At 65.3% G+C, this 48541-nt stretch carries 38 protein-coding genes and 1 pseudogene; 16 read left to right on the top strand and 23 right to left on the bottom strand.

All coding sequences use genetic code 11. The features are described from left to right. Both carB and carA read right to left on the bottom strand, forming a co-directional pair. Window positions 1-2319 (bottom strand): carbamoyl-phosphate synthase large subunit (gene carB, locus RT662_RS09360; RefSeq protein ID WP_313670449.1); only part of this gene is annotated, 2319 nt, incomplete at its 3' end. After that, window positions 2319-3497: a glutamine-hydrolyzing carbamoyl-phosphate synthase small subunit gene (gene carA, locus RT662_RS09355; RefSeq protein WP_273461697.1), complete on the bottom strand. Its 1179-nt coding sequence runs from the start codon at window positions 3495-3497 to the stop codon at window positions 2319-2321. The genes carA and carB, both read right to left, overlap by 1 nt. Before the next feature lie 138 nt (window positions 3498-3635). On the opposite strand from carA, the gene RT662_RS09350 reads away from it, so the two are divergent. The 5 genes from RT662_RS09350 (at window position 3636) to RT662_RS09330 (ending at window position 10582) form a co-directional block, all read left to right on the top strand. Beyond that, window positions 3636-4088 carry a GatB/YqeY domain-containing protein gene (locus tag RT662_RS09350; protein ID WP_313670448.1) on the top strand — a complete coding sequence of 151 codons (453 nt, stop codon included), beginning with the start codon at window positions 3636-3638 and terminating at the stop codon, window positions 4086-4088. Next, the gene (gene dnaG / locus RT662_RS09345) at window positions 4085-5920 is read left to right on the top strand and encodes a DNA primase (protein ID WP_313670447.1); all 1836 of its coding nucleotides are present in this window, start codon (window positions 4085-4087) and stop codon (window positions 5918-5920) included. Before RT662_RS09350 ends, dnaG begins: the two co-directional genes overlap by 4 nt. Before the next feature lie 130 nt (window positions 5921-6050). Then, window positions 6051-8063 carry an RNA polymerase sigma factor RpoD gene (gene rpoD / locus RT662_RS09340; protein WP_313670446.1) on the top strand — a complete coding sequence of 671 codons (2013 nt, stop codon included), beginning with the start codon at window positions 6051-6053 and terminating at the stop codon, window positions 8061-8063. Between the two features lie 67 nt (window positions 8064-8130). Further along, window positions 8131-9738: a hypothetical protein gene (locus RT662_RS09335; RefSeq protein ID WP_313670445.1), complete on the top strand. Its 1608-nt coding sequence runs from the start codon at window positions 8131-8133 to the stop codon at window positions 9736-9738. Between the two features lie 148 nt (window positions 9739-9886). After that, complete coding sequence (locus tag RT662_RS09330) at window positions 9887-10582, top strand: hypothetical protein (protein WP_313670444.1); 696 nt, start codon at window positions 9887-9889, stop codon at window positions 10580-10582. Between the two features lie 10 nt (window positions 10583-10592). Here RT662_RS09330 and RT662_RS09325 read toward each other — a convergent pair whose 3' ends face one another. After that, window positions 10593-12080, bottom strand: coding sequence for a hypothetical protein (locus RT662_RS09325; RefSeq protein WP_313670443.1), 1488 nt, complete (start codon window positions 12078-12080; stop codon window positions 10593-10595). Window positions 12081-12246: 166 nt separating this feature from the next. On the opposite strand from RT662_RS09325, the gene RT662_RS09320 reads away from it, so the two are divergent. Beyond that, window positions 12247-13092 (top strand): MoxR family ATPase, encoded by an 846-nt coding sequence (locus RT662_RS09320; protein ID WP_313670442.1) that lies wholly within the window; start codon window positions 12247-12249, stop codon window positions 13090-13092. 24 nt (window positions 13093-13116) lie between these two features. Here RT662_RS09320 and RT662_RS09315 read toward each other — a convergent pair whose 3' ends face one another. The 3 genes from RT662_RS09315 to RT662_RS09305 all read right to left on the bottom strand — a co-directional run bounded on the left by RT662_RS09315 (window position 13117) and on the right by RT662_RS09305 (window position 16535). Beyond that, complete coding sequence (locus tag RT662_RS09315) at window positions 13117-15003, bottom strand: amidase family protein (protein ID WP_313670441.1); 1887 nt, start codon at window positions 15001-15003, stop codon at window positions 13117-13119. Window positions 15004-15081: 78 nt separating this feature from the next. Continuing rightward, complete coding sequence (locus RT662_RS09310; RefSeq protein ID WP_313670440.1) at window positions 15082-15813, bottom strand: SDR family oxidoreductase; 732 nt, start codon at window positions 15811-15813, stop codon at window positions 15082-15084. Beyond that, on the bottom strand, window positions 15810-16535 hold the full coding sequence (locus RT662_RS09305; RefSeq protein ID WP_313670439.1) for an SDR family oxidoreductase: 726 nt from the start codon (window positions 16533-16535) through the stop codon (window positions 15810-15812). Before RT662_RS09305 ends, RT662_RS09310 begins: the two co-directional genes overlap by 4 nt. Before the next feature lie 36 nt (window positions 16536-16571). Here RT662_RS09305 and RT662_RS09300 point away from each other — a divergent pair, with 36 nt between their 5' ends. The 3 genes from RT662_RS09300 (at window position 16572) to RT662_RS09290 (ending at window position 19434) form a co-directional block, all read left to right on the top strand. Continuing rightward, a complete protein-coding gene (locus tag RT662_RS09300) occupies window positions 16572-17525 on the top strand; it encodes an SDR family NAD(P)-dependent oxidoreductase (protein WP_313670438.1) in 954 nt (317 codons plus the stop codon). Continuing rightward, a complete protein-coding gene (locus RT662_RS09295; protein WP_313670437.1) occupies window positions 17522-18169 on the top strand; it encodes a glutathione S-transferase family protein in 648 nt (215 codons plus the stop codon). The genes RT662_RS09300 and RT662_RS09295 overlap by 4 nt, the downstream gene beginning before the upstream one ends. A gap of 89 nt (window positions 18170-18258) precedes the next feature. Then, window positions 18259-19434 carry a VWA domain-containing protein gene (locus RT662_RS09290; protein ID WP_303793492.1) on the top strand — a complete coding sequence of 392 codons (1176 nt, stop codon included), beginning with the start codon at window positions 18259-18261 and terminating at the stop codon, window positions 19432-19434. Between the two features lie 31 nt (window positions 19435-19465). Here RT662_RS09290 and RT662_RS09285 read toward each other — a convergent pair whose 3' ends face one another. The 4 genes from RT662_RS09285 to glpK form a co-directional block, all read right to left on the bottom strand. Then, complete coding sequence (locus RT662_RS09285; protein WP_313670436.1) at window positions 19466-21598, bottom strand: PQQ-dependent dehydrogenase, methanol/ethanol family; 2133 nt, start codon at window positions 21596-21598, stop codon at window positions 19466-19468. Between the two features lie 98 nt (window positions 21599-21696). Further along, complete coding sequence (locus tag RT662_RS09280) at window positions 21697-21939, bottom strand: hypothetical protein (protein WP_313670435.1); 243 nt, start codon at window positions 21937-21939, stop codon at window positions 21697-21699. A gap of 173 nt (window positions 21940-22112) precedes the next feature. Then, a complete protein-coding gene (locus RT662_RS09275) occupies window positions 22113-22292 on the bottom strand; it encodes a hypothetical protein (RefSeq protein WP_313670434.1) in 180 nt (59 codons plus the stop codon). Further along, window positions 22289-23767, bottom strand: coding sequence for a glycerol kinase GlpK (glpK, locus tag RT662_RS09270; RefSeq protein ID WP_313670433.1), 1479 nt, complete (start codon window positions 23765-23767; stop codon window positions 22289-22291). The genes RT662_RS09275 and glpK overlap by 4 nt, the downstream gene beginning before the upstream one ends. A 42-nt stretch (window positions 23768-23809) precedes the next feature. Here glpK and glpD point away from each other — a divergent pair, with 42 nt between their 5' ends. Continuing rightward, window positions 23810-25333 (top strand): glycerol-3-phosphate dehydrogenase, encoded by a 1524-nt coding sequence (glpD, locus tag RT662_RS09265; RefSeq protein WP_313670432.1) that lies wholly within the window; start codon window positions 23810-23812, stop codon window positions 25331-25333. 145 nt (window positions 25334-25478) lie between these two features. Further along, window positions 25479-26216: a DUF2189 domain-containing protein gene (locus RT662_RS09260; protein ID WP_313670431.1), complete on the top strand. Its 738-nt coding sequence runs from the start codon at window positions 25479-25481 to the stop codon at window positions 26214-26216. A gap of 280 nt (window positions 26217-26496) precedes the next feature. Here RT662_RS09260 and RT662_RS09255 read toward each other — a convergent pair whose 3' ends face one another. Continuing rightward, window positions 26497-27474, bottom strand: a complete 978-nt coding sequence (locus RT662_RS09255; protein WP_313670430.1) for a threonine/serine dehydratase — start codon at window positions 27472-27474, stop codon at window positions 26497-26499. A 284-nt stretch (window positions 27475-27758) separates the two neighbouring features. On the opposite strand from RT662_RS09255, the gene RT662_RS09250 reads away from it, so the two are divergent. From RT662_RS09250 to RT662_RS09240, 3 genes are all read left to right on the top strand, one after another. Then, on the top strand, window positions 27759-28961 hold the full coding sequence (locus tag RT662_RS09250; protein ID WP_313670429.1) for a type III PLP-dependent enzyme: 1203 nt from the start codon (window positions 27759-27761) through the stop codon (window positions 28959-28961). 115 nt (window positions 28962-29076) lie between these two features. After that, complete coding sequence (locus RT662_RS09245; protein ID WP_313670428.1) at window positions 29077-30171, top strand: 1,9-bis(guanidino)-5-aza-nonane synthase; 1095 nt, start codon at window positions 29077-29079, stop codon at window positions 30169-30171. A 92-nt stretch (window positions 30172-30263) separates the two neighbouring features. Continuing rightward, a complete protein-coding gene (locus RT662_RS09240; protein WP_313670427.1) occupies window positions 30264-30710 on the top strand; it encodes an MAPEG family protein in 447 nt (148 codons plus the stop codon). Here the strand turns inward: RT662_RS09240 and RT662_RS09235 are convergent. Together RT662_RS09235 and RT662_RS09230 are read right to left on the bottom strand one after the other, a co-directional pair. After that, a complete protein-coding gene (locus RT662_RS09235) occupies window positions 30701-31903 on the bottom strand; it encodes a class I SAM-dependent RNA methyltransferase (protein WP_313670426.1) in 1203 nt (400 codons plus the stop codon). The two genes, RT662_RS09240 and RT662_RS09235, sit on opposite strands and share 10 nt — an antisense overlap. Then, window positions 31900-33279, bottom strand: coding sequence for an NAD(P)H-hydrate dehydratase (locus RT662_RS09230; protein WP_313670425.1), 1380 nt, complete (start codon window positions 33277-33279; stop codon window positions 31900-31902). The genes RT662_RS09235 and RT662_RS09230 overlap by 4 nt, the downstream gene beginning before the upstream one ends. Window positions 33280-33325: 46 nt before the next feature. Between RT662_RS09230 and RT662_RS09225 the strand changes: the two genes are divergently transcribed. Further along, complete coding sequence (locus tag RT662_RS09225) at window positions 33326-33817, top strand: GNAT family N-acetyltransferase (protein ID WP_313670424.1); 492 nt, start codon at window positions 33326-33328, stop codon at window positions 33815-33817. Here RT662_RS09225 and ilvD read toward each other — a convergent pair. The 10 genes and pseudogenes from ilvD to RT662_RS09175 all read right to left on the bottom strand — a co-directional run bounded on the left by ilvD (window position 33814) and on the right by RT662_RS09175 (window position 47706). Next, the gene (gene ilvD, locus RT662_RS09220; RefSeq protein ID WP_313670423.1) at window positions 33814-35532 is read right to left on the bottom strand and encodes a dihydroxy-acid dehydratase; all 1719 of its coding nucleotides are present in this window, start codon (window positions 35530-35532) and stop codon (window positions 33814-33816) included. The two genes, RT662_RS09225 and ilvD, sit on opposite strands and share 4 nt — an antisense overlap. 102 nt (window positions 35533-35634) lie before the next feature. Then, window positions 35635-36288: a hypothetical protein gene (locus RT662_RS09215; protein ID WP_313670422.1), complete on the bottom strand. Its 654-nt coding sequence runs from the start codon at window positions 36286-36288 to the stop codon at window positions 35635-35637. 92 nt (window positions 36289-36380) lie between these two features. After that, window positions 36381-36986, bottom strand: a complete 606-nt coding sequence (locus RT662_RS09210; protein ID WP_313670421.1) for a CC0125/CC1285 family lipoprotein — start codon at window positions 36984-36986, stop codon at window positions 36381-36383. Window positions 36987-37072: 86 nt separating this feature from the next. Beyond that, a pseudogene (locus RT662_RS16230) lies at window positions 37073-37177 on the bottom strand (PEPxxWA-CTERM sorting domain-containing protein); the annotation flags it as partial. 1925 nt (window positions 37178-39102) lie between these two features. After that, the gene (locus RT662_RS09200) at window positions 39103-41787 is read right to left on the bottom strand and encodes a DEAD/DEAH box helicase family protein (RefSeq protein WP_313670419.1); all 2685 of its coding nucleotides are present in this window, start codon (window positions 41785-41787) and stop codon (window positions 39103-39105) included. Further along, the gene (locus RT662_RS09195) at window positions 41788-42504 is read right to left on the bottom strand and encodes an N-formylglutamate amidohydrolase (protein WP_313670418.1); all 717 of its coding nucleotides are present in this window, start codon (window positions 42502-42504) and stop codon (window positions 41788-41790) included. A gap of 129 nt (window positions 42505-42633) precedes the next feature. Further along, window positions 42634-42912 carry a hypothetical protein gene (locus tag RT662_RS09190; RefSeq protein WP_313670417.1) on the bottom strand — a complete coding sequence of 93 codons (279 nt, stop codon included), beginning with the start codon at window positions 42910-42912 and terminating at the stop codon, window positions 42634-42636. Between the two features lie 344 nt (window positions 42913-43256). After that, window positions 43257-44075, bottom strand: a complete 819-nt coding sequence (locus tag RT662_RS09185) for a 4-(cytidine 5'-diphospho)-2-C-methyl-D-erythritol kinase (protein WP_313670416.1) — start codon at window positions 44073-44075, stop codon at window positions 43257-43259. 57 nt (window positions 44076-44132) lie between these two features. Continuing rightward, the gene (locus RT662_RS09180) at window positions 44133-45809 is read right to left on the bottom strand and encodes a tetratricopeptide repeat protein (RefSeq protein WP_313670415.1); all 1677 of its coding nucleotides are present in this window, start codon (window positions 45807-45809) and stop codon (window positions 44133-44135) included. A 247-nt stretch (window positions 45810-46056) separates the two neighbouring features. After that, window positions 46057-47706 (bottom strand): electron transfer flavoprotein-ubiquinone oxidoreductase, encoded by a 1650-nt coding sequence (locus RT662_RS09175; RefSeq protein ID WP_313670414.1) that lies wholly within the window; start codon window positions 47704-47706, stop codon window positions 46057-46059. Between the two features lie 117 nt (window positions 47707-47823). Here RT662_RS09175 and RT662_RS09170 point away from each other — a divergent pair, with 117 nt between their 5' ends. Further along, the gene (locus RT662_RS09170) at window positions 47824-48504 is read left to right on the top strand and encodes a hypothetical protein (protein ID WP_313670413.1); all 681 of its coding nucleotides are present in this window, start codon (window positions 47824-47826) and stop codon (window positions 48502-48504) included. The last annotated feature ends 37 nt before the right edge of the window (window positions 48505-48541 follow it).

Below are 48541 nucleotides of genomic sequence, written 5' to 3'. Positions count from 1 at the left end.
CACCGCGTCCACGTCCACTTCTATGGCGTCGCGCAGATAGCGGTCGATCAGCACCGGCGAGCTGCCGGAAACCACCACGGCTTCGCGGATATAGGTCTCCAGCTGCGCCAGCGTGTCGACGATTTCCATGGCGCGACCGCCCAGCACGTAGGACGGGCGCATCAGCACCGGGTAACCGATGGTCTCCGCCACGCGCACAGCTTCCTCGGCCGAACGCGCGATGCCGTTGTCCGGCTGCTTCAGACCGAGTTCGGTGATCAGCGCGGCGAAACGCTCGCGGTCTTCGGCGAGATCGATGCTGTCCGGGCTGGTGCCCAGGATCGGAATGCCGGCATCTTGTAACGCCTGCGCCAGTTTGAGTGGGGTCTGCCCGCCCAGCTGCACGATCACGCCCACCAGTTCGCCGTTCTGCATTTCGGTGTGGAGGATTTCCAGCACGTCCTCGGCGGTGAGCGGCTCGAAATAGAGCCGGTCCGACGTGTCATAATCGGTGGAGACGGTTTCCGGGTTGCAGTTGACCATGATGGTTTCATAGCCCGCGTCATCGAGCGCAAAGCAGGCGTGGCAGCAGCAATAATCAAACTCGATGCCCTGGCCGATGCGGTTGGGGCCGCCACCCAGGATGACGATCTTCTTTCGGTCGGTCGGGTTGCTCTCGCAGTCCGGTTCGCCAAAGCTGGGGGCTTCGTAGCTGGAGTACATATACGGCGTTTTCGCCGCAAATTCGGCGGCACAGGTATCGATGCGCTTGAACACCGGTCGCACGTTCAGGGCGCGGCGGGCGCGCAACACGTCGGCTTCCGTGGTGCCGGCCAGCTTGGCCAACCGCGCATCGGAAAAGCCCAGCGATTTCAGATGGCGGAAGGCAGCGGCCGTGGTGGGCAGGCCATTCGCCTTCACCTTGGCTTCCTCCTCCACCAGTTCCAGCATCTGGCGCAGGAACCAGGGTTCGAACTTGGCGATCTGGTGGATGCGCTCCACACTCATGCCGGCGCGCAGGGCGTCAGCCGCCACCAGCAGGCGATCCGGCGTCGGGCGGCTTAGCGCGGCTTCGATTTCCTCGATGCTGGCACCCTTCAGTGCATCCACCTCGTCAAAGCCGGTCAGGCCGGTTTCCAGGCCACGCAGCGCCTTCTGCACGCTTTCCTGCCAGTTGCGGCCGATTGCCATCACTTCACCGACCGACTTCATCGCGGTACCGAGCAGCGGCGCGGCGCCCTTGAACTTTTCAAAGGCAAAACGCGGAATCTTGGTGACGATATAATCGATGGTCGGCTCGAACGAGGCCGGCGTGGCACCGGTGATATCGTTCATGATCTCGTCCAGCGTGTAGCCCACTGCAAGCAATGCTGCGACCTTGGCGATCGGGAAGCCAGTGGCCTTCGATGCCAGCGCCGATGATCGCGACACGCGCGGGTTCATCTCGATGACGACCAGGCGGCCATCCTTGGGGTTCACCGCATATTGCACGTTGGAACCGCCGGTTTCGACGCCGATCTCGCGCAGCACCGCGATGCTGGCGTTGCGCATGATCTGATATTCCTTGTCGGTCAGCGTCAGCGCCGGCGCGATGGTGATGCTGTCCCCGGTGTGGACGCCCATCGGATCGATATTCTCGATCGAGCAGACGATGATGGCATTGTCCGCCTTGTCGCGGACCACCTCCATCTCATACTCCTTCCAGCCCAGCACGCTTTCTTCCACCAGCACTTCGGTGGTTGGGCTGGCATCAAGCCCGCCAGTGACGATGTGGATGAATTCCTCGCGGTTATAGGCAATGCCGCCGCCGGTGCCGCCCATGGTGAAGCTGGGGCGGATGATGGACGGCAGGCCGACCTCTTCCAGCGCGGCCAGTGCCTCCTCAACGGTGTGGGCAATGCGGCTCTTCGGCGATTCCAGGCCGATCTTGTCCATCGCGTCGCGGAATTTCAGCCGATCCTCGGCCTTGTCGATGGCTTCGGCATCGGCGCCGATCAGTTGGACATTGTATTTTTCCAGCGTGCCATCCTTGGCCAGCGCCAGCGCGGTATTGAGCGCGGTCTGGCCGCCCATGGTGGGCAGGACGGCATCCGGCCGCTCCTTTTCAATGATACGCGCGACGATCTCGGGCGTGATTGGCTCCACGTAAGTCGCGTCCGCCAGCTCCGGATCGGTCATGATCGTCGCCGGGTTGGAATTGACCAGTATGATGCGATAGCCTTCCGCCTTCAGCGCCTTCACCGCCTGCGTGCCCGAATAATCGAACTCGCAGGCCTGGCCGATGATGATCGGGCCGGCGCCAATGATCAGGATGGATTTGATGTCGGTGCGTTTGGGCATCAGAGGCTCCGGGTCGAGGCGAGAGAGCCGACAAACTTCTCGAACAGATACTGGCTGTCCTGCGGGCCGGGGCTGGCTTCGGGGTGATATTGCACGCTGAACGCCGGGCGGTCGGTCAGTTCCAGGCCAGCCAGCGTGCCGTCGAACAGCGAGATGTGGGTGGGCCGCGCCGTCGCCGGCAGGGTTTCGGTGTCCACGGCGAAGCCGTGGTTCATCGAGGTGATCTCGACCCGGCCATCAGACAATCGCTTCACCGGGTGGTTGGCGCCGCGGTGGCCCTGGGTCATCTTCAGCGTCTTGGCGCCCACCGCGAGGCCGAGCAACTGGTGGCCAAGGCAGATGCCGAACAATGGGAGCCCGGCGTTCAAGATCTTCTGGATGGTCGGCACCGCATGCACGCCGGTGGCGGCCGGATCGCCGGGGCCGTTGGAGAGGAAGATGCCCGCCGGCTTCAGCGACATGATCTCGTCAAACGTCGCTGTGGCCGGCACCACCGTCACGCGCGCGCCGGCGGCGACGAGGTTGCGCAGGATGTTGCGCTTCATGCCATAATCAATGGCCACCACGTGCGGGCCATCGGGATTGCCGCTGTGCACGGCATAGCCGCCGGCCAGCGTCCACAATCCATCATCCCAAGCATAATTCTGGGTGGCGCTGATCACGCTGGCGAGGTCCATCCCCTCAAGGCCCGGCCACGCCTTGGCCTGGCTCAGCAGCTTCTTCACGTCGAACTGGCCGGCCTTGTTATGGGCGATCACACCGTTGGGGGCGCCGCCTTCGCGGATGCGCTTGGTGAGCGCGCGGGTATCGACGCCGCTAATGCCGATGCGGCCCCACGCTTTCATCCAGTCGTCAAAGCGGCGCTGTGACCGGAAGTTGGCGGCCGCCGTGACGGGTTCGCGCACCACGCAGCCCAGCGCATGCGGGTTGGCGGATTCGATATCCTCGTTGTTGGCGCCCACGTTGCCGATGTGCGGGAAGGTGAAGGTGATGATCTGCCCGGCATAGCTGGGGTCGCTCATCACTTCCTGATAGCCGGTCATCGCGGTGTTGAAGCAGACTTCGCCCACCGCCACGCCTTCGGCACCGAAACCATGGCCCCAGATGACGCTGCCATCGGCCAGAACCAATACCCCCGTCGCGCCTTTGGGTTGGGCGGGCGCAGGGGCGGCGGCCATGGGCAATTTCCTTCAGGTTGCGGGCAAACGGCGGGGGACCTAGGGGTGTAGTGCCACGGCGTCAATCTATTAATTGAACGCCTGAGACGCTATCGAGCCCCAAAGATCAATCGGCATTTTTCACCACCGGAGATTCCCATGCTGCGCGACGCCATCCAGACCGCCACCACCCAGGCCATGAAGGCCCGCGACAGCGCCCGGCTCGGCGCCCTGCGCCTGATCAATGCCGCCTTGAAGAACAAGGATATCGAGCTGCGCACCGGCACCGCGCCGGCCGACGATGACGTGCTGGTGGTCGACGTGCTGATGAAAATGGCCAAGCAGCGCCGCGAATCGATCGAGATGTATGTGGCCGGCAACCGCGCCGAACTGGCCGATGCCGAACGCGCCGAACTGGGCGTGATTGAAAGCTTCCTGCCCAAGCAGATGGACGACGCCGAAGCGCTGGCGGCGATCAAGGCCGTTGTCGCCGAAATCGGCGCCACCAGCGTCAAGGACATGGGCCGCGTGATGGCTGCCGTGAAGGAGCGTTTCGCCGGCAAGCTGGACATGAGCAAGGCCAGCGGGCTGGTGAAGGCCGCGCTGGGTTGAGCCTCTCCCCCACCTTCCTCGATGAATTGCGCGCCCGTGTTCCGGCTTCGGGCGTCATCGGGCGGCGCGTGAAGCTGACCCGGGCGGGGCGGGAGATGAAGGGCTGCTGCCCCTTCCACAATGAGAAATCCCCCAGTTTCTACGTCAACGACGAAAAGGGCTTCTATCACTGCTTCGGCTGCGGTGCGCACGGCGATGTGATCCGCTTCATGACTGACAACATGGGCCTGCCGTTCATGGAGGCGGTGAAGCAATTGGCCGCCGAAGCCGGGCTGGAAGTGCCCGCCCCCTCCCCTGAAGCGCGGGCGAAGGCCGAAGTGGCGGACAGCTTGGCCAAACTCACCAGCAGGGCCGCCGCCTGGTTCCAGGCGCAGCTGGCCGGTGAAGGCGGGGCCGGTGCGCGTGCCTATATCGAGCGGCGTGGATTGCGCCCGGCTACGGTGAAGGCGTTCGCGCTGGGCTATTCCCACGATTCGCGCACCGCGCTGCGCGGCCATCTGAAGGACGCGACCGCCGACAAGCTGCTGGAAGCCGGCCTGATCGGCAAGACCGATGAGGGCGACACCTACGACCGCTTCCGTGGCCGGCTGATGTTCCCGATCCGCGACGCACGCGGACGGGTGGTCGGCTTTGGCGGCCGCGCGCTGGGCGATGTGCAGCCCAAATACTTGAACTCCGCCGATGGCCCACTCTTCGACAAGGGGCGGCTGCTCTACAATCTGGATCAGGCCGGGCCGGCGGCACGCAAGTCGAACCGGCTGATCGTGGTGGAAGGCTATATGGATGTGATCGGCCTCGCCCAGGCCGGCATCACCGAAGCCGTCGCGCCGCTGGGCACCGCAATGACCGAAACCCAGCTCATGCTGGCGTGGCGGCTGGTCGATGTGCCGGTGCTGTGTTTCGATGGCGATGCGGCCGGCATGCGCGCCGCCACCCGTGCCGCCATGCGGGCACTGCCGCTGCTGAAGCCCGGCAAATCGCTGCGCATCGCGACCCTGCCGCAAGGCCAGGACCCGGATGATCTCTGCCGCACCGGCGGCGCTGCCGCCTTCGAAGCCGTGCTGGCGGCGGCCGTGCCGCTGATCGATCACATCTGGGCCACCGAAACCGCCGGGCTGGAACAGGCGACGCCGGAACGCCGCGCCCAGGCTCGCCTGCACCTGCGCGAAGCTGCCGCCGGCATCGCCGATCCCGATGTGCGTTCCTTGTATCAGGCAGAGTTCAACCAGCGCTTCGAAGCCGCCTTCATGGCCCGGCCGCAGCGGGCACCCTGGCAGCCGCGCAAGCCCGGTGAAAAGTGGCAGCCGCCCATCCCTGGTGTTTCGCCTGCCCTGAAAGCGATGGTGGCACGCGGCCATGATCCGGTGATGGAGGCCGTGCTGGCCGGTCTGCTGTTGCGGCCCGGTCTGGCCGATGCCCATCACGATTCGCTGGCGGCGCTGCGGCCTGCCGATGCTGGTGATGCCGCCGTGCTTGGCGCCGTGCTGGCGATGACGGCAGCGGACCACAGTCTTGAAAGCGCCCAGCTGCTTGCCCATCTTGCAGACATCGGGCTTGCAGCCGAGGCGGATCGCATCCGGCGCGGCAACGGCCTCAGGTTGAGTTTCACCCGTGCCGAAACCCCGGCGGGCGTCGCGAACGCGGATTTTGCCATGACGCTGGCCCAGGCCACGGCCCGGGCCGGACTGGTCGAGGCACTGGCCGAGGCCACCATCCGCTTCCAGTCCAGCATGGATGAAGCGGACTGGGCCGCGCAGCAGGAACGGCGGCAGGAGATCGAGGCATTGGACGCGGCGATGATGGCACTGGCGGAATCGCGGCGGGAAGGCTAAGAGGCGCGGTATAATATGCGTGCAGCTGCAGCCTGCCCCGCCAGAGGTTCTCCTCAAGCGGGCGGGCTTTTGCACGTTACTGATGGGTTTAACGCCGGGTTCTCCGGCACAGGCAAGGACGCAGAATCGGATGGCCAAGACGGTCGCGAACGACGCCACGGATGCCAAGACGGATGGCGATGCTCCGCTCATTGATCTCAACGAAGCCTCGGTCAAGAAGCTGATCGCCCGTGCCAAGAAGCGCGGCTACATCACCTATGACGAGATCAACGAGGCGCTGCCGCAGGATCAGATGACCAGCGAGCAGATCGAGGACGTGATGTCCGCGATCAACGAGATGGGCATCAACGTCGTCGAAAACGAAGACACCACCGAAGACGCCGATACGCCCGAAGAGGAAGAGCCCGAAGCCGAACCGGTGGATGGCGATCTGTCCCCGGCGCCGGTTGCCGTGGTCAAGGCGCCGCTGGATCGCACCGACGATCCGGTGCGCATGTATCTGCGCGAAATGGGCGCCGTTGAGCTTCTGAGCCGTGAAGGCGAAATCGCCATCGCCAAGCGCATCGAAGCCGGCCGCAACACCATGATCGCCGGCCTGTGCGAAAGCCCGATGACGTTCCAGGCCATCATCGAATGGTCGAATGCCTTGAACGAAGGTCGCATGCAGCTGCGCGAGATCCTCGATCTCGAAGCCATGTTGGCCAAGGTGCCGGGTGAAGACGGCGAAGAGGTCGAGGAAGGCGGCGACCTGCCCACCGTACAGTTCAAGGAAGATGAAGAGCCGGAAGTCGAAACGCCGCCGGCCGACGAGGAAGACGAGTTCACCGAACGTCGCGCCCAGCAGCGCGCCGCCGAAGCCGAAGAAGATGACGAAGGCGGGCTGTCACTCGGCCAGATGGAAGAGCAGCTGAAGCCCGCTGCGCTGGAAAAATTTGCTGAAATCACCAGCACCTACAAGAAGTTCCACAAGCTGCAGGAAGCCCGGCTGTCGTCGCTGCACGGCGGCCCGACCTTTGCCAATGGTGATGAGAAGAAATACCAGAAGCTGCGCGAGGAGCTGACGCGCGGCGTGCAATCGATCCATTTCAACAACAACAAGATCGAACTGCTGGTCGAAGCGCTCTACACGCAGAACAAGCGGCTGATGGCGCAGGGCAGCAACATGATGCGCCTGGCGGACAAGCACAAGATCGTCCGCAAGAGCTTCCTCGATGAATATGTTGGCAACGAGCTGACCGAAGGCTGGCTCGACCGCGTGGCCACCATCGACAAGAAGTGGGCTGCCTTTGCCGCCGCCGAAATCGCGTCCATTGATCAGAACCGCCGCGAACTGGCCGGCATTGCCGAAACCACCGGCGTGGACCTGGGCGAGTTCCGCCGCATCGTGAACATGGTGCAGAAGGGCGAACGCGAAGCCCGCATCGCCAAGAAGGAAATGGTCGAAGCCAACCTGCGCCTCGTCATTTCCATTGCCAAGAAATACACCAACCGCGGCCTGCAATTCCTTGATCTCATTCAGGAAGGCAATATCGGCCTGATGAAGGCCGTGGACAAGTTCGAGTATCGCCGCGGCTACAAGTTCAGCACCTATGCCACGTGGTGGATCCGCCAGGCCATCACGCGCAGCATCGCCGACCAGGCCCGCACCATCCGCATTCCGGTGCACATGATCGAAACGATCAACAAGCTGGTGCGCACCAGCCGGCAGATCCTGCACGAAATCGGCCGCGAGCCGACTCCGGAGGAACTGGCCGAGCGGCTTTCGATGCCGCTCGAAAAAGTCCGCAAGGTGATGAAGATCGCCAAGGAGCCGATCTCCCTCGAAACGCCGATCGGCGACGAGGAAGACAGCCACCTGGGCGATTTCATCGAAGACAAGAACGCCGTCATCCCGGTGGATGCTGCCATTCACAGCAACCTGAAGGAAACGGTGACGCGCGTGCTGGCCAGCCTGACCCCGCGTGAAGAGCGTGTGCTGCGCATGCGCTTCGGCATCGGCATGAACACCGATCACACGCTGGAAGAAGTCGGCCAGCAGTTTAGCGTGACGCGCGAGCGCATCCGCCAGATCGAAGCCAAGGCGCTGCGCAAGCTGAAGCACCCATCGCGCAGCCGCAAGATGCGCAGCTTCCTCGACGTTTGAGGCTGCCCTTCGGCCGGAATTGATACAGGCGGTTGCCAAGCGCAGCCGCCTGCATCACGTTTGGGCCATGATGATCCGTTCCGCTGCTGCCCTTTCCGCCTTCCTGCTGTGCACGTCGGCGGCTCCCGCCCCTTCCCCGGCCAATCTCGCGCTGGCCGCAGCGCTGGCCGCCAACATGTGCGGGCAAGGTGAAGGCACAGGCACGGCCACAAAGGCGAGCATCGTGCTGGTGCCCGGCCTGACGCCGGCCCATATCGCGGTTTCCGATGTGCAGGGCGCGCAGGCTTTCTTCGATCAGGGCCTCGGCCAGTTGTGGGGCTTTGATTATGACGAGGCGCTGAAGAGCTTCCGCGAAGCCCGTCGGCTCGATCCTGGCTGCGCCATGTGCAGCTGGGGCGAGGCGCTGGCATTGGGCCCCTACATCAACAGCGGGCCGATCGCGGCCGAAACCATTGCACAGGCCCGGGCGCTGACCACGCAGGCACTGGGCAGCAACCGGCTTTCCGAGCGCGACCGCGCCTTGATGGAAGCTGTGCACGCCCGCCATGCCCCAGGCGGCGGCAAGGATGGCGTTCACGGCGATCTCTATGCCGATACGATGATCGCACTGGCCCAGCGCTGGCCGGATGATGATCTGGTCGCCATCCTTGCCGCCGAAGCCATCATGACCAGCCAGCCTTGGGATTACTGGGAAGCCGGCGGCAAGGTTCCGAAGGCTCGGGCCGGCACGGCGCTGGCGCTGGTGGACAAGATTCTTGCCCGCACCCCCGATCAGCCCCAGGCCATCCACCTGCTCATCCACCTCACCGAAGCCAGCGCCAATCCGGCCAAGGCGGCCGGCCCGGCAGCGCGGCTGGGCGGCCTTGCCCCCGGCGCACCGCACATGGTGCACATGCCCAGCCACACCTGGTATCGCATCGGCCGCTTTGAAGATGCCATCGCCGCCAACAAGAGCGCCATCGCCGCCGACGAAGCCTATGCCCGCGCGGTCGGCGCCGAACCGGAATATTATGGCTATTTCAACCACCACACGCATTTCCTCGCGTCGGCTGCCGTGCAGATCGGCGACAAGGCGACCGCGCTGGCGGCCGCTGCCGGGCTGGAAGCCGCGATTGATTCAGCCGATGTGGCCCGCTCCCCCTGGCTGGAAATGCGGCTCGTCACCGCCTTGCACACGCGCGCGCATTTCCTGTCGCCAGCCGAAATCCTGGCCCTGCCCCGTCCCGACAAGCGCCTGCGCCGGCTCGGCATCGCCTGGCATGGCCTGCGCGCCGAAGCATTGGCCCAGAGCGGCAACCCCGATGGCGCGGACGGTGAACTGAAGGCGCTGCGGCAGGCCCGCGATGGCCTGGAAACGCCACGCCGTGGCCGGCGGGGCGGAGGGGCCCTGGAATTTGCCGCTATCGCCGATGCCGTGGCCCGCGGCCGCATCGCCACCGCGCGCGGCGACGTAGCAGGCGCGCTCAGGGCATATGCCGCCGCTGAGGCCATCGAGGCCAACCTGCCCTATGCCGAACCGCCGCTGTGGCCGCTGCCAATCTCGGTGCTCTCGGGCCAATTGCGCGCCGCGCAGGGAGATCGCGCCGGTGCGGCCGCCGATTTCCGCCGCGCCCTGGCCCAGCGCCCAGGTCTGCGCCTCGCCAGTGACGGGCTGACTGCAGCAAACGGCGCTTGATCCGGAGCAGGCGCGGCCGTTGTTTCGTTCATCAAACCGCAACAGGTGATGCTGCATTGCAACGCTGCTGCGGCATTTGACGCGGTGACAGCCGCATCGGCCAGACGCCGCTTGTGGCACATTGTCGCGCTGGGTTACGGAAGGGCCAATGAAGACGGGTCTTACTCTGCTTGTCCTGCCAGTGCTGGCCAGCTTGCTGTTGGCTGCAGCGCCCGCCGATGAACTGCGGCTGGAACCATTGCGCGAAGCGATCATCTCGGACGCCCGCACCGCCGATCCGGCCAGCATCGCCTTTGATCGCACCACCACGGCGGTCCGTCGCGGCCCTGGCATCAAGGAAAAGACCGTCACCGTCGAACGTTGGGACGGCAAGCGCTGGTCGCTGCTCAGCGTCAACGGCAAGACCCCCAGTGCCAATCATCTGAAGACATTCCGGAAGGCCACCGCGGCCAACCCGGTGCCCGGCTATTACCGCATGGCGTCGCTTCTGGCGGCCGCGTCGAATGTCACGGTGGACAGTGACGGGCGCAAGACGCTCACAATCCCGGTGCTGCCGGCCGGCACCGTGCGCACCGACACCGGCGACATTTCCAGCCACCTGTCTGGCGAAGCGGTGATCGCCAGCAACGACGGCAAGCCCTATGTCGCCCGTCTGAAGGTGCGCGCCCGCGAGAATTTCAAGCTGAACCTGCTGATCAAGGTGACCAATTTCGAACAGATCAGCGATTATCGCCTCGGCCCCGATGGCCGTCCTCGCCTGGCCAGCCAATCGGCCGACAGCAAGGGCAGCATGTTCGGCTTCGTCGGCGGCCAGACCGACGAAGTCGTCTACGCCTACCGCTGATCAGCGCTGATCAGCGCTTCTGGGGATCGGGCGCCTTGTACTGGTTGCCCAACGCCGCTTCGATGTCCGCCACCTTCAAGGCACGGGCTTCCTGGGCGGCAAACAGCGGATCTGCTGGCGTCACATATTCCACTATGCCCAACCGGCCGTTCAGCCCCACCCGCGCCGTGCCCGGCAGCACGAAGTTGAACAGCACGGCAAAGCGATCCTGACCCTTGGCCTTGGTCGCGCGGGCGGCGGCAACCAGCAGCGCTTCCGTCGTGGTGTCCAGCGCGGCGGGACGCACAGCGGTGATACCGGTGGCCGCGCCATCGCGCACCGGCTTGGGCTGCATGGTCTTGGCGGTGGGCAGCATCGCCTTGCCCAACTCCTGCGCCTCGCCCGGATCTTCCCAGCGCGGCAGCATCGTCACCATCAGGCCCAGCACGCCCTTGCCGGTCAGGCCGTCGCGCGCCACCTTGGTGGCATCGGCGCGGATCTTGGCCGGGTCCACCCCCGACGCCGTGCCCGGCCCCGCCTTGGCTTGCACATTGGCGATGATCTGGGCGGTGAGCGAGGCGGGCGACAGCCAGCGCGGACGGCCGGCCAGAAAGCCCTTGGCCTCTTCCAGCTGGCCCTTGTTCAGCGCCACCTGCGCCTTGGCCAGTTGCACCAGCTCATCAGCCCGCGCGACCTGTTGCGCGGCGGTTTGCGCCGCCTGATCGGTACCGCCAGCCTTGGCCGCCAGTTCATCGATATCCTGCCCCACCCGCGCCAGCGTCGCTTCCGCACCCGCCGTATCGCCGGCCAGCGCCTGCACGGCGGCCTGCCGCGCCAGCGTGACGACGCCGGGCTTCTGCAACATCGCCACCAGCGTTTTCATGCTGGCCGCCGCCCCGGCCCATTCGCCGGCACCTTCCTGGTGCTGGCTGTGCCGCACACCGGCCTGCAACCGCCACAACCGGTCCAGCAACAGCCGCTCATCCGCCGTGATCTCCGGCGTCAGCGCCATGATGCGCAGTGCTTCCTCGGTCAGGAAGGTGGCATTGGGACGGGCGTTGGCCGCAGCCGCCGACAGGCGTTCGGCTTCGGCCTGGTTGTTCTGCGACAGCCGGGCCAATGCCTCCAGCACCAGCGTGGACGGCCCGATATTGCGATCGAAATGGGCGCGCACCAGCGGTGTCAGTTCCACGCCGCGGGCGGCCCTCGCATCGGCGATGGCGTCGTCGAAACGGCCCATCTCGAACTGGCGCACACCGCGCATCAACATCACTTCGGCGCGGCGTACCGGGTTGCCGGTGGTGCGGCTGTCAGTCAGCGCTTCGGTGCAGGCGGCGATCCCCTTTTCGCCAGCCTCGGGGGCCGACGGCTTGTCCGCCTCGGCGCTGCCAAACAGGCCCAGCGTGCCCAGCACGACCAGACCGCGGCCGAGTTGCTCGCCGGGCGTTTGCCGCCGGCCATAGCCATCGCATTTCAGCAGCGCCGAGGGTTCGGCAAGTGCCGGCGCAGCGGCCAGCAACAGCGCCCCGGCAATCCCGAGACGAACAGCACGCGAAATGAAATACCCCCCGTATAGACCCTGTTCTTGTGACTTGCGGCGTTATGGCACTGGCCTTCCCTTGGCACAATGACAGGATTGCACTGTCGCCGCTGCGACTTTAGCTGTGGTGAACGAAGGGGATTTGATGATGCGTTTTGAAGGCACCACCGGCTATGTCGCCACCGATGATCTGAAGGTCGCGGTCAATGCCGCGGTCACCTTGCGCCGGCCATTGCTGGTGAAGGGCGAACCCGGAACCGGCAAGACGGTGCTGGCCCAGCAGATCGCCAATGCCTTCGATGCGCCGCTGATTGAATGGAACGTCAAATCCACCACCAAGGCCCAGCAGGGCCTGTATGAATATGATGCGGTGAGCCGCCTGCGTGACAGCCAATTGGGCGATCCGCGCGTTTCAGACATTTCCAACTACATCCGCCGCGGCAAGATGTGGGAAGCCTTCACGTCGGAAAAACTGCCGGTGCTGCTGATCGACGAGATCGACAAGGCCGATATCGAATTCCCCAACGATCTGCTGACCGAGCTCGATCGCATGGAGTTCGACGTTTACGAAACCGGGGAGCGCATCAAGGCCACCCAGCGCCCGATCGTGATCATCACCAGCAACAACGAAAAGGAGCTGCCCGACGCCTTCCTGCGCCGCTGTTTCTTCCACTATATCAAGTTCCCCGATCGCGACACGATGGAAGCCATCGTGCGGGTGCATTACCCCAATATTCAGCGCGCCCTGGTCGCCGAAGCCATGAACATCTTCTTCGACATGCGCGAAGTGCCGGGCATGAAGAAGAAGCCCAGCACCAGCGAGCTGCTGGATTGGCTGAAGCTGCTGATGCACGAAGATCTGCCGATTGATGTGCTGCGCAACCGCGACACGAAGAGCCTGATCCCGCCGCTGCACGGCGCGCTGCTGAAGAACGAGGCTGACGTGATGCTGTTCGAACGCCTGGCCTTCATGAGCCGGCGCGGACAGTAATCGGGGCAGGCCTGAGCCTTTCGCTTACTCCGGCTTGAAAGTGAGCGTCACCCGCCCCGTCCCCAGCGGCGCGGCGGCGGTGTAGAGCACCACAGCTAACCGGCCAGCCGCCAGATCGGCCCGCGCCACCGCGTCCAGCACCAGGTCGGCGCTGACGCGTTTCTGCCCGCGCAGCATGACCGGCACCAGGATCGGCCCCGGCCCGCCTTCGTGGCTGCGGTGCAGGGCAATGGCGATGGGCGCGTCTCTGCCGGTGCCGCTGGCGGTCACGTCGGCGTGCATCCGGGCGGTCGTGGGATCGTAGGTAAAGCGGATCGTGGCCTTTGCGGAGCCGCCACCGGCCAGGCTTACCACCGTCTGCTGCGGCCCAGGTGCCTTGCCGGCCACCAGCGGCGGCGTGCTGAACGGCGGCTGGCGCGGTTTGGCTAGTTGCTCCCACCCATGCGCCAGCGCCAGCAGCCGCGGTTCGGCAAAAGCGGCCCCCAGCAGTTCCAGGCCCACCGGCAGCCCCCGCGGCGTGAAGCCGGCGGGGATGGCCAACGCCGGCAGGCCGGTGACCACGCTCAACCGGCAATTGCTGGCGATATTCTCGGCGCCGATCACCGGCGGCCGGCCCAGGGCCGTGGGATAGAGCAGCGCGTCCAGCCGCTCCTTGGTCAGCAGTGCATCCGTGGCCGCCCGCGCCACCGTGCGTTTGGCCAGCAGCACCTGATAGCCGGGGGCATTGCGATCCGGGCCAGTCAGCGGATCACGCAGCCGCTTGTCGAGCTGGTCATGATGCAAGCCGGCCTTCACGATCTGGTTCAGCGACGCGACCGGCGCCCCCGGATGCGTCGCCAGATAGCGGCGCAGATCCTCGACAAATTCGAACGTGCTGGCGCTGGCATCATTCAGCATTTCGTCGAGGCCGGGAATGGCCACCTCAATCACCTCGGCACCAGCATTGCGCATAACGGTGATGGCCTGATCATAGACCAATTTGCCGTCCCCATCGTCGGGCACGACGGTGAACAGGCTGCGCAACACGCCAATGCGCGCGCCTTTCAGTGATCCGGGCTGCAGCGCATCGGCATAGGATTTGGGCACATGTGCATCAGCCCCCGCCGTGATCGCGTCGCGCTTGTCGCTGCCGACCGTGGCATCCAGCATGATCGCCAGATCGGCGACGCTGCGCGCCAGTGGCCCGGCCACATCCTGCGTATCGGAAAGCGGGATCACGCCCGTCCGGCTCGCCAGCCCGCGCGTGGTGCGCAGGCCAAACAGATTCTGATAGGCCGCCGGAATGCGGATCGAACCGCAGGTGTCGCTGCCCATGCCGGCCGCCGCGAAACTAGCGGCAATCGCCGCACCGGTGCCGCCACTGGAACCGCCCGGTGAACGCAGCAGATCATAGGGATTGCGCGACTGGCCGGTGAGCGAGGAGATGGTGGTGGTGCCGGCAGCCAGTTCGTGCATGGCCGTTTTGCCAAGGATGATGGCGCCGGCGCTGCGCAGCTTTTCCACCTGGTGGGCATCCTGCGCCGGCTGCAACGTCGCCAGCGCCAGCGCGCCACCGCTGGTGGGCATGTCCTTGGTGTCGAAATTGTCTTTCACCAGCACCGGAATGCCGTGCAGCGGCCCGCGTGGGCCTTTGCTGGCACGCTCCTTGTCCAGCGCATCCGCTTGCGCCAGCGCGGCGGGATTGAGCGTGACGATGCTGTTCAGCGCCGGGCCTTGGCTGTCATAGGCGGCGATGCGGGCCAGATAAGCCAACACCAATTGCCGCGATGTCACCGCTCCACTGGCCAGCGCCGCCTGCAGTTGCGGGATGGAGGCTTCCGCCACCTCGATGTTGCCCGGCGGTTGCGGCGCCGCCTGCACGGCTGGTGCCATTGTTGCCATCACCAGGGCCACACTGCGGCTGCGCTTCATGCCTGATCCCCCTTGCCCGTCACCCACACAGCAAAGGCCAGCGACGGCGCCCCGTCAATGGCAGAGATCAACCGCGGATCAGCGCAGCATCAGGCCGCCATCGATGGCCAGGCTCTGCCCGGTGATATAGCTGGCGGCCGGGCTGGCGAGGAACAGGATGGCGCTGGCGATCTCGTCGGGCTCACCCCAGCGCTGCATCGGGATGGCGCGCATCAGTTTCTTCTCGCGCTCCGGGTTGGTGCGGGCGCCTTCGGTCATGCGGGTCGCGATGAAGCCGGGCGCCACGAGGTTCACGCGCACGCCATCCGGCGCCCATTTGTCACCCAGGGCCCGCGTGAGGCCCAGCAGCCCGGCCTTGGAGGCGGTGTAGGCCGGCGTTTCCTTCAGCGCCAAGAAGCTCGCCAGGCTGCCCACATTGATGATGCTGCCGCGCGTTGCCTTCAACAGCGGGTGCAGGCGCACGGACAAATCCATGACGGCGTTCAGGTTGGTGTCGATGACATGCTCGAACTCTTCCTGCTCATATTCATTGGCGGAACCGCGGCCGGCGTTGTTGACCAGCACATCAAGATTGTCGATGTGCGCCGCCACTTCGGCGCGGGCCTCCGGCCAGGTGAGATCGGCCTGGATATAGGTCACGCCTTCGGGCGGTTCATCATAGCATTCGACCCGGGTGCGGGTGCCGGTGATCGTCACCCGGGCACCCAGCGCCAGGAATTGCTCCGCCACCGCCTTGCCGATGCCCTGCGTGCCGCCCGTCACCAGAACGGACTTGCCGCGCGCCCAGCTGCCGTTGTTCAGGCCGTTCATGCGCTCAAACCCCCATCGATCACCAGCGACGTGCCGGTGACATAACGCGCCGCATCCGACGCCAGAAAAATGATCGGCCCGGCGATATCGTCGGGTTCACCAATGCGGCCCAATGGCACCTGCCGTTCCGTGGCCGCCAGCCGATCGGGATGTTCCCAGGTGATGGCGGTCATCTTCGATCGCACCAGCCCCGGCGCCACGAGATTGACCCTGATGCCCTCCCCGCCCAGCGCCTGCCCCAGCGTGCGGGTGAGCGTGAGCAGGCCGCCCTTGCTGGCCGAATAGGCTGGCTGGCCGATGGTGCCCTTGAAACTGGCCACGCTGCCAACGAACACGATGCTGCCCTTCGCGGCAGCCAGTGCGGCGCGGAACTTCATCGCCAGTGCCATCGGCCCGGTCAGATTGGTGGCCAACACGTCGGCAAAGGTTTCGGGAATGAACTCGGCCCGCTTGTAGGCGACCTTGGCGCCCGACACGACCAGCGCATGAAGCTGCTCAACGCCCGGGTCAAAGGCGGCGACGGCGGCCAGATCGCCCTGATCGAGCTGGTAATACTCAATTCCTGCAAGATCGCCATCGGTGCCGGCATAATCAGCAGCGCTCACCCGCGTGCCGGTCACGATCACCCGTGCGCCCTCGGCCAGAAACCGACGCGAGGCTGCATTGCCGATACCGGTCGATCCCCCTGTCACTAGCACGGTCTTGCCGGCAAACGTGCCCACACGCACTCTCCCCCGAATTACAGGGAGATTTCAGCCATGGCACTACTTTCGGGCAAGGTCGCGATTGTGACAGGCGGCGGCCGCGGGTTGGGCCGCTGCCACGCCTTGGCGCTGGCCGCCCACGGTGCAGCGGTGGTGGTCAACGATCTGGGTGGATCGGTAACCGGGGGCTCCCCTGATCAAAAACAGGGGGGCGCAGCGGACGAGGTGGTGGCCGAAATCATCGCAATGGGCGGGCGTGCGGTGGCCAATCGCGCCAGCGTTGCCGATTGGGCCGGCGCAGAATCGATCATCGCCGATGCCGTGGCCGCGTTCGGCGGGCTCGATATCGTCGTCAACAACGCCGGGATCAACCGCCCGGCAAGCCTGATTGACCTGACCGAGGCGGACTATGACCTTGAAACCGGTGTTCACCTGAAAGGCACCACCGCCGTTTGCCACCACGCCGCCAAGTTCTGGGCGCGCGAAGGCCGCAAGGAAGGCCGCGCCATCATCAACACCACATCGCCAGTGGGCGTGCATCCGATGGTCAACGGCGGGCCCTATTGCGCCGCCAAGGCGGGCATCGCCGCGCTCACCGTGGTGGCAGCGCAGGAACTGGCAAAGCTGGGCGTGCGCGCCAACGCGATCGCGCCGGCCGCCCGCACCCGCATGGTGATGGCCAGCCCGACGGTGGACGAATTGATGCCGAGATCCGACGGTTTCGATCGCCACCTGCCCGATCATGTCTCGCCGCTGGTCGTCTATCTCGCCTCGCCGCTCAACCGTTTCACCGGCCGCATCTTTGGCAGTGAAGGCCCGGACGTGGCGCTGTATCAGCCGTGGAGCGCCGATTGGCTGGTGACCGGCGACGGCCATTGGGACGTGCCAGCCCTGGCCGAAGCGCTGGCTGCCCTGCCCCAGCAAGCCCCCATCCGCGCCTTCTATCCCGGTGGCCGCATCGAAACGGTGATTCCGCCAAACCGCACGCTGAAGGCCCTGCGCGGGTGACACCCATCATCAGCGTCTTCGCCGCCTCCCCCGATCGCGGACGCGGGCTGGCGCGGGACATGGCGGTGCGCTGGGCGCTGGCTGAGGTGGGGCAAGGCCATGAGCTGCGGCCGCTGTCGTTTGCCGAACTGAAGACAGTGGAACACAAGGCGCGCCAGCCGTTCGGGCAGATCCCGACCTTCGAAGCCGACGGGCTCACCCTGTTCGAATCCGGTGCAATCGTGCTGCACATTGCCGAAAACCACTCCAGCCTGTTGCCCGCCGATCCGGCCGCCCGCGCCCGCGCCATTGCCTGGATGTTCGCTGCCGTCAGCACCATCGAGCCGGTGATTGTCGAGCGCGAGGTGGCGGTGCTGCTGGAGGGCGACAAGCCGTGGACGGCGGAGCGACTGCCGATGCTGGAGGCCCGGCTGCGCCAGCGGCTGGACGATCTGGCGGCGTGGCTGGAAGGCAAGGACTGGCTGGAAGGCGACTTCAGCGCCGGCGACATCATGATGGTGTGTGTGCTGCGCCGGCCGGCGGCGGCGCTGCTGACGGGCGATTATCCGGCGCTGGCGGCCTATGTCGCCCGCGCCGAGGCTCGCCCGGCCTTCCAGACGGCCTTTGCCGAGCAGAAGGCCCGTTCCGACGCCGCACACGGCTGAAGTGGCGCTGCGCGGCTGGCAAAATTCCGCATTGCGCTGGCCGCCGGCCCCGGCAACAGTCGCCACACTCAAGCTCAAGGCCCTGCCCGATGTTCCTCACCTTCCTCGAAGAATTGCGCGCCGCGAAAATCCCGGCCTCCATGAAGGAGCATCTGATGATGCTGGAGGCGCTGCAGGGTGACGTGATCGATTATTCGATCATCGATTTCTATTATCTGGCCCGTGCGACCTATGTGAAGGATGAAGGTCTGCTCGACCGGTTCGATCAGGTATTTGCCAAGGTGTTCAAGGGGATCGAACCAACTCTGGAGAGCGAGACCGAGATTCCGGAGGATTGGCTGCGCGCCCTGGCCGAAATGAACCTGAGCGAGGAAGAGCGCGCCGAGCTGGAAAAGATGGGCTGGGACAAGCTGATGGAGACCCTCCAGAAGCGCCTTGAGGAACAGAAAAAACGCCACGAAGGCGGCAACAAGTGGATCGGCACCGCCGGCAAATCCCCCTTTGGCGCGCAGGGCGACAATCCCGAAGGCGTGCGGATCGGCCAGAAGGATGGGCGCAAGCAGAGCGCCGTGAAGGTGTGGGACAAGCGCGAGTTCAAGAATCTCGATTCAACCGTTGAGCTGGGCACCCGCAACATCAAGGTGGCGCTGCGCCGCCTGCGCCGCTTCGCCCGCGAAGGCGCGGCCGATGAGCTTGATCTTGATTCCACCATCCGCGGCACCGCCAAACAGGGCTGGCTCGATATCGTCATGCGCCCCGAACGGCACAACGCGGTGAAACTGCTGCTGATGCTGGATATCGGCGGCTCGATGGATCCGCACATCAAGCTGTGCGAGGAGCTGTTTTCGGCAGCGAAATCCGAGTTCAAGCACATGGAATTCTTCTACTTCCACAACTGCCCCTACGAGGCGGTGTGGAAAGACAACAAGCGCCGCTGGACCGAGCGGACGCCGATGATGGAGATCCTCCACAAATTCCCGCACGATTACAAACTGGTGTTCGTTGGCGACGCCTCGATGAGCCCGTACGAGATCACCTATGCCGGCGGCAGCACCGAACATTGGAACGAGGAACCCGGTGAGGCCTGGCTGCGCCGGATGACCGACGTCTATCACTCGTCAATTTGGCTGAACCCGATCCCGGAAAAGCATTGGGAAAACGGCCAGTCCATCCGCATGATCAAGGAGATCATGCACGACCGCATGTATCCGCTCACCCTGGAAGGGCTGGATCGCGGCATGCGGGAATTGAGCCGCAAGAAATAAGGGGCCGGCGCGGCGCCGGCCCCTCACCACCTCACTTGCCGCCAGCGGTTTCCAGCGCCTGCAGCTTCTTCGCTTGGCTGCCCACATAGCCGCGCACGGCTTCCACCTGCGCCGGGGTGTACCAGCGACTGAAGGCGATCATCCCATTGGCCTTCAGTGCGCCATCGTGAACAACGGCCTTCCAAGCCGCCGCATCGGTAAGCAAGCCAGAGCGCCGCAGATCGGGCAGGATGCCGGACGCATGGGCATCGGGGCCATGGCAGAAGGCGCAGTTGGCGCTGTAGATCTTGCCGCCTTCAGCCACCTGTTCCGGCGTGAAGGCGTCGCTGGGCGGGTTGGCCGCCGCAAACACCGGCTCGGTCGCCTTGGGCAATGCACCCTTGCCGCCCAGCTTGAACACCAGAAGACGGCCATTGCGGGCATCGCGCGGATCGTCAAAGGCGGCAGTCAACGGGAAGGCGCCGCCATAGCCGACCATGATCGCCACATATTGCTGGCCCTTCACGGCATAGCTCACAGCCGGCGCGATGATGCCGGTCTGCGCCTTGAAGTTCCACAGCTTGCTGCCGGTGCTGGCGTTGAACGCCTGGAAATCACCAGCGCCATTGCCCTGGAACACCAGATTGCCGGCGGTTGCCAGCGTGCCGCCGTTCCACGGGCCATCATAAGTGATTTCCCACGCAGGCTTCTGCGCCACCGGATCCCAGGCGATCAGCTTGCCTTTCAGCGACGCCTTCAAGGCCTTGAACTGGGCCCGATCATCGGGAACCGAACCCGGATCAATATTGATGCCCAGGTTCCAGGCCCCCTCACGGCGTTCAAAGCCGTCCTGCGCCATATAAAACTGCGGAATCTCCTGCGCCGGCAGATACACCAGACCAGTGCGCGGGCTGTAGCTCATCGGGTGCCAGTTGTGGGCGCCCAGCGGCGACGGCATCACCAATGCGCCGGCCTTGCGATAACGCGCTTCCGGCACTTCGATCGGGCGGCCGGTCTTCATGTCAACGCCGGTGGTCCAGGTTTGCGTGGCAAAGCCCTTGGCCGAAATCAGCTGACCATTGGCGCGGTCGATCACATAGAAGAAGCCGTTCTTGGGCGCCTGCATCAGCACCTTGCGCGGTTTGCCTTCGATCATCAGCGTTGAAAGCATGATCGGCTGGGTGGCGGTATAATCCCACGTCTCGGCAGGCGTGCCCTGATAGTGCCAGAGATATTCGCCAGTATCCGGCTTCAGCGCCAGCACCGAGGACAGGAAGAGATTGTCGCCCTTGCCGTCCGATCGGATCATGTGATTCCACGGGGATCCGTTGCCAACCCCGATATAGAGCTGATCCAGTTCCTGATCATAGACGATGGCATCCCAGGCCGTGCCGCCGCCGCCGCCCTTCCAATATTCGCCCGACCAGGTCGGCGCGACCTTGCCGGCCATCACGCTGTCCGACACTTCGCCATCGGGGCCGTTGGCCGGGTTGCCCGGCACGGTAAAGAAGCGCCACTTCTTCTTGCCGGTCATCGCGTCATAGGCGGTCACATAACCGCGCACGCCGAGTTCGCCGCCGCCGTTGCCGATCACCACCAGCCCCTTCATCACGCGCGGTGCGCCGGTGATGGTGTAGGGCTTGGCGCTATCGGTGAAGGTTTGCGTGGACCATTTCACCTTGCCGGTGCCCGCATCCAGCGCGATCAGCCGGCCATCCAGCGCGGCGACATACACCAGCCCGCCCCATACCGCGACACCGCGATTGACGACATCACAGCAGGCGCTGTGCCCGCGCGCCTTGTCGACCTTGGGATCATAATGCCACTTCACCTTGCCGGTAACGGCATCCAGCGCCATCACGTTCGACCATGATGTGGTGGTGTACATGGTGCCATCCACCACGATCGGCGTGGCTTCCTGGCCGCGATTGGTGGGCAGATCGGCGTACCAGGCGAGGCCAAGCTGGCCCACGTTATCGGCATTGATCTGATTGAGATCGGCGAAGCGCTGTTCGGCATAGGTGCCGCCATGCGTCATCCAGTTGCCTGGTTCGCTGCGGGCGTTCATCAGCCGCTGCGCATCAACGCCGCGCACGCCGGTGCCCGGCCCGCCCGACACAACCGCGACCGCGCCTGCCACAGCCCAAATACTGGCCCCTGCCGCCAGCAACAGCGCACGCTTCATGTCATTCTCCCCATCTTCTGATTTGACGGCAGACTATCCGCCCCCAGAGGGGATGCAAGCTGGATTTCCTCGCAGGGCCGTCGTTGCGGCCTGGAGCGTCAGTTCGAAGTCGACGGCGGCGTTGCCGGGGTGGTTGCCGGCACAGACGGCTTGGCCTTTTTGGCCGGCACTGGCGCAGCCGCTTCCCCCTCCTGCTTGCGCTTGGCGCTTTCCGCCATTTCGCGCGCGTGCTTGGCCTTCATCTGCTGCAGATACACCACATCGGCATGGCGTTGGGCCAGCGCCGGCGCGGCCAGCAGGGCGGCAGCAGCCAGAGTGGTCGCGATCAGACAGACACGCATGGCTTGTTCCATCATTGTGAACATTACGCCATCGTAATTAATGCAAGCCGGCTCGTTTTTCAAGCCAAACGGCCGCAATCCGTCCAGGGAATCGCATCAAACAGGCCGAAAAATGCCGAATCTGCCCCAGGAACCGGGTAAAAAGCCCCGATTGTTAGTTTATCGGCCCCTGTTCAGCCCGGCAGTTGCGGCGGCGGAAAGGTCGCAATAAAGGCGTTGAATGCCACCACGAAGGCGGCGATGATCATCAGCAGCGCCTTGGTGCGGTTGCCGCCCGGTTGCCGCGAAAGCCACAGGCCACCGATCAGCAGCGCCATGGCCGCCACAAGCGCCAAACCCGAAAGCGGATTCACGCCAGAACCTTGGCGATGGCCGCCTGCCATTGAGTCCGGCGCGCACTGCGGGTGGCGCCATCGGTGGCAGGGTGGAAGCGCACGTCCGCCGCCGCCATCGCGTCGGCGGATGCCGCCAGATCGGCAAACAGGCCAGCCCCCACCCCGGCCAGCATCGCCGCGCCCATCGCCGTGGTTTCGATCACGCGCGGTCGTTCCACCACCACGCCCAGGCTGTCGGCCAGATCCTGGCACAGCCAGTTGTTGGCCACCATGCCACCATCGACGCGCAGCATCGCGGCCGGCACGCCATCGGCAGCGAGCGCATCGACCAGATCGGCGGTCTGCTGGCCCTGCGCTTCCAGCGCAGCGCGCACCACGTGCGCCCGCGTTGTGCCACCCGAAAGCCCGCAGATCACCCCGCGCGCATCCGGGTTCCAATAGGGCGCGCCCAGCCCGGCCAGCGCCGGCACGAAGCTCACACCGCCATTGTCGGGCACGCTTTGCGCCAGGGCCTCGCTCTCGGCGCTGGTGGCGATGATGCCCAGCCCGTCACGCAGCCATTGCACGGCCGAACCCGCCACGAAAATCGCGCCTTCCAGCGCATAGGCCGGCTTGCCATCCAGCCGCCACGCCACGGTGGCAAGCAGGCGATTGCGCGACACCGGCGGCTCTGCCCCGGCATGGGCGAGCAGGAAGCAGCCAGTACCATAGGTCGCCTTCAGCATGCCGGCCGACAGGCAGGCCTGGCCGATGGCAGCGGCCTGCTGGTCACCCGCGGCGCCCGTGATCGGAATCGTGCGGCCAAGCAAGGTCGTTTCGGCCAGCGCGCCCGCACAATCGACAATCGCCGGCAGCGCCGCTTTCGGCACGCCCAGCATGGCGATCAGGTCATCGTCCCATTCACATGTCGCCAGGTCCATCAGCAGCGTGCGGCTGGCGTTGGTGGCGTCAGTCACGTGTGTGGTGCCGCCCGACAGATGCCAGATCAGCCAGCTTTCCACCGTGCCCACGGCCAGCCGGCCATCGCGCGCGGCATCGGCCACCATCGGCCAGTTATCGAGCGCCCAGCGGAACTTGGTGCCGGAAAAATAGGGATCGAGCAGCAGCCCGGTCTTGGCCTGCACCTTGGCTTCCAGGCCCGGATCAGCCGCCTTCAGCCCGGCGCAATAATCGGCGGTCCGCCTGTCCTGCCAGACGATGGCGCGGGCCAGCGGTTCACCCGTCGTGCGGTCCCAGAAACAGATGGTCTCGCGCTGGTTGGTGATGCCGATGGCAGCGATGCGTTCCGCGCCCACGGCCGCGGCCACCTCTTCCAGGCAGGCCTGCGACAGATCGCGAATCTCGGCTGGGTCATGTTCCACCCAGCCGCTGGCCGGATAATGCTGGGTCATCGGCCGGCCCGCGCTGGCGACGATCTCGCCGGTTGTGGTGAAGGCAATCGCCCTTGTGGAGGTGGTGCCGGCATCGAGCACGAGGATGAGCTGGTCTGTCATGTCGCCTTTTCTATGGCGGCAAACGCCGTTAGGGAAGCTCTTGTGAACTTGCCCTCCCAGCCTTTCGATCTTGCCATCATCGGCGCCGGCATCAACGGCGCCGGCATTGCCCGCGATGCGGCCGGCCGCGGGCTTTCCGTGGCGATTCTCGATGCCAGTGATGTGGGCGGCGCCACTTCGTCAGCGTCCACCAAGCTGATCCACGGCGGCCTGCGCTATCTTGAATATTATGCCTTTGGTCTGGTGCGAAAGGCGCTGGCCGAACGCGAAGTGCTGCTCGATATCGCGCCGCACATCACCTGGCCGCAGCCGTTCGTGCTGCCCCACGCCGAAGGGATGCGCCCGGTGTGGATGCTGCGGCTCGGCACCTTCCTCTATGATCATCTCGCCCGGCGCGAGGTGGTGCCGGGCTCGGCGCGCATCGATCTGCGCAGCGAACGCGCCGGCCGCGCGCTCGACACCCGCTATCGCACCGCCTTCCGTTACTGGGATGGCTGGGTAGACGATGCCCGGCTGGTGGTCGAAAATCTGAAGGATGCCGCCGCGCGCGGGGCAACCGTGCTGCCGCGCACGCCGGTGGCGCGGGCCGAACGGGTGGATGGCTTGTGGCAGCTGACTCTGGCCGATGGCCGCTCCATCACCGCCCAACGGCTGATCAACGCCGCCGGGCCGTGGGCGGAAGATGTTGCCCGCCGCGTGATGGGCCTGAACGACGCGCCGCCGCTGCGGCTGGTGCAGGGCAGCCACATCATCACCCGCCGCGTGCATCTGGGCCGCGATGCCTTCATGTTGCAGCAGCCCGATGGCCGCATCATCTTCATCATCCCCTACGAACAGGATTATTCGCTGATCGGCACCACCGAAGGCGATGTGCAGCGCCCCGAGGATGCCAAGGTGAGCGATGCGGAGGTGGAGTATCTCCTGTCTGCCGCCAACCGCTATCTCGCCCGGCCGTTGACGCCGGACGACGTGGTACACCGCTTTGTCGGCGTGCGCCCGCTCATTCTGGAAAGCGGCAAGGACGATAAGGAAACCACCCGCGATTATCGCCTCGTCGAGCATCCGGGCCTCGACGCCATGACCATCGTTGGCGGCAAGATCACCACCTATCGCGTGCTCGCCGAAGACGTGATGGCCCGCATCGCGCCCAAATCGAAAAGCTGGACCGGCAAAGCCCCCCTGCCCGGCGGTGCGATTGATCGCGCCAAGGGCGAGCACGGCCAGGCCGCCTTCAAGCGCTGGCTTGAGCAGTTGCAGGCGCGTGAGGCCAATTATGATCCCAAGCTGATCAAGCGGCTGGCCATGACCATCGGCGCCCCGGCGGCCGATCTGCTGGCGGGCGGGCTGGGCCGCAACTTCGGCGGCGTGTTCGAAGCCGAGCTCGATTATTTCAAGGCCAATGAATGGGCGCAATCCAGCGCCGACGTGCTGTGGCGCCGCACCAAGCTGGGCCTGCACCTTGATGCCACGGCGCAAGCCGACGTCGCGCGCTGGTTCGGCGAAACCCCTGCCGATGTCCGCGAAATCCCCGCCGGGCACCGCTTTGCCCGGCCCGGTATCGACTGAATGCGGCCACTGCCCGCGCTGGCAGCCTCAGCATTGATCCCTAATTGTTGCTGATCCGCGATTGCGGCAGCATCCTGCCCAGCGATCGGCGGGAACCGCCGGCTGTTTGGGGGGAAGGACGATGCCGGCGGGGCAAGCGAAGGCCATGCCTGTCACGATCAGGAACCGGCTGGCCTGGTCCGATCTCAGCGCCGCGCTCGCTGCGGGCTGGGCCGATTATCGCGCCGCGCCGCAGTTCGGCCTGTTCTTTGCCGGCATCTACGTGGCCGCCGGGCTGGCGCTGGCCTGGGCCTTGGCGACGCAAAGCGCCGTGGCGTGGCTGGTGCCGGCCGCCGCCGGCTTTCCGCTGCTGGCGCCGTTCTGCGCCGTTGGCCTCTATGAGGTGAGCCGCTGCCGCGAGGCGCTGCAACCGCTGCGCTGGGGCGGCGTGCTCGGCGCGCTCAGGGGCCGCGGCGATGATCAGATCCTCTCGATGGGCGTCATCATCTTTGTCGCCTTCGGCTTCTGGCTGATGATCGCCCACGCCATCTTCGCCATCTTCCAGGCCGACAGCGGGACGGACAGTCTTGCCTTCCTGCTCACCGGCACCGGCCTTGCAATGCTGGTCTTTGGCAGTGCCGTGGGTGCTTTGCTGGCGCTGGGCTTCTACGCCGTCACCGTGGTCAGCCTGCCCATGCTGGTCGATCGCGACGTCGATTTCATGACGGCGATCATCGCCAGCCTGGCCAGCGTGCGCGACAATGGCGCGGTCTTGCTGGGCTGGGCCGTGCTGATCGCAGCCGCGCTGTTCATCGCGATGATCCCGGCATTCCTGGGCCTGCTGGTGGTGCTGCCGGTGCTCGGCCATGCGACTTGGCACCTGTATCGCCGGATCGTCCACTGACGCTGCGCGCCGTATTGGGGCACCCCTGCAAGCAGTGGGGGAGCCACATGAGGTCCAAAACATCATGACCCGTTCGATGGAGGCCTTATCCAGAAAAAGGCCCAGATCCCGGCCGGAATCGAGAATACAAAGCACATGATCGCCACCGAGAGGCCCTGCCTCAACGGATAAAGAGGGACCTTGCCTACAAAAAACATGTATAAATTCATGAAGATGCCGAATGCATTTACAAGCAGAAAAACCTTGAGCGTGAACTGCATCCTCAATTTGGTAAAGGGGTTCATGTAAGTGCCCCGGCCTCTTTCAGGCACGACACCAGCACCTCCGCATCGATGTTCCCGCCCGAAAGCGTGGCGATCACCGTCTTGCCCTTCACATCCAGCTTGCCGGCCAGAAGCGCGGCCAGCGTCACGCAACCGCCCGGCTCCACCACCAGTTTCAGTTCACGGAAGGCAAAGGCCACCGCACGCGCCACCTCGGCCTCGCTCACCGAAACGCCGGTGGCGCTGTGGTGGCGCAGGGTTGCAAAGGTGATCTCCGCCATCACCAGCGTCTGCAGCGCGTCGCAGCGGGTGGGGCCGGGGTTTTCCGCCGGCAGGATGCGCCCGGCCGCCAGGCTGCGGCACACATCGTCATAGCCTTCGGGTTCCACCACCACGATCGGCAACTGGCTGCCCGCCGCGAACCCGCCCGAAAGCCCGCCACCGCCGCAGCAGGTCAGCACCAGATCGGCCGTCTCGCCCTTGGCCGCCAGATCCTGCACGGCTTCCAGCCCGGCTGTGCCTTGGCCTGCGATGATCAGCGGATCGGCAAAGGGCGGCACAATGATGGCACCGCGCGCTTCGGCCAGCTTTGCCGCAATCGTCTCGCGGCTTTCGGTCAGCCGGTCATAGAACACCACGTCCGCGCCATCAGCCCGCGTGCGCTCCACCTTCAGCTTCGGCGCGTCCGATGGCATCACGATCACCGCTGGCATGCCCAACAGCTTCGCCGCACGCGCCACGCCCTGCGCATGGTTGCCCGAAGAATAGGCCACCACGCCGCCGCGCCGGCCTTCGGGGGGAATCGCCAGCAGGCGATTCATCGCGCCGCGGAACTTGAAGCTGCCGGTGTGTTGCAGATTCTCCGGCTTGAACCAGATGCGGCCGCCGCAGATCGCATCCAGCGCCGGATTGTTCAAAAGCGGGGTGCGAACCGGCCAGGAGCCCAGGCGATTGGCCGCAGCCAGAACATCGGAATGAACGACAGGGGAAGTCATTGAAAAAGCGCCCTTCTGACAGATTGTCACAGCCTGTATAAGCCCCAAGGCAACCCATTGAAAGGCCAAGCCAAAATCAGGTTTTTCTTCAGCCGCGCATTGTAACAAAAATCTTCTTTACATGGGGGGGGTTAAACCATAGGAAGCGCGCCGCTGCCCCATGGGACTTCCACCGCAAGGCAGCTTTGGTGTCAATGCCGGCGATCGCCCGGGCGGCCCTTTCGGGGGCCAACCGGTCAAGCGCGCAGCAGCGACATACTTTGCCCACCCGGAGGTCCCTTGAGTTGCTCAAGCAAAACGAAGCGCTGTCGGTAGCGCGGCTCCTGCGTCCAACGCAGCCCGTTACCCTTGTCCGCCCTCACGCCGCTCGCCGCGCGGCTCGGTTCTTCTTGTCGAAGTTTCCGGGCACGTCGATGTATGCGGTCAAGGCCAACCCTTCCGCTGATCTGATCCGCACCCTGTGGGATGCGGGGCTGACTCATTATGACGTCGCCTCCATCGCCGAAGTGCGGCTGGTGCGCGAAGTGGCGCCCAATGCGGTCCTGTGCTTCATGCACCCGATCAAGCCGCCGGAAGCCATTGCCGAGGCCTATCACAGCCATGGCGTGCGGGTGTTCAGCCTCGATTCCATCGACGAGCTGGACAAGATCGTTGCCGCCACGTCGAAGGACGGCGTGGCTGCGACCGACCTCACGCTGTGCGTGCGGCTGCGCGTCTCCTCCTCGCACTCCAAGCTCAGCCTGGCGTCGAAATTCGGCGTGCATGCCGATGAAGCCGCCCCCGTGCTGATGGCCGCCCGCCAGGTTGCCGATGCGCTGGGCATCTGCTTCCACGTTGGCAGCCAGGCGATGAGCCCGCAGGCCTATGGCGATGCCATGGCGCAGGTGCGTGCAGCGATCGTCGGCGCCGGCGTCACCGTTGACATCGTCGATGTTGGCGGCGGCTTCCCGTCAATCTATCCGGGCATGGAGCCGGGCCGGCTTGAAGCCTATTTCGAGGTGATCCACCGCGCCTTCGAAGCCCTTCCGATTTCCTATTCGGCCGAGCTGTGGTGCGAGCCGGGCCGCGCGCTGTGCGCCGAGTACAGCTCGGTGCTGGTCCGTGTCGAAGCCCGCAAGGGCGATGTGCTGTACATCAACGATGGTGCCTATGGTGCCCTGTTCGATGCCGCGCATATCGATTGGCGTTTCCCGGTGGAACTGGTGCGCGACACCGTCAGCCGGGCGCGCGACATGGAGTTCAGCTTCTGGGGCCCGACCTGCGACGACATGGATTACATGCGCGGGCCATTCGCCTTGCCCGCCGATATCGCGGCCGGTGACTATATCGAGATCGGCATGCTCGGCGCCTATGGTGCCGCCATGCGCACCGGCTTCAACGGCTTCACCGCCGGCGAAACGGTGATCGTGTCGGACGAACCGATGGACACGCTCTATGCTGTCACGGAAGAGTCGCCGGACAAGATTATCCAGCTGCGCACGAAGTAAGTCTTCAGGCCCCCGCTTTTGCCGGCGGGGGCCGCTTTCCCCGCTCGGCGCCGGACTCCCCCGGCCGCGGGCGGCGCTCACGCGCCGGGCCATCGTCTGAACACGGGAGCAATCCATGACCGATACATTGAACCCCAACTCTCTAAACGCTGTCGTTACCGAGCTCACCCCCGCCGAGCGCCAGCGCAAGGCCGAGCTGCTGTCGACGCTCGTCGAACATATCGACATCAAGAGTTTTGACGCCCGCCCGATCATCGACGGCATGGCCAAGATGAGCTTCACCAGCCGCGATCTGGCCCGCGCCACCGCAATCTACAACCAGATGCTGGCCGATCCCGATTGCACCATCTTCCTGGTCATCGCCGGTTCGACCAGCGCCGGCGGCTGCATGGATCTCTATGCCGATCTGCTGCGCAACAACATGATCGATGGCATCGTCGCTACCGGCGCTTCCATCGTCGACATGGATTTCTTCGAAGGCCTTGGCCACAAGCATTATCAGGCGCTGGAAGTGCCGGATGACGACACGCTGCGCTCGCTGCTGATCGATCGTATCTACGATACCTATATCGACGAAGAAGCCCTGCAGGATTGCGATCACACCATCTACGAGATCGCCAACACGCTGGAACCGCGCGGCTATTCCAGCCGCGCCTTCATCCGCGAGATGGGCAAATATCTTTCCGAGCATGGCAAGAAGGAGAACAGCCTCGTCAAGCTCGCCTATGAGCATGACGTGCCGATCTTCTGCCCGGCCTTCGTCGACAGCAGCGCCGGTTTCGGCCTGGTGAAGCACCAGGTTGATCGCGCCAAGGCCGGCCAGCCCTACATGATGCTCGACGCCATCGCCGATTTCCGCGAACTGACCGACATCAAGATCAAGGCCGGCACCACCGGCCTGCTGATGATCGGCGGCGGCGTGCCGAAGAACTTCATTCAGGACACCGTGGTCTGCGCCGAGATCCTCGGCCACCACGATGTGGAAGTGCACAAATATGCCGTGCAGATCACCGTGGCCGACGTGCGCGATGGCGCCTGCTCTTCCTCGACGCTGCAGGAAGCGGCCAGCTGGGGCAAGGTCAACACCGGCATCGAGCAGATGGTGTTCGCCGAAGCCGGCAGCGTGATGCCGCTGCTCGCCAGCGACGCCTATCACCGCGGCCACTGGAAGGCCCGCGCCAAGCGCGCGTGGGGCAAATTGTTCGCCTGACGGCGAACAGGGCGGGCAAATTTTTCGCCTGATTTGACATCGGCCTGAAAACCAAAGAACACTCCCCGCCACAAACGGGGAGGGTTTTTTTCATGAACAAGGCAATCTTGCTGCCCATGCTGGTGCTGGCCGGCTGGACGATGCTCATCTGGATCTGGATGTACGCCACGCGGATTCCGGCCATGGGCCGCGCCGGGATCGATGGTGCCAAGATGGTCGGCTCCACCGGCAAGTCACTTCGCGATGATCTCGTCGCCGCCGGCGAAGTGCGCGCCAGTTGGGTGGCCGACAATTACAATCACCTGATGGAACAGCCGACGATCTTCTACGCCACCGCGCTGGCGCTGGCGGTGATGGGCGAAGGCGGCAGCTTGGCCGTCAATCTGGCATGGGGCTATGCCGGCCTGCGGATCGTCCACAGCCTGGTGCAGATCCTCTCCAACCGCGTCGTCGTGCGCTTTCTGGTGTTCGCGCTGGCGTCGCTCTGCCTGCTCGGCCTGGTCCTGCTGGCGCTCAGCATCGCCAGCGCTCAGGCCTGACGTTCGAAGCGCGCCACCAGTTCGACATGCGATGACCAACGGAACTGCGCCACCGGCCACAGCGTGGTGAGGCGATAGCCGCCTTCCACCAAAATCTTCGCATCGCGGCCGAAACTGTTGGGATTGCACGATACCGCGACGATCACCGGCACCGGCGATGCGGCCAGCGCCTTGGCCTGCGCTTCGGCCCCGGCGCGTGGCGGATCGAACACGACCGCATTCAGCCCGGCCAGTTCCTTGTCCACCAGCGGCCGGCGGAACAGGTCACGGTGCTGCACCTCTACCCGGCGGCCAGCACTGCGGGCGGTCGCGCCCAGCGCCATCACTGCCGGCCCGGCCGCATCCACGGCCAGCACAGCCGCCTTTCGCGAAAGCGGCAGGGCGAATGTGCCGAGCCCGCAGAACAGATCGGCCACCCGTGCTGCCCCGCCGACGGCCTCCAGCACTGCCGCCACCAGCGCCGCCTCGCCCTCGCGCGTTGCCTGCAGGAACGGTGCCACCGGCAATGGCACAGCGACGCCGCCCATGTTGAGCACCGGTTGCCGCCGCTCCACCAGTGTGTCGATGCCGCCGGGCCCTTCCACGCTCAACCGCGCCAGATCATGTTTGTCGGCAAAATTTGTCAGCGCCTCGATCGCCGCCAGCCCTTCGGCCGACACATTGGCGAGCAGCACATCCACACCGTCATCCGACAGCGTAAGCGCGATCCCGGCCCCCTGCCCGTCCCTCAACCGCGCCCGCAGCAAAGCCCTGAGCGGGCCCAGCAGCGCCATCAATTCCGGCGCCAGCACCGGGCAATCGGCGATATCCACCAGCGCATGTGTGCCTTCGCTATGAAAGCCCAGCACCAGCTTCCCGCCGCGCTTCAGCGCCTTCAGGCTCGCCCGGCGCCGGCTGCGCGGCGGCGACAGCGCAATGGGCCGCACATCGGCCGGCAGCGCCACCACCCGGCTCAACCGGTCGATCACGAAATCCCGATAAGCCGCTTCATCCATGTGCTGCATCTGGCAGCCGCCACAGTCAGGATAATGGGCGCAAGCCGGGGCCGCGTGGTGCGGGCCGGCAATGATGCGCGGCGGATTGCTGCTGAAATCCACGCTGTCGCCCACTGCCACCAGCGGCACGAAGCGGCCATCATCGCTGACCCCATCCCCCCGAGCCGCCAGCCGCACGATGGGACGAATATCGCTCATAATGCGGCCAGCACGGCCGGCAGGCTGGCCACCAGGTCATCGGATATGCCCCCCGGCCCCAGCCGCAGGCCGGCCTCGCCGTGCAGCCATGCCGCCGCCTGCGCTGCTTCGAACAGGGGCAGGCCCTGTGCGATCAGCGCCGCGATCATCCCGGCCAGCACGTCACCCGAACCGGCGGTGGCCAGAAACGGGCTGGCGTGGGCATTGATCGCCGTGCGGCCATCGGGCGCGGCGATGATGGTGGCGGCGCCCTTCAACAGCACCACCGCATCACTGGTGCGCGCCGCCGCCTGCACAGCACCCAGCCGATCATCACCCACAGGGCCAAACAGCTGCGAAAACTCACCTTCATGCGGCGTCAGCACCGCCGGCGCGCCGATCGGCCCGCGCGGCAGCAGGCGAAGCGCCCCGGCATCGATCACCAGTGACTTGCCGGCCCAACTCAGCCGCTTCAGCCAGCCACGCGCCCGTGCATCGGCCTCCATGCCCGGGCCGATCACCACCGCGCCCAGCCGCTTGTCGGTCAGCAGCGCCGCCGCCTCGTCATCATTGCGGCGCATCAGCGCCAGCGCCGGCATCGGGCCGCCCTCGCCCGCCAGCGTCACCAGCCCGGCGCCGGTGCGCAGCGCTGCCAGCCCCGCCAGGCCGGAGGCGCCACCGTGGCCGGGCGTGCCTTCCACCACCATCACCCAGCCGCGCGCATATTTGTGGGCCTCGCGCCCCGGCCCCAGCAATTGCGGCCGCGCCGTGAAGGCCAGCGGGCTTTCGATGGCAATGCCGATATCCACCACCGCCAGCCGGCCGGTGACAAAGGCGCCTTCGCCCAACACGTGCCCGGGCTTGGCGGCACCAAAACTCAGCGTCAGTTCCGCCGGCAGCACTCGGCCCAGCGCCTTGCCACTATCTGCGTCCAGCCCCGAAACGATGTCGATGGCCACCACGCGCCCGGTGCCCTGCAGGCGATCCAGCGCCGCCTGGGCGCTTTCCGGCAGCGGTCGGGTAAGGCCGGTGCCGAACAGCGCATCCACGATCAATGGCGCGGCCGGCGCCTCGCTCAGCGGCACCACGGGGCCTGTCCAGCGCCTGGCCATGGTCGCCGCTGGCTCGGACGTGGGCGGCGCATCGGCGGCCACTGTCACCGCCACGCCGGCATCGTCCAGCCGGCAGGCAATGCCATAGCCATCGCCGCCATTGTTGCCCGGCCCGCACAGCACGGTGGCGCGGCGCGCCGGCGCATAAGCCATGATCGCCCGCACCGCGCCTTCGGCCGCCCGCTCCATCAGGGTGAGCGCGGAGGTGCCGGCCGCGATGGCCGCCGCTTCAGCGGCCCGCATGGCAGCGGCAGAAACGATGGTGGGGCCAGAATCGGGTTTCAACATGCGCGCCTTGTCACAAAGCACGCGCGTCGGCACAAGGCCGGTGATGACCGTACCTCTCCACATCCGCCCCGTCCGCGCCGAAGATGCCGCCGAACTGGCCGAACTGCTGAACGCCATCATCGCGCGTGGTGGCACCACCGCGTTCGAAACGCTGTTCACGCCAGAGAAGCTGCGCGAGTCCTATCTGATCGGCCCCACCGTGCATTGCTGTTTCGTTGCTGAAGCCGATGGCCACCTGCTCGGCTTCCAAACGCTGGGCACGCAGCCTTTCCTGCCGGCGCACATTGGGGATATCGCCACCTTCACCCGCGTCGGCGGCACGCAAGGCGGCGTTGGTTCCGCCCTGTTCGCCGCCACCTGCGAACGCGCCCGCAGCCTCGGCCTCATCGCCATCAACGCCACCATCCGCGGCGACAACAGCGGCGGCCTCACCTTCTACAGCCGCATGGGCTTCATCGATCACGAAGTGGTGCCGGTCGTGCCGCTGCAAGACGGCACGCCGGTGGACCGGATCCGGAAACGCTTCGCGCTCTAGATATCCGCAAACATGTGCGTTTCGGCATTGGCGCCCGGATGCGTCACCGCCCCCAGCCGCGCCGGGCCCACCGTCTGCGCAAACTTCCAGATCGCGCCCGATTGGTAATCGGTGGCGCGTGGAACCCAGTTCGCCCGCCGCGCGTCCAGCACAGCGGCGTCCACTTCCAGCTCAATCGTGCCGGCTTCGGCATCGATGGCAATCATGTCGCCATCCTCGATCAATGCGATCGGCCCGCCTTCGGCCGCTTCCGGGCCAACGTGCCCGATGCAGAACCCACGCGTCGCGCCCGAAAAGCGCCCATCGGTGATCAGCGCCACCTGCTCACCCATGCCCTGGCCATAGAGCGCCGCGGTGGTGGACAGCATCTCGCGCATGCCCGGCCCGCCCTTGGGCCCTTCATACCGGATCACGATCACGCAGCCCGGCTCGATGCCGCGCTGCTCCACGACGGCAAAGCAGGCCTCCTCGCTGTCGAACACCCGCGCCGGGCCGCGGAACTGCAGCGTCTTCATCCCCGCCACCTTCACGATGGCGCCATCGGGCGCCAGGCTGCCCTTCAGGCCCACAACACCGCCGGTGGGCGACAAGGCATTGGGTACCGAATAAATCACCTTCTGATCCGGGTTCCACGTCACCTCGTCGATATTCTCGGCCAGCGTCTTGCCCGTCACCGTCAGGCAATCGCCATGCAGGAATCCGGCATCAAACAGCGCCTTCAACGCCATGTACACGCCACCCGCGTCATACATGTCCTTGGCCACATAGCGTCCGCCCGGCTTCAGATCGGCAATATAGGGCGTCGTCTTGAAAATCTCCGCCATATCGAACAGGTCGAAATCCACGCCGCATTCATTGGCCATCGCCGGCAAATGCAGCGCCGCATTGGTCGATCCGCCCGTCGCCGCCACAATCCGCGCCGCATTTTCAAACGCCTTGCGCGTCGCCAGATCGCGCGGCCGGATATTCTTCTCGATGAGCGTCATGATCTGCCGGCCCGCACCGATCGCGATGTCCGCCCGGCTGGTATAGGGCGCCGGCGTCATGTTGCTGTTCGGCAAGCTCAGCCCGATGGCCTCTCCCACACACGCCATGGTGTTGGCGGTGAACTGCCCGCCGCACGCACCATGGCCGGGGCACGCCACCTTCTCCAGCGCCGTCAGCCGCGCCAACGGGCAGTTGCCGGCCGCAAAGCCGCCCACCGCCTCGAACACGTCCACAACGGTCACATCGTTGTTCTCAAAGCGACCGGGCAGTATCGATCCGCCATACACAAAGATGCTCGGCACGTTCAGCCGCAGCATCGCCATCATCATGCCCGGCAGGCTCTTGTCGCACCCGGCAAAGCCGATCAGCGCATCATAGCAATGGCCGCGCATCGAAAGTTCAACACTGTCGGCAATGCAATCGCGGGAAACCAGCGACGCCTTCATGCCCTGGTGCCCCATGGCAATCCCGTCGGTCACCGTGATGGTGTTGAACCGCCGCGGCATCCCGCCGGCTTCGTTCACCCCGATCCGCGCTGCATCGGCCTGCGCATCCAGCGTGGTGTTGCACGGCGCCGAGTCATTCCCCGCCGAGGCAATCCCCACGAACGGCCGCCCGATTTCCTCCTCGGTCAGCCCCATCGCATAATAATAGCTGCGATGCGGCGCCCGCTCCGGCCCCACTGAAACATGACGGCTGGGCAGCTTGGACTTGTCGAATCTTGTCATATCAGGGCCTCTTTGGCTAACAAAGTTGCCCTGCCTCACGCTGGCGGTGGGGTCAAGAGTGGAAAGCCCAGCCTTGCCCCAACCGCCACCGCAGCCGCCGTCTCAGCCCGGGTTGCCGCGCAGGCGTTCGCCATACCATTCGGGCAGATCGATGCCCATCTCGCGGGCGCGCTCGCGGGCCATGGTCTGCATTTCGGTGCGGATGCGCGTCCGTTCCTGATCGGTGCCCGCACCGCGCATGCGGTTATGATATTGCAGCCGTTCCTGCTCGGTCAGCATTTGGGCCAGTTGATAGCCGTCGCGGTTGCCGGCGCCATCGCGTTGCGGGCCGAACGGTGAATCCACGCCCAGATCGCGGGCGCGTTCGCGGATGGTGTTCTGATATTCATTGCGGATCTGGTTGCGTTCCTGATCATTGCCGGCGCTGCGCACCCGTTCCCGCATCTGCTGGCGTTCCTGCTGGGTGAGCATCTGCATGCTGTGGATCTGGCCATCCACATTCTGGGTGATGCGCAGTCGATCCTGATCGCGTTGCTGATCGCGATCCCGCAGTTGATCGCGCATGCGATCCTGATCACGCATGCGATCCTGATCGCGCGTGCGGTCCTGATCGCGCGTGCGGTCCTGATCCCGCATCTGATCGCGTGTGCGGTCCTGATCACGCATCCGGTCGGGTGCCGGCATGGTCCGCTGCGGCATCGAACCAGTGCCGGATCGCGGGCCATGCTGGGCCTGAACGAGGGTTGCGGTGGTCATCCCGACACCTGCCAACAGGCAGGCCGCCAAACCGGAAGTGATTATCTTGCTCATGGAGACGTTCCTTCACGTTGGTGTTGGGGGAGAAATCCTTACGGCTGCGGCGGCCGCACCTGCGGGCCAAGCCGGCCAATCACGTCACGGGCGTCGAAAGCGCGCACATCGGTGGCGGGCATGGCACCACGACCCATGCGGATTTCGGCCGTGGCCTCGAACCGTTCGACCGTACGATCCCGAAAGCGATCGGCCCAGAATGGATCGCCATAATAGGGATACCAATAATTCCAGCCCATGCCCGGGCCGTAATAACGCCAATAGGGCCGCCAATAGAGATAATCGCGGCGGAACCAGGGATCATACAGCGGATCAATGCCCGCCTGGCGTTCCACCTGGCGTTCGGTTTCCTTGTCGACAATCACGAACCAGTCATAACCGCGCTGCAGCGTCAGTTCGGCGGACCGGTACAGCAGAGACGCTTCCACCTGTTCCCGCGAGGTCAGCCGGTTACCGGCAAAGGTGACGCTGTAGCGATCCTCTGCCAGGCGCACCTCGGAATAGCCGCCTTGCACGGCATTGGCGCTGCTGGCCGGCTGATAGGGCGTGCTGCCCGATGTGGCGCAGCCGGCCAGCACCAGCGCAGCAGCAATGCCACCGCACATGCCAACCCATGGGCGCTTGAAGGTCTTGCGCGTGATCATGTCATGCACTCCGTTCTGTATTCAGCGGCGGAGTGCGTTCGTCATGATCGACGGCAGCACCCCGTCAGGAAACGGGCCCCATGGTGTCAGGCGGCCACGGTGATGGTGCGGCGGCGGCGCATGGTGGCCCCCACCAGGCCGAACCCGGCGATCAGCATCGCCCAGCTGGATGGTTCGGGCACCTGAGTGACGTAGATACCGGCCATGCTGTTGATGCCGTCGGTCATGCTGCCGTTGATGGTCAGCCATCCCGAACGATAGCCATCACGTTCGATGCCCAGCGACGTGATGGCCAGGCCCTGCGCGTCGGGATCGAGGATGCTGCCATCCATGCCATATTCGGCAATGGTGGAAAGCTGGCCGCCGTACATGTGGTACAGGCCTGTGGCACCGCCGATGGTGTCGCCCTTGAAGGCCGCATTCCAGCCATCGCTGGCCATGAAGGATGCCGAACGCCAGCGGGCGAACTCGCCGTCCTCTTCGCCTTCCTCACCCGGGATCTTGCCGGAGAAGTTCCAGTAGACGAAATCCTTGTACAGGCCGCCGGTCTGAGCAACCAGCCGGGTTTCCAGCGTGTCCACATCCGTAATGAAGAAGCCCTGGTCCACCGGCACTTCGAAATTGTAGAGGCCGTCGCCGGCCGTGCCGCTGCCGGCCGTCACGCCATTGTCCTGCGCATTGCAGAACGCGGCGGTGTTGCCATTGTCGATGCCGGCGCAGCTCACCGTGATGGTGCGCGTCTGCATCTGCACCTGGCCATTGCCGCCCTTCTTGCCCCACGCGCCCCAGAAGCCAACCTTGCTGCCGTTGAACGACAGCGCTTCGCCAACACGGGTGAAGAAGCTATCAGCCTGATCCACGACAGCCTGGCCGATGGTGACGATGGTTTTCAGGATGCTGGGCGTATCGGCCGCCTTGTTGCTGTCCAGACTGGCCATGTAGATGCCGCCGATGGTTGGCGATTCCTCATTGTCCACGCCCAGAAACACCATGCGGCCGGCCGCGGCGCTGGGCGGCGCGGTCGAACCGAAATTGGTGCCCGATCCGGGAATGGCCGTATTGCTGTCGGCAATCAATTTGGTTGGCGATGTGCCGCCACCCGCCACCACATCACGATAATAAACGCCGGTGTGGCCGGTGCCGCCATTGTCGGTCCAGTTGCCCTTGAACACCACGAAATCACCGTTGGGCGATGGCGCGCCGGGGAACTGATCGAACTTGGTGCCGGGTGTGGTGCCGGGCACCTGATAATAGCTCAGATCCGGGTTGGACGGATAAACGCTGTTGTTGACGTTGCCCAGGCCAGACATGCCGGTGATCAACGAGCCCTGCGGATTGGTGTAGATGCCCGACGTGCCGCCGCGCGTGGTGATCGGTTCACCCGTGCCGGTGTCGATGCCGGTCTGATATTCCAGCACCGGCCGCGACTGGCCACGGGTGGCGATCGTCGCCGACGTGGCATCGATGCGGGGGATCGACGGAAATTCGTTGAAGATCGCCGCCGTGTTGTTGGGCTGCGGCACGATCGCACCGCGCTCCGTGATCTTGGTGATCGGATTGCCACCGGTGGACATGTCCCGGGTGAAGATGCCGCTGCCCGGCTGGCCATCGCCGCCCTGGGTGCGGGCGCGGAACACAACCAAGCCCTGGTTGTTCACCGAAGGCTGGTTGTAGCTGTTGAAGTTGCGCGTATCGCCCGGATAGAGATCGTTATTGTTGACGACTGTGCCCCATTTCAGGGTCGACGCGGCAAATGCCGGCGCGCCCGCCATCATCATCGTTGAAACCGCAATCAACAACGCTGCTCTCTGCTTCATGATACTGCTCCCGGACGAATTGGACTCAGTTTGCCTTGGTCAGGAGGAGAACAGGGAACACCGCAGTCAGCATTGACAACTGTCAATGTTACCGTAACTTCATCTGGAGACAGGGTGCAGCGGGCCCGGCATTTAACATGCTTGCAAGGCGCACCGCACAGTCGCGCGGCTTGGCCGGTTCGACGTGACGAATACTGTCAGTGCAGGGCCTCTTTGGCCAATAATCTTGCCTTGGCGCACAGGGGTCATGTGGTCGTGGGTGGATGTGCCGCGACAGCGTCAGTTGCGACAATGTCCGGCTAGGCCCATTCGTTTCGTCGATCCATCCGGCGCTGGAACCCGGCCGCAAACGCGCGTGCCCGCGCCCGCAGCAACGCGATCCTGCCTTCAGCATTGCGCGTGAACACAAGCTGCGATGATCCGACATGGCCGCGCCAGGATCGGTGGAAGCCTTCCGCAAATTCCTTCCTTGCCGCCAGCACTGTCGGCACAGCGTGATAATCATAGCGGGTGCGCAGCCACAGCCGGTTGCGCCTGACCAGCAGGTAACGCGGGTTCTGTACCGGGCCCAGCACTTCGGCCAGTGCCTGCATCACCATTCGTTCATTGGCGCGCGACAGCCCATCCAGGCTCAGATCAAGCCGGCCGCTGATCGCGCGGGAGATCCGGATGGAAACGCTGGGCACATGATCCCCCGGCAGCAAACCGGCTTCATCCATGGCTGCCATCACCGCCTGCGTCACCTGGGTAAGGCTGCCTTCCAGCGTACCGTTGCGCAGGAACAGCCAGCCGGCCTTCAACAGCTTTGGCGCCATCGCCAGCGTCGCCGCGCCAGTGGCGGCCATCGCAAAACCAGCCCATGATTGCAGGTTCGCGGCACCTTGCAGTTCGTTGGCCGCCGCAAAGGCACCAGACGAAACCGCACTCGCCGCCAGCCACTGCAATGTATCGTACCACGCCAGCCCACGCGGGGCATAACTTGGCGAGGCCGTATCCCTCAGGCGCGCGCGCGGCGTGGCCCCGCCCAGCGCTTCGGCCCAGCGCCGCGCTGTCTGCGCACGGTCACGGGCACGCAGCAAGGTTACCTGATTCAGCGCTTCCAGACTGGCGGCGTCATGCAGCCCCAATCGCCCCAGCCCGTTCTCGATGCGGCTGGGGCCGAAATTGGCAATGCCGTCGAACGCCCGAAAGCGTCGGTTGAGCAGATCGATATCACTGGTGATCGTCTCGCCCACGGCAATTCTGCCCCAATCCAGCCGGTCCGCGATCGCGCCGAACGCATCAGCCGGAACACGATCGATTGTGGCCAGATGCCAGATATTCGCCACCTTGCCGGGTTGATCCGGATCAACACGGATCGCCCGTCCGCGCATCTGGTTCGACAGCATGAACGCCGCCGAATTGCTGGCCAGAACCAGCGTGTTGAGTGCCGGCGCATCCCAGCCTTCGCCAAGCAGGGCCTGCGTGCCGACCATCATGGTGACCTGACCATCGCAGAACAGGCGGGTGAGCACGGCGACCAGGTGGCGGGCCACCTCGCCCTGGGCGGTCAGCCGATGATAGCCAGGGCAGCCAGACAGCGGCTCGAATTGGAGGCAGGCGGGATCAAGGCCCAACTGCACGGCACTATCATGCGCCGCAGTGCGCCGATCCGACGGCAGGATCACCAGCGAACCCGTCAGCACCGCCAGTCGCTGATCGGCAAGCATCGCCCGCCGCAGCATTTCGAAGATGGGAACGACGCCAAGCTGGGTGGGCACATAGGTTTCGTCACTGGCCCGGGGCAATTCACCGGCCCGCACATGATCGGTCAGCACGACCATGCGCAGGCCGTTGCCAAGGGCTTCGGCTTCGCTACGCGCAATCTCCACGATGCTGTCCAGCTTGGCCACGCTGTTGGCCATCGCCTTGAAGGTGGCACGGCTCTCGCCCAGACGGACTTCGCCGGCTTCGATCAGGCCATGTTCGTGCAACGCGGCCCGCCAGTTTCGCGTGCGTTCCGGCCCGATCGCAAAACGGTCGGGAAAACGGATCAACAGGGCATTGAGGAATGTTTCCAGCCAGAACGCATCCGGCAACGGCAGATCAGACGCCCGCGCGCCCAGCAGCGACAGGGCCGCGCCCGGAAGCGTGCGGCCTGCCGAGGCCAGCAGCACGAGGATGGACGACAGCACTTCCGGCGCTTCCAGTATCTCTTCCACCAAAACTTCCGGTGTGGTCAGCCAGGGGTGGGCCGCCAGTTCATCCAGCAGTTCGGCATCATCGCGGATGGTTGAAAGAAAAGCGGCAAGCCCGCGCCGGCGCCGGTCGAGCAGATCAATGGCGTCATGGTCGGCGCGCGAGAACAGCACATGATCCTGGTGCGGGCACAGATCGCCGTTGCGAACGAGTTCCGGAACCGTCACCTCAAGGTCGATCGGCCCGCACATCGCCTCGTATCGCGCCCATTCCGCGAAGGGCGCGTCATAGGGTGGGGTGGCCGTCAGCGCGATGATGGTTGCGTTGGGCAAATGGCTGATCAGTTCGGTCAAGGCAGACCACCACTCCCGGCGGAGATGATGGGCCTCGTCGAGCACCAGCGTAGGTTGACCCCGCGCGCACAGGCTCTTGGCCAGGCTGGCGGCCCAATCGGCCTCCCCGCGCGCCGCCAGCGCATGCAAAGCCTGATATGTTGCGGCAGTCAGCTCTGCCGGATCGGCAAGGCTGCGCGACACCTCGGCGCTGCCGGGCGGGCCGTCGAGGAACAGCGGCACCAATCGGGCCAGCCATTGATCACGCACGATCTGGGTTGGTGCCAGCACGAGCGCCGGTCGCCCCAGCCGACGGAGCATTTCGAGGCCCACAACGGTTTTGCCCGATCCCGGTGCAGCAACCAGGTGCAGACGGCGATCGCCGGCATGCTGATCGAACTCCTCCAGCACGCGCCGCTGGTAATCACGCCAGCACCCCGAAAAAGCCATCCGGTCGAGCAGCGCGGCGGCCATTCACAAGCCCCGCCGCACCATCGCGATGCAATCCGCCAAGATGTGCGTCCAGCGGGCGACGCCTTCCTTTGTCTGCAGGCCGTCGTTGCGCACTTCGATGCCCAGATAGGGGATGCGCAGCGCTTCGGCGTGGCGATCCATCGTGTAGTTGAGGTCACGGCCCGAATAGGGCTGGTTGTCCCCCACATGCAGGCCGCGGCTGGCCAGGGCGACGAGGCCGCGGCGGGCGGCGCGGTCATCCTGATTGTAGAGGATACCGATCGGCCACGGGCGCTGTTCCTCAGGGCGGGTGGCGAGCTGCGGCGTGAAGCTGTGGACGGAGATGATCAGCGCCGGGCGCAGGCGCGCGATCTCGGCGGCGATGGCGGCGTGATAGGGCACGTGGATGGCCTCCACCCGCAGGGCGCGTTCTTCTTGCGCCAGGTTCCAGTTGCCGGGGATCAGGTGGCCGTCGCTGCTGGCCGGCACGGCGCCCAGTTCGGCGGGATCGCGGTTCAGGTCCACCACCAGGCGCGAGACGGTGGCAATGATGGCGGGGGCCGAAAGTGCGCGGGACAGCCGGCGGGTGAGCGCATCGGTGCCGATATCGATCGCGATATGATCATTCAGCAGCGCGGCGGGAATGCCAAGATCGATGCCGGGCGGCACCTGCGCCGAGGCATGATCGGCAATCAGCAGCAGATCGGCGGTGCCGGGCAGGATTTCGGGCAGGCTCATCCCTGCCGGCATAGACTGCGCGGGCGACAGAAAAAAGGCCCGGTGGCGAGCCAACAGGGCGCAAACAAAATGGGCCCGGTGGCAAACCACCGGGCCCAAGGGGCATCCTTGGGAGGATGGAACCGGAAATTACTGGCCGATGGCCGGCAGGGCAGCCAGTTCGGTGCCGAGCAGCTTGGCGGCCTGAGCAAACTTCTTGCCAGCTTCGAACTTGGCGTCTTCGGCGCACAGCTTTTCACCGGTGGCGACCAGGTGGATGGCCTTGGCGGCATCTTCACCGCCCTTGGCAGCAGCCAGGGTGCGGATCTGGGCCGGGGTGACCTTGCAGCTGACCGGAGCGGCAGCGGCGACGGGGGTGGCGGCCACGGCAGCGGCGGTGAGGGCGAGAGCGATGATGCGGTTCAACATGGGTCTTCTCCTGTTGCGGCTGACTGGCCACGGGATTGAACAAAAATTCCGATTGATTTGAACATCGCCGCCTCCGACCGAGGGGGGGAGTTGAGCGAAGGCTGAGCGCTGCTCAAATCAACTGAGGGCGTTCTAAGTGTCGCTCAGAAGCCCGTCAACAGCTATTTTGAGCGTTGGTCAGAATGTCGCGGTGCGGCATAACAATATCAATAGGTTGGATGAATGACGTAGCCTTTATACGGCACTGCATCCACGCTTTTGACTGGCCATTCGAGCGCGACTCAGACGAATTTCCAAGTCCGACTCTATTCAGCTGAGCGCGACTCGGGACTGTGAGGGCCGAATCAGATGATGTGCGTGGGGCAGAGCCACCAGCCGCTGCCTGAAAGCGCGGCTGCGGCCCGATCACGCGCCGCCAGATCGGGGTAGAGCGCCAGGCAGGTGGCGCCGGAACCACTCATCCGCACAAGGCCGGCCTCCCCTGCCCGTTCCAGCGCCACCAACACATCGGCGATCACCGGTTGCAGGGCGATGGCCGCCGCGGTCATGTCGTTGCGCAGCCGGTCAAGCGGCATGGCGGGATCGATGGGGCCAAGATCGCGCTGGTCCCATCCGGCGAACACCGGCCCGGTGGCGACCGCCACACGCGGATTGACCAGCAAAACGGGCGTGCCGGCCGGATCATGCGGCCATTGCGACAGCGCCTCCCCCTTGCCCGCACCAAAGCGCGTCTGGCTGTACACGCACACCGGCACATCGGCGCCCAGCGGCTCGGCCAGCGCCGCCAGCCGGTCAAGCGGCCAGTCCAGACCCCACAGCCGGTTCAGCAGCCGCAACGCAGCCGCCGCATCCGCAGAGCCGCCGCCCAATCCAGCCGCGACCGGAATCCGTTTTTCCAGCGTGACGGCAGCGCCCGGCACCACCCCGGCAGCCGCCGCCAGCGCCCGGCCAGCACGCAGCACCAGATTGTCAGCCTCCGGACCCACAGCGCCCGCATTTGGACCCGAAATCGCGAGCGAGAGCGTATCAGCCGGCGCGGCGTGGAGCGTGTCACCGAAATCGGTGAAGGCGAAGATGCTCTCCAGATCATGATAGCCATCAGGCCGCCGCCGCCGCAGGTGCAGCGCCAGGTTGATCTTGGCCGGGGCGTGTTCGGTCAGCATCGTTGGCTGGCTGTGGCGCGGGCCGGCAGGGGGCGCAAGGTGGATTTATGGGGGGTTCTATTTCTGGGCCAGCATCGCCGGCGCTGCATCCAGGCCATAGTCCAGCCGGGCCTGCAGCTTGCGCTTGTCTTCCGCCGGCGCTTCCAGCGCCAGTGCCTGGCGCCAGCGGAATCGCGCTTCGATGCGGCGGCCCTGCTGCCACAGCGCATCGCCCAAGTGGCTGATAATGGTAGGGTCCTGCGGTTCCAGGCTGATGGCGCGTTCCAGCGTGGCCACCGCTTTGTCTACATCACCGGTCTGCAATTGCACCCACCCCAGCGAATCGATAATGCCGCCGTCGCCGGGCCGCAACTGGGCGGCCTTTTCAATCATGGTTCGGGCTTCGGCCGGGGCACCACCGCGTTCAAGCAGACCATAGCCGAGATAATTCAGCACCCCCGGCTCATCGGGAAACAGCGCCAGCGCGGCGCGGAAATCGGCCTGCGCGCCCGGCCAATCGCCGGCACGATCGCGCATCATGCCGCGCAGATAATGCAGGTTCCACGCCGAAACGCCCAACCCCTTGCCAAAGCGATCAATTGCCATGCCATAGGCCGTGGCGGCTTCGGTAAAGCGACTGGCTCTGCTATGCCACCCGGCCAGCCCGGCCCAATCATCGGCCGATGCCTCCGGTGCCTCGGCCGCGCGTTGCAGCAACTGCCCGGCTGCGGTGGATTGGCCAGCGGCTTCAAGCACTTCGGCGCGGCGGGCACGAACGGCCTCTTCCAATCCCAGCCCGGCCGGCACCTTGTCCAGTGCAGCCAACGCCGGCTGGGTCTGATCCGCCTTGCCCAGCATGTCGCCCACGGTGAGCCAGGTGATCGGCAATTCGGGCGCCAGGAAACTGGCCAGCCGGGCGAAGTTCAACGCCATCGGTTCGGAACGTTCCCGCGCGAGGTCAACTGCCAGCCGCGCCGCCGTCCACGCCAGTGCCTGCCGGGGCTCTGTCACCATGGGGCCCAGCCGCTGGCCGGCCTGCAGCCGTTCGCGTGCCACGGCCGTCGGCCGGTCGCCTGGGTAGAGCACGGCCAGCGCCTCATCCTTGCGGCCGGCCATGACCAGTGCATCCGCCTGCCCCTGCCGCAGGAACAGCAGCGCCGGGCCACCGCCGGCACGGGCCTGGCGATAGGCGGTGGCCGCTTCATCCCAGCGGCCAAGGCTCGCGAGCAGATGCGCACGTTGTTCAGCGATATAGGCGCGCAGAAAACCCTGATAACGCTGCGGATCCAGCAGGTTAAGCGCCGCCCCGGCATCGCCGCGGGCTTGTGCCACCCAGGCATCCACCACCGGCCCGACGACGATCGGCCAGCCCTGCCCGCCCAATTTTTGGCGCAAGGACGCGGCCAACGCCCAATCCTTGCGGATCATGGCTTCGGCGATGCGGGTCATCATCACATCGGGATCGCTGGCGCCATCGGCCGCCAAGCTGCGCGCCAGCTGGAATGCCCGTGCCTGATCGCCATTGGCCAGCGCCAATTCCCAGCTGCGCCGCTTGACGTTGGCCGCTGCCGGATCAGCAGCGCGCGCCTCCTCCATCAGCCGGGCTGCCAGCCCGACCTCATTGTCGAGCACGGCATAGCGGCCAATCACATAGGCATGCAGCGCGGAATCGCTGGGGGGGGCAGCCGGCTTGGCCGCATGTGCGGTCGTGGCAGAGAGCGCCAGCAGGGCAGCGGTGGTGAGGCGGGTGCGCATGTGGAGTGAAGATGGCGGGGTGTGGAGGGAATGTCGAGGGGCCCAGAGTAGCGGGCGGCTATTGGGCGCGGCCGGCGGCAAAACCGCCGAGTCCGGCTGGAGACGTGAAGGAAACAGGAAGAAAGACAGAGCGTGGCGGAGCCACGCCGTCGGACGAGTCAAAAAGGGCGGGGTTGAACCCGCCCTTTTCGCTCGCCGGCCGAGCTTGCCGGAGTCGGCGCGCGGCACGCGCGCTCGCCCGGCTGCGCTACATATTCGGATAGTTCGGGCCGCCACCACCCTCCGGCACCACCCAATTGATATTCTGCGTCATGTCCTTGATATCGCACGTCTTGCAATGCACGCAGTTCTGCGCGTTGATCTGCAGGCGCGGGGCGTTCTCTTCCACACCAACGATCTCATACACGCCGGCTGGGCAGTAACGCTGCGCCGGCTCGTCATAGAGCGCGAGATTGACCTCCACCGGCACCGACGCATCCTTCAGCGTCAGGTGGCATGGCTGGTCTTCCTCGTGGTTGGTGTTCGACAGGAACACGCTCGACAGCCGGTCAAAGCTGATCACCCCATCCGGCTTGGGATAGACGATCTTCGGCGCATCATCCTTGCGGCGCATGTGGGTGTTGTCGGGGCTCAGCTTGAAAGTGAAGGGCAGTTCATAGCCCAGATATTCCATCCACATCATGATGCCGCCCATGGCGGTGCCCACCGTGGTGCCGAACTTCTCCACCGCCGGCAGCACGTTGCGCACCATCTTCAGCTCTTCATACACCCAGCTCTTCTTGTAGGCGGCGTCATAGTCCTTCAGTTCGTCCCCACCGCGCTGGGCGGCAACGGCAGCCACGGCGCATTCGGCGGCCATCATGCCGGTCTTCATCGCGGTGTGACTGCCCTTGATGCGCGGCACGTTCAGGAAGCCGGCGGCGCAGCCGATCAGCGCGCCGCCCGGGAAGGCCAGTTTCGGCACCGCCTGCCAGCCACCATCGTTGATGGCGCGTGCGCCATAAGAAACGCGGCGACCGCCTTCAAGGATTTCGCGGATCGCCGGGTGGGTTTTCCAGCGCTGGAATTCCTCAAACGGCGACAGATGCGGATTGTCGTAATTCAGCCACACCGAGAAACCCAAGGCGACCTGGCCATTGGCCTGATGATAGAGGAAGCCGCCGCCATTGGCGTCGCTAAGCGGCCATCCCTGGCTGTGGATCACCCGGCCCGGCACATGCTTTTCGGCCGGGATGTCCCACAATTCCTTCAGGCCGATGCCGTAAATCTGCGGCTGGCTGTTCTTGCGCAGGTCAAAGCGGTTGATGATCTGCTTGGAAAGATGCCCGCGCGCACCTTCGGCAAAGAAGGTATATTTGGCGTGGATCTCCAGGCCGGGCGTCCAGCTGTCCTTCTTCGAACCATCCTTGGCGATCCCCATGTCGCCGGTGGCGACACCCTTCACGCTGCCATCATCATTGAACAGCACTTCGGCCGCGGCAAATCCGGGGAAGATTTCGACGCCCAGTGCTTCGGCCTGTGTCGCAAGCCAGCGGGTGAGATTGCCGAGACTGACAGTGTAGCAGCCCTTGTTCTGCATGAACGGCGGCAGCAGCGCGTGGGGGAAATCATATTTCCTGGTTTCGGTCAGCACCCAGTGATGGTTCTCCGTGACCGGCACGGTAAGCGGGCTGTCCATCGTCCGCCAATCGGGCAGAAGTTCATCCAGCGCGCGCGGATCGACCACCGCGCCCGACAGGATATGCGCGCCGATTTCACTGCCCTTTTCGAGGATGCACACCGAAAGCTCGACACCCAGTCGCTGCGCTTCCTGCTTGGCCCGGATTGCTGCGGAAAGGCCAGCCGGCCCACCGCCAACGATCACCAGGTCATAGGGCATCGATTCCCGTTCGCTCACGTGCTTTCCCCATCCTCGTCGCGCCGCATCGGGCTGGCGCGGCCTTGCCATCATTCACCAGATAGCGGCACAGCAAAGGCTTGACCAGACGGGGCACACTGATGCTTTTGGTCGCTTGTGACGCTGCCCCCCGCCGCCTTTGCTTCTTCTGTTGCTGCCGATCCTGCCGCTGCGTTGGCCTTTCTGGTGAATGCGGGGGCCGATGTGGCAGTTACCGAACAGCCGCGCCGCTGGCTGGATGCGCCCCCACCCAAGGCAACGCCGCAGCCTGAGCCGGCGCCTGCACCGGCTGCTGCACCGCGTATGGCGGCGCCCGCGCCAGTCCCGGCCGCCGATCACCCGGCCCGCGCCTGTGCCGATGTGCCGGCGCTGCTCACCCTGCTCGGCCGTTTTCCCGACGCCCGTACAAGGCCGCCAATGCTGTTTCACGGCGCGCTGGAGGCCCGGGTGTGGGTGTTGATTGATCGGCCCGACACCGATCCTGCGCACCGTGACACCATCGATCGCATGCTAGCCGCCATCGATCTCGACTGGAGCCGCGCCGCGCTGGTCAGCCGCCTGCCCTGGCCAACACCCGGCGATGGTGAGCCGACCGCCAGTGCTCTGGCCCGTTTCACACCAGTGGTGGAGCGATTGGCCGAGTTGGCACCGCCTACGTATGTGCTGGCGCTGGGCCAGGTTGCCGCTGATCTCGCCGGCAGCCAGGCCCGGCTGGGCAGGGCCCGGGTGGGGTGGGGCCCGGGCCCCCCGCCGCGCCGCCCGCCGCGCCCGCCGCCGGCCCGCCGGGGTGCACCTTGACCCGTGCGCCCGGCGCGCCGCTCCGGAGCCGCGCCAC

Source organism: Sandarakinorhabdus sp. (assembly GCF_032115815.1).
Taxonomy (GTDB): Bacteria; Pseudomonadota; Alphaproteobacteria; order Sphingomonadales; family Sphingomonadaceae; genus Sandarakinorhabdus.
Note: the sequence above shows the minus strand (reverse complement) of the source record. Positions and strands in the feature narration are given on the sequence as shown.

Excerpts from the sequence above, each read along its gene's own strand:
- carA (WP_273461697.1), bottom strand. The coding sequence starts at position 3,497 with ATGGCCGCCGCCCCTGCGCCCGCCCAACCCAAAGGCGCGACGGGGGTA.
- RT662_RS09350 (WP_313670448.1), top strand. The coding sequence starts at position 3,636 with ATGCTGCGCGACGCCATCCAGACCGCCACCACCCAGGCCATGAAGGCC.
- rpoD (WP_313670446.1), top strand. The coding sequence starts at position 6,051 with ATGGCCAAGACGGTCGCGAACGACGCCACGGATGCCAAGACGGATGGC.
- RT662_RS09335 (WP_313670445.1), top strand. The coding sequence starts at position 8,131 with ATGATGATCCGTTCCGCTGCTGCCCTTTCCGCCTTCCTGCTGTGCACG.
- RT662_RS09330 (WP_313670444.1), top strand. The coding sequence starts at position 9,887 with ATGAAGACGGGTCTTACTCTGCTTGTCCTGCCAGTGCTGGCCAGCTTG.
- RT662_RS09320 (WP_313670442.1), top strand. The coding sequence starts at position 12,247 with ATGATGCGTTTTGAAGGCACCACCGGCTATGTCGCCACCGATGATCTG.
- RT662_RS09315 (WP_313670441.1), bottom strand. The coding sequence starts at position 15,003 with ATGAAGCGCAGCCGCAGTGTGGCCCTGGTGATGGCAACAATGGCACCA.
- RT662_RS09310 (WP_313670440.1), bottom strand. The coding sequence starts at position 15,813 with ATGAACGGCCTGAACAACGGCAGCTGGGCGCGCGGCAAGTCCGTTCTG.
- RT662_RS09300 (WP_313670438.1), top strand. The coding sequence starts at position 16,572 with ATGGCACTACTTTCGGGCAAGGTCGCGATTGTGACAGGCGGCGGCCGC.
- RT662_RS09290 (WP_303793492.1), top strand. The coding sequence starts at position 18,259 with ATGTTCCTCACCTTCCTCGAAGAATTGCGCGCCGCGAAAATCCCGGCC.
- RT662_RS09285 (WP_313670436.1), bottom strand. The coding sequence starts at position 21,598 with ATGAAGCGTGCGCTGTTGCTGGCGGCAGGGGCCAGTATTTGGGCTGTG.
- RT662_RS09280 (WP_313670435.1), bottom strand. The coding sequence starts at position 21,939 with ATGCGTGTCTGTCTGATCGCGACCACTCTGGCTGCTGCCGCCCTGCTG.
- glpK (WP_313670433.1), bottom strand. The coding sequence starts at position 23,767 with ATGACAGACCAGCTCATCCTCGTGCTCGATGCCGGCACCACCTCCACA.
- RT662_RS09260 (WP_313670431.1), top strand. The coding sequence starts at position 25,479 with ATGCCTGTCACGATCAGGAACCGGCTGGCCTGGTCCGATCTCAGCGCC.
- RT662_RS09255 (WP_313670430.1), bottom strand. The coding sequence starts at position 27,474 with ATGACTTCCCCTGTCGTTCATTCCGATGTTCTGGCTGCGGCCAATCGC.
- RT662_RS09245 (WP_313670428.1), top strand. The coding sequence starts at position 29,077 with ATGACCGATACATTGAACCCCAACTCTCTAAACGCTGTCGTTACCGAG.
- RT662_RS09240 (WP_313670427.1), top strand. The coding sequence starts at position 30,264 with ATGAACAAGGCAATCTTGCTGCCCATGCTGGTGCTGGCCGGCTGGACG.
- RT662_RS09235 (WP_313670426.1), bottom strand. The coding sequence starts at position 31,903 with ATGAGCGATATTCGTCCCATCGTGCGGCTGGCGGCTCGGGGGGATGGG.
- RT662_RS09225 (WP_313670424.1), top strand. The coding sequence starts at position 33,326 with ATGACCGTACCTCTCCACATCCGCCCCGTCCGCGCCGAAGATGCCGCC.
- ilvD (WP_313670423.1), bottom strand. The coding sequence starts at position 35,532 with ATGACAAGATTCGACAAGTCCAAGCTGCCCAGCCGTCATGTTTCAGTG.
- RT662_RS09215 (WP_313670422.1), bottom strand. The coding sequence starts at position 36,288 with ATGACCACCGCAACCCTCGTTCAGGCCCAGCATGGCCCGCGATCCGGC.
- RT662_RS09210 (WP_313670421.1), bottom strand. The coding sequence starts at position 36,986 with ATGATCACGCGCAAGACCTTCAAGCGCCCATGGGTTGGCATGTGCGGT.
- RT662_RS09200 (WP_313670419.1), bottom strand. The coding sequence starts at position 41,787 with ATGGCCGCCGCGCTGCTCGACCGGATGGCTTTTTCGGGGTGCTGGCGT.
- RT662_RS09195 (WP_313670418.1), bottom strand. The coding sequence starts at position 42,504 with ATGAGCCTGCCCGAAATCCTGCCCGGCACCGCCGATCTGCTGCTGATT.
- RT662_RS09190 (WP_313670417.1), bottom strand. The coding sequence starts at position 42,912 with ATGTTGAACCGCATCATCGCTCTCGCCCTCACCGCCGCTGCCGTGGCC.
- RT662_RS09185 (WP_313670416.1), bottom strand. The coding sequence starts at position 44,075 with ATGCTGACCGAACACGCCCCGGCCAAGATCAACCTGGCGCTGCACCTG.
- RT662_RS09180 (WP_313670415.1), bottom strand. The coding sequence starts at position 45,809 with ATGCGCACCCGCCTCACCACCGCTGCCCTGCTGGCGCTCTCTGCCACG.